This window comes from Sphingomonas sp. 2R-10, assembly GCF_030062225.1.
GTDB lineage: Bacteria > Pseudomonadota > Alphaproteobacteria > Sphingomonadales > Sphingomonadaceae > Sphingomonas.
Genome location: NZ_JASCXF010000030.1, coordinates 1 through 57,671, shown reverse-complemented (window position 1 = coordinate 57,671; position 57,671 = coordinate 1). Strand labels below are relative to the sequence as shown.

The 57,671-nt window shown below is 67.6% G+C and carries 46 protein-coding genes and 1 pseudogene (1 of these 47 running past the window's edge); 16 read left to right on the top strand and 31 right to left on the bottom strand.

Going from position 1 to position 57,671, the window contains the following annotated elements:
* Window positions 1-1,221 carry the 3' portion of a hypothetical protein gene (locus QLH51_RS14315; protein WP_125660607.1) on the top strand. 81 nt of this gene lie to the left of the window's left edge, so only the last 1,221 of its 1,302 coding nucleotides appear in the window; the start codon falls outside the window, past its left edge; it ends in the stop codon at window positions 1,219-1,221.
* On the opposite strand, the gene QLH51_RS14310 is transcribed toward QLH51_RS14315, so the two are convergent.
* The 4 genes from QLH51_RS14310 to QLH51_RS14295 are packed head-to-tail and all read right to left on the bottom strand — an operon-like array spanning window position 1,218 to window position 6,347.
* Window positions 1,218-2,750, bottom strand: a complete 1,533-nt coding sequence (locus QLH51_RS14310; RefSeq protein ID WP_125660604.1) for a KAP family P-loop NTPase fold protein — start codon at window positions 2,748-2,750, stop codon at window positions 1,218-1,220. The genes QLH51_RS14315 and QLH51_RS14310 overlap by 4 nt on opposite strands.
* Window positions 2,699-3,592, bottom strand: a complete 894-nt coding sequence (locus tag QLH51_RS14305; RefSeq protein ID WP_125660601.1) for a hypothetical protein — start codon at window positions 3,590-3,592, stop codon at window positions 2,699-2,701. The genes QLH51_RS14310 and QLH51_RS14305 overlap by 52 nt, the downstream gene beginning before the upstream one ends.
* A gap of 50 nt (window positions 3,593-3,642) precedes the next feature.
* A complete protein-coding gene (locus QLH51_RS14300) occupies window positions 3,643-4,278 on the bottom strand; it encodes a hypothetical protein (RefSeq protein WP_125660598.1) in 636 nt (211 codons plus the stop codon).
* The gene (locus tag QLH51_RS14295; RefSeq protein WP_125660595.1) at window positions 4,275-6,347 is read right to left on the bottom strand and encodes a hypothetical protein; all 2,073 of its coding nucleotides are present in this window, start codon (window positions 6,345-6,347) and stop codon (window positions 4,275-4,277) included. Before QLH51_RS14295 ends, QLH51_RS14300 begins: the two co-directional genes overlap by 4 nt.
* 566 nt (window positions 6,348-6,913) lie before the next feature.
* Here QLH51_RS14295 and QLH51_RS14290 point away from each other — a divergent pair.
* Together QLH51_RS14290 and QLH51_RS14285 are read left to right on the top strand one after the other, a co-directional pair.
* The gene (locus QLH51_RS14290) at window positions 6,914-7,681 is read left to right on the top strand and encodes a hypothetical protein (RefSeq protein WP_125660592.1); all 768 of its coding nucleotides are present in this window, start codon (window positions 6,914-6,916) and stop codon (window positions 7,679-7,681) included.
* Entirely contained in the window at window positions 7,678-9,765 is a 2,088-nt protein-coding gene (locus QLH51_RS14285; protein WP_125660589.1) for a hypothetical protein, read from the top strand. The genes QLH51_RS14290 and QLH51_RS14285 overlap by 4 nt, the downstream gene beginning before the upstream one ends.
* Window positions 9,766-10,092: 327 nt before the next feature.
* Here QLH51_RS14285 and QLH51_RS14280 read toward each other — a convergent pair whose 3' ends face one another.
* Entirely contained in the window at window positions 10,093-10,374 is a 282-nt protein-coding gene (locus QLH51_RS14280) for a hypothetical protein (protein ID WP_125660586.1), read from the bottom strand.
* A gap of 30 nt (window positions 10,375-10,404) precedes the next feature.
* Complete coding sequence (gene rtcR, locus QLH51_RS14275) at window positions 10,405-11,997, bottom strand: RNA repair transcriptional activator RtcR (protein WP_125660583.1); 1,593 nt, start codon at window positions 11,995-11,997, stop codon at window positions 10,405-10,407.
* Between the two features lie 256 nt (window positions 11,998-12,253).
* On the opposite strand from rtcR, the gene QLH51_RS14270 reads away from it, so the two are divergent.
* Entirely contained in the window at window positions 12,254-13,480 is a 1,227-nt protein-coding gene (locus tag QLH51_RS14270; RefSeq protein ID WP_125660581.1) for an RtcB family protein, read from the top strand.
* Window positions 13,481-13,571: 91 nt separating this feature from the next.
* A complete protein-coding gene (gene rtcA, locus QLH51_RS14265; protein WP_125660578.1) occupies window positions 13,572-14,585 on the top strand; it encodes an RNA 3'-terminal phosphate cyclase in 1,014 nt (337 codons plus the stop codon).
* 221 nt (window positions 14,586-14,806) lie between these two features.
* Here the strand turns inward: rtcA and QLH51_RS14260 are convergent, their stop codons facing one another.
* The 8 genes from QLH51_RS14260 to QLH51_RS14225 all read right to left on the bottom strand — a co-directional run bounded on the left by QLH51_RS14260 (window position 14,807) and on the right by QLH51_RS14225 (window position 22,547).
* Window positions 14,807-15,373, bottom strand: coding sequence for a 2OG-Fe(II) oxygenase (locus QLH51_RS14260; protein ID WP_125660575.1), 567 nt, complete (start codon window positions 15,371-15,373; stop codon window positions 14,807-14,809).
* Window positions 15,367-15,606, bottom strand: a complete 240-nt coding sequence (locus QLH51_RS14255) for a hypothetical protein (protein ID WP_125660572.1) — start codon at window positions 15,604-15,606, stop codon at window positions 15,367-15,369. Before QLH51_RS14255 ends, QLH51_RS14260 begins: the two co-directional genes overlap by 7 nt.
* 63 nt (window positions 15,607-15,669) lie before the next feature.
* The gene (locus QLH51_RS14250) at window positions 15,670-16,008 is read right to left on the bottom strand and encodes a hypothetical protein (protein ID WP_125660569.1); all 339 of its coding nucleotides are present in this window, start codon (window positions 16,006-16,008) and stop codon (window positions 15,670-15,672) included.
* A gap of 3 nt (window positions 16,009-16,011) precedes the next feature.
* Window positions 16,012-16,371, bottom strand: coding sequence for a hypothetical protein (locus tag QLH51_RS14245; RefSeq protein ID WP_206429195.1), 360 nt, complete (start codon window positions 16,369-16,371; stop codon window positions 16,012-16,014).
* Between the two features lie 215 nt (window positions 16,372-16,586).
* Complete coding sequence (locus tag QLH51_RS14240) at window positions 16,587-18,167, bottom strand: GH39 family glycosyl hydrolase (RefSeq protein ID WP_206429194.1); 1,581 nt, start codon at window positions 18,165-18,167, stop codon at window positions 16,587-16,589.
* Window positions 18,164-19,384 (bottom strand): glycoside hydrolase family 5 protein, encoded by a 1,221-nt coding sequence (locus tag QLH51_RS14235; RefSeq protein ID WP_206429193.1) that lies wholly within the window; start codon window positions 19,382-19,384, stop codon window positions 18,164-18,166. Before QLH51_RS14235 ends, QLH51_RS14240 begins: the two co-directional genes overlap by 4 nt.
* A 56-nt stretch (window positions 19,385-19,440) precedes the next feature.
* The gene (locus QLH51_RS14230) at window positions 19,441-21,051 is read right to left on the bottom strand and encodes an alpha-L-fucosidase (protein WP_125660564.1); all 1,611 of its coding nucleotides are present in this window, start codon (window positions 21,049-21,051) and stop codon (window positions 19,441-19,443) included.
* Window positions 21,048-22,547, bottom strand: a complete 1,500-nt coding sequence (locus QLH51_RS14225; RefSeq protein WP_206429192.1) for a tryptophan halogenase family protein — start codon at window positions 22,545-22,547, stop codon at window positions 21,048-21,050. Before QLH51_RS14225 ends, QLH51_RS14230 begins: the two co-directional genes overlap by 4 nt.
* Before the next feature lie 165 nt (window positions 22,548-22,712).
* Between QLH51_RS14225 and QLH51_RS14220 the strand changes: the two genes are divergently transcribed.
* On the top strand, window positions 22,713-25,679 hold the full coding sequence (locus QLH51_RS14220; RefSeq protein ID WP_125660558.1) for a TonB-dependent receptor: 2,967 nt from the start codon (window positions 22,713-22,715) through the stop codon (window positions 25,677-25,679).
* A gap of 55 nt (window positions 25,680-25,734) precedes the next feature.
* Here QLH51_RS14220 and QLH51_RS14215 read toward each other — a convergent pair whose 3' ends face one another.
* The 6 genes from QLH51_RS14215 to QLH51_RS14190 form a co-directional block, all read right to left on the bottom strand.
* Window positions 25,735-26,937 (bottom strand): FAD-dependent oxidoreductase, encoded by a 1,203-nt coding sequence (locus QLH51_RS14215; RefSeq protein WP_125660619.1) that lies wholly within the window; start codon window positions 26,935-26,937, stop codon window positions 25,735-25,737.
* Between the two features lie 11 nt (window positions 26,938-26,948).
* Complete coding sequence (locus QLH51_RS14210) at window positions 26,949-27,680, bottom strand: GntR family transcriptional regulator (protein ID WP_125660555.1); 732 nt, start codon at window positions 27,678-27,680, stop codon at window positions 26,949-26,951.
* Window positions 27,677-28,558, bottom strand: a complete 882-nt coding sequence (locus tag QLH51_RS14205) for an N-acetylmuramic acid 6-phosphate etherase (RefSeq protein WP_125660552.1) — start codon at window positions 28,556-28,558, stop codon at window positions 27,677-27,679. The genes QLH51_RS14210 and QLH51_RS14205 overlap by 4 nt, the downstream gene beginning before the upstream one ends.
* A gap of 69 nt (window positions 28,559-28,627) precedes the next feature.
* Window positions 28,628-29,098 carry an Lrp/AsnC family transcriptional regulator gene (locus QLH51_RS14200; protein ID WP_125660549.1) on the bottom strand — a complete coding sequence of 157 codons (471 nt, stop codon included), beginning with the start codon at window positions 29,096-29,098 and terminating at the stop codon, window positions 28,628-28,630.
* Between the two features lie 13 nt (window positions 29,099-29,111).
* Window positions 29,112-30,347 (bottom strand): kynureninase, encoded by a 1,236-nt coding sequence (kynU, locus tag QLH51_RS14195; protein WP_125660546.1) that lies wholly within the window; start codon window positions 30,345-30,347, stop codon window positions 29,112-29,114.
* Window positions 30,344-31,156, bottom strand: a complete 813-nt coding sequence (locus QLH51_RS14190; RefSeq protein ID WP_125660543.1) for a tryptophan 2,3-dioxygenase — start codon at window positions 31,154-31,156, stop codon at window positions 30,344-30,346. Before QLH51_RS14190 ends, kynU begins: the two co-directional genes overlap by 4 nt.
* 246 nt (window positions 31,157-31,402) lie before the next feature.
* Here QLH51_RS14190 and QLH51_RS14185 point away from each other — a divergent pair, with 246 nt between their 5' ends.
* The 3 genes from QLH51_RS14185 to QLH51_RS14175 all read left to right on the top strand — a co-directional run bounded on the left by QLH51_RS14185 (window position 31,403) and on the right by QLH51_RS14175 (window position 34,761).
* On the top strand, window positions 31,403-31,642 hold the full coding sequence (locus tag QLH51_RS14185) for a hypothetical protein (RefSeq protein WP_125660540.1): 240 nt from the start codon (window positions 31,403-31,405) through the stop codon (window positions 31,640-31,642).
* Window positions 31,643-31,645: 3 nt separating this feature from the next.
* Window positions 31,646-32,236, top strand: coding sequence for a TetR/AcrR family transcriptional regulator (locus QLH51_RS14180; protein WP_125660537.1), 591 nt, complete (start codon window positions 31,646-31,648; stop codon window positions 32,234-32,236).
* A gap of 230 nt (window positions 32,237-32,466) precedes the next feature.
* A complete protein-coding gene (locus QLH51_RS14175) occupies window positions 32,467-34,761 on the top strand; it encodes a GH92 family glycosyl hydrolase (protein ID WP_125660616.1) in 2,295 nt (764 codons plus the stop codon).
* Between the two features lie 7 nt (window positions 34,762-34,768).
* On the opposite strand, the gene QLH51_RS14170 is transcribed toward QLH51_RS14175, so the two are convergent.
* The 3 genes from QLH51_RS14170 to QLH51_RS14160 all read right to left on the bottom strand — a co-directional run bounded on the left by QLH51_RS14170 (window position 34,769) and on the right by QLH51_RS14160 (window position 40,384).
* Entirely contained in the window at window positions 34,769-35,767 is a 999-nt protein-coding gene (locus QLH51_RS14170) for an alpha/beta hydrolase (RefSeq protein WP_125660534.1), read from the bottom strand.
* A 112-nt stretch (window positions 35,768-35,879) separates the two neighbouring features.
* Window positions 35,880-37,151, bottom strand: coding sequence for an MFS transporter (locus QLH51_RS14165; protein ID WP_206429189.1), 1,272 nt, complete (start codon window positions 37,149-37,151; stop codon window positions 35,880-35,882).
* A 386-nt stretch (window positions 37,152-37,537) separates the two neighbouring features.
* The gene (locus QLH51_RS14160) at window positions 37,538-40,384 is read right to left on the bottom strand and encodes a TonB-dependent receptor (protein ID WP_125660531.1); all 2,847 of its coding nucleotides are present in this window, start codon (window positions 40,382-40,384) and stop codon (window positions 37,538-37,540) included.
* Window positions 40,385-40,617: 233 nt separating this feature from the next.
* Here QLH51_RS14160 and QLH51_RS14155 point away from each other — a divergent pair, with 233 nt between their 5' ends.
* From QLH51_RS14155 to QLH51_RS14145, 3 genes and pseudogenes are all read left to right on the top strand, one after another.
* Entirely contained in the window at window positions 40,618-41,997 is a 1,380-nt protein-coding gene (locus QLH51_RS14155; protein ID WP_125660528.1) for a pectate lyase family protein, read from the top strand.
* Window positions 41,895-42,725: pseudogene (locus tag QLH51_RS14150) on the top strand (ThuA domain-containing protein); the annotation flags it as partial. The gene QLH51_RS14155 and the pseudogene QLH51_RS14150, both read left to right, overlap by 103 nt.
* A 36-nt stretch (window positions 42,726-42,761) precedes the next feature.
* Window positions 42,762-43,112: a cupin domain-containing protein gene (locus QLH51_RS14145; protein ID WP_283514627.1), complete on the top strand. Its 351-nt coding sequence runs from the start codon at window positions 42,762-42,764 to the stop codon at window positions 43,110-43,112.
* Window positions 43,113-43,180: 68 nt separating this feature from the next.
* On the opposite strand, the gene QLH51_RS14140 is transcribed toward QLH51_RS14145, so the two are convergent.
* Together QLH51_RS14140 and QLH51_RS14135 are read right to left on the bottom strand one after the other, a co-directional pair.
* Window positions 43,181-44,716 (bottom strand): carboxylesterase/lipase family protein, encoded by a 1,536-nt coding sequence (locus QLH51_RS14140; RefSeq protein ID WP_125660521.1) that lies wholly within the window; start codon window positions 44,714-44,716, stop codon window positions 43,181-43,183.
* A gap of 144 nt (window positions 44,717-44,860) precedes the next feature.
* Window positions 44,861-45,889 (bottom strand): LacI family DNA-binding transcriptional regulator, encoded by a 1,029-nt coding sequence (locus tag QLH51_RS14135; RefSeq protein WP_125660518.1) that lies wholly within the window; start codon window positions 45,887-45,889, stop codon window positions 44,861-44,863.
* Between the two features lie 116 nt (window positions 45,890-46,005).
* Here QLH51_RS14135 and QLH51_RS14130 point away from each other — a divergent pair, with 116 nt between their 5' ends.
* Window positions 46,006-46,833, top strand: coding sequence for a 2-keto-4-pentenoate hydratase (locus tag QLH51_RS14130; RefSeq protein WP_125660516.1), 828 nt, complete (start codon window positions 46,006-46,008; stop codon window positions 46,831-46,833).
* A 178-nt stretch (window positions 46,834-47,011) separates the two neighbouring features.
* Window positions 47,012-48,295: an MFS transporter gene (locus tag QLH51_RS14125; RefSeq protein WP_125660513.1), complete on the top strand. Its 1,284-nt coding sequence runs from the start codon at window positions 47,012-47,014 to the stop codon at window positions 48,293-48,295.
* A gap of 187 nt (window positions 48,296-48,482) precedes the next feature.
* Here the strand turns inward: QLH51_RS14125 and QLH51_RS14120 are convergent, their stop codons facing one another.
* Window positions 48,483-48,881, bottom strand: coding sequence for an EVE domain-containing protein (locus QLH51_RS14120; RefSeq protein ID WP_125660510.1), 399 nt, complete (start codon window positions 48,879-48,881; stop codon window positions 48,483-48,485).
* A gap of 149 nt (window positions 48,882-49,030) precedes the next feature.
* Between QLH51_RS14120 and QLH51_RS14115 the strand changes: the two genes are divergently transcribed.
* Together QLH51_RS14115 and QLH51_RS14110 are read left to right on the top strand one after the other, a co-directional pair.
* Window positions 49,031-49,462: a hypothetical protein gene (locus QLH51_RS14115; protein WP_125660507.1), complete on the top strand. Its 432-nt coding sequence runs from the start codon at window positions 49,031-49,033 to the stop codon at window positions 49,460-49,462.
* A gap of 75 nt (window positions 49,463-49,537) precedes the next feature.
* The gene (locus tag QLH51_RS14110) at window positions 49,538-49,828 is read left to right on the top strand and encodes a DUF3297 family protein (RefSeq protein WP_125660504.1); all 291 of its coding nucleotides are present in this window, start codon (window positions 49,538-49,540) and stop codon (window positions 49,826-49,828) included.
* 48 nt (window positions 49,829-49,876) lie between these two features.
* Here QLH51_RS14110 and trhO read toward each other — a convergent pair whose 3' ends face one another.
* The 5 genes from trhO to ligA all read right to left on the bottom strand — a co-directional run bounded on the left by trhO (window position 49,877) and on the right by ligA (window position 57,631).
* On the bottom strand, window positions 49,877-50,812 hold the full coding sequence (trhO, locus tag QLH51_RS14105) for an oxygen-dependent tRNA uridine(34) hydroxylase TrhO (protein ID WP_125660501.1): 936 nt from the start codon (window positions 50,810-50,812) through the stop codon (window positions 49,877-49,879).
* Complete coding sequence (locus QLH51_RS14100) at window positions 50,812-51,615, bottom strand: LytR/AlgR family response regulator transcription factor (protein WP_125660498.1); 804 nt, start codon at window positions 51,613-51,615, stop codon at window positions 50,812-50,814. Before QLH51_RS14100 ends, trhO begins: the two co-directional genes overlap by 1 nt.
* A complete protein-coding gene (locus QLH51_RS14095) occupies window positions 51,612-52,712 on the bottom strand; it encodes a sensor histidine kinase (RefSeq protein WP_125660495.1) in 1,101 nt (366 codons plus the stop codon). The genes QLH51_RS14100 and QLH51_RS14095 overlap by 4 nt, the downstream gene beginning before the upstream one ends.
* A 126-nt stretch (window positions 52,713-52,838) precedes the next feature.
* The gene (locus QLH51_RS14090) at window positions 52,839-55,340 is read right to left on the bottom strand and encodes a TonB-dependent receptor (protein ID WP_125660492.1); all 2,502 of its coding nucleotides are present in this window, start codon (window positions 55,338-55,340) and stop codon (window positions 52,839-52,841) included.
* A 152-nt stretch (window positions 55,341-55,492) separates the two neighbouring features.
* Entirely contained in the window at window positions 55,493-57,631 is a 2,139-nt protein-coding gene (ligA, locus tag QLH51_RS14085) for an NAD-dependent DNA ligase LigA (protein ID WP_125660489.1), read from the bottom strand.
* Window positions 57,632-57,671 lie beyond the last annotated feature (40 nt).

Here is a 57,671-nt window from a genome sequence, read left to right as displayed (position 1 = left end):
GGCTCCGGATCGCTGTCGTCCAACGTGGGCGCGGCGGATCTGGCCTATCAGCGGTGGTTCCGGTTCAAGGAGGCTTATTCGCCGAGGCTCGTCATGAACGCGCTGGCCGAGAACGGCCGGCCTGTCGGCCGCTGCATCGATCCGACGGGGGGTTCGGGGACCACCGCCCTCGTGTGCTCGTTCCTCGGCATCGACTGCGACACGGTCGAGGTGAACCCGTTCATGGCCGACCTGATCGCCGCCAAAACCCGCCGATACGACACGGCGACACTGTCGACTGACATCGCCGCCGTTCTAGCTGCCCGTCCGAAGGAGGGCTGTCTTGCTCGTTACGAACACGCGCCGTCCACGCTGGTGCAGCCGGGGGAGAACGGACGATGGGTGTTCAACGCGTCCGTCGCCGCGCAGGTCGGCGCTTTCGCCGACGCGATCGACCGCGTCGACCAGGCTCACCGCCCGTTCCTGCGAGTGATGCTAGGGTCGGTGCTTCGCGACGTCAGCAACGTGATTGTGAGCGGCAAGGGGAGGAAGTATCGTCGGGGCTGGGACCGTCGGATCGTTACCGCCACCGCGGTCGTCGACCGCCTGCGCGACGCGTGTCGCGACGGCTACAGTGACGTCGTCCGGTTCAGCGACCGGCTTCGCGGGCGCGTCAGTGTCTATCACGGCGACGCCCGGGTCAGGACGGCCGAGCTTGGACCGGCGGACTGCGCGATCTTCTCTCCGCCGTATCCCAACAGCTTCGACTACACCGACATCTACAATCTCGAACTCTGGATGCTGGGCTATCTGCGTTCAAGCCAGGACAACCGCGCGCTGCGGCTCGCGACGATGCATTCGCACGTGCAGTTGAACCGCGAAGGCCGCGCGCCGACGGGCGCGTCAGCGGAGTTCGACGTCGCGCTCGGGGCGATCGAGGGCAGCCGCGCGAAACTCTGGCATCGGGGCATCCCCTCGATGCTGCGGTCATACTTCGCTGACATGGAGGGAATTATGTCCGACCTCGCCGAGTCCATCCGGCCGGGCGGGCTGATCACCGTGATCGTGGGCGGAAGCAGCTACGCTGGCATCGCGGTGAACGCACCGAAGATCATCGCCGAGCTGGGGTGCGACATGGGTCTGACCCTCGTCCGCCACTCGCCGCTGCGCGCCATGCGTCTCAGCGCCCAGCAAGGCGGGCAGTTCGGTCTGTCCGAGGATGCGGTTGTCTTCGCCTGCTAGCGCTTGAAGGTCGAGACGACCGCATGCAGCTTGGCCGGATCGCGGAAGTGCGCGCCACCCAGCGGAGTGGAGTCCATCGCCTGGATCGCGTCCGCTAGCTCCTGCAACTCGAAGTGGCTGGCCGGATCGATCGCGCTGACGCCTATCATCGCCTTCAGCTTCTCCCGTCCGAACCTAACCGGCCACCGCGACGCCAGCGCGGCGGTTGAAACCGCTTCCCACGCGGTCAGCCCGTTGCCGTCCTGCATCAGCAGGGCGGCCCTGGCGCGGCTCAGCACGCGCGTGCGCTGCCTAAGCGGAAGCGCCTCGAGCCATGGTCCGATCGCCGCTTCAGCGGCCTTCCAGCCGGCGGGTACGAACAGCTGGCGCGGAGCCTTCATGCACCAACCGACGACGAATTCGACGGTGAAGGCGAGCAGAATCAGGACGACCGTCCACGCGGCGGCTTGGTTCACCTGGGGGTCGGCGAGGCGCGCTATCGCGGCCGCTACGAGCAGGACGCTGATCAGGAATCCGCGCGCCACCGTCGGCAGCCGCGGCGATCGGCTCGGGTTGCCGGCGATGGTCGCCGGCACCAAGTCTGGAAGCGGCAGCTCGAGCTGAACGATTTTCTCAACGTATTGGCCGGCGACCTCGCTCTGCGCGTCGCCACCAAGGTCCTTGGCGATCGCCTCTCCGACGCTCTTCATCAGCTTCGTCCGCTCGTAGGCGAGGAGGAAGGCAATTCTGTCCGCCCGCGGGTGCGCCTCCAACTGCCCGATCGCGCTGAGGACGTCGATGATGTGCGAGGGGGGACAGCGGTCGAGATCCTCGATAAGCACGACAAAGCGCGTTCCGGTGGGCTGCGCGGCGGCGAGCACGTCGAAGTCGTAGGCGAACCGCTCCAGGGCACCGATCGATTCCACCTTGGTGCCGCCGAACATCGTTCTAACGCTCTCGAGCGCGGGCTGCGACAGCTTGGAGACGAGGTAACCTAGAACGGGAAGGCCGAATATCCCGAGGCCCTCGATCCACTTCTTCGGATCGTCGGAGATGACGCGCGAGAAGCCCCGGACCTCCGGCATCATGAATATGGTCAGCAGGTAGAGGATCGGCGTGAACACCGCGACGTGCATCGGCAGCGACTGTCGCCTGAGCTTGGCCCAGGCGATGCGCCAGAACGCGCCGCGCCAGTCGCGGCGCACGGCGGTGGCGAGGGCATAGGACAGGTTGGCGAGGAACTGCTCCTGGCCGCTCGTCCGCCAGGCGCTGACCGTCACTTCCCTGTGGCGCGCATCGCGGGTGAGTTCGCCCGCGACCAGCTGGAGGGCGCTGGACTTGCCGGAGCCCCATGGCCCCTCAATGCCTAGGACGAGCAGTCCCTTGTTGTACGGGTCGCGGACGATCCGCGCGATGGCCTGGGCGAACGGCCATCTGCCGAAGCGGTCGTCGGCCGGGCGCCTCACGGGGGTGTCGTGTAGAAGCGGTGCGGACGGCGTCACGCGGCCTCGACGTGCCGATGCCGGAGGCTTGTCGGCGGCGTCGCGCATTCGACGTCGGCGGCTTGGCCCGACGGGCAGTTCATGCAGGTGACGTGTGTCGGCAGATCGTCTTTGGCAAGCCTCGCGTCGGCGTCTGCAAGCGCGCGAGCGGCGGCCGCGCCCGCTTTCGCGGGGTCGCCTACGCCGGGGCAGATCGCGGTGATCGCAACGGATGAGGCGGAGCCGATCTTCGAGATGCGGACCAGCCGGTCGTTGGTCGTCATGCGGTAACCGTGCACGTCGCGCACCCCAACCTGGTATTTCAGGAACAGGTAGATCGCGTTCCGGTAGTTCGTCCTGACGTGCGGTCTGGGAGCACCGTTCTCAAAGAAAAGACGTCCAATGCCGTCGTCCTTCGTCATGCCGAGGTGGAAGGCGTCGAGTGAGGCGGGCAGGGCGGACAGCCCGGCTGCCCAGGCGGCGTCGAGCTGACCCGCGAGCGTCATCTCGACCGGCGTGGGAAGCGGAAGGCACGCGAGGCGGACGTAGGCTCGTGTGGTGACCGGATTGAAGGTCACCGACGTCCTGCTCGCTAGTTGGTGGGTCGCCAGCGCCTTCTGGTGGCTGTGGACCGTGTTGAGGCCGGTGGCGCCGAGCGCGACGTTGGCGCGCCTGAGGCTCTGGTTGCAGAGATGGACGGCGCCTGCGACGGCCTCTCCGTTGTGGAGATCCACCTTGGCGCCATCCTCGATCGGAGAGGGGCGGAAGTCGTGGAGGACCAGCGTTATCGGCGCGCCAACCACGAGCCGTCCGTTCGCCCGCTCCTCGAGGACCCAATCGAGGACCTTGGCGACGAACTGGGTGTCGTCGTCGAACCGGGCGCCGGAGAACGTCCGGCGCGCGACCGTCATCGCCTGCACCTCAGCTGGCGTCATCGTCGGCGGTGACGTGGTGCCTCCCGTCACGCGGCCCGTCGCGCCTGCAGGTAGTCGAAGTAGAGCGATATGCTGTCGCGTGCGTCCGGCCGCGCGCCGTCGACGTCGAAGTCCGCCACGTGGCGCGCGGTCGCCGCTGCGAGATTCTCCTCACGCAGGTCCCGGATATCGCCGAGCGCCATGCGTCCGTCACGGAAGGTCGCGTCCTGCTCGATGATCTGCTCAGCGTCCCTGGGGTCGAGTTCGGCGAAGCCGGCGACGAGATCGCGGGCGAAGGCAGCTGTCCGGTGGCCCCAGCTTGAGCGCTTGAGCAGATCGGAGACCTCGAAGCCGGCTTCGGTGAGCGAAAACTCGGAGTCGGATCCGTCGTCGCGGATGCTACCGAGCGTCCGCGACTTCGCGAACCCCTCGGCGGCGAGCCGCATCAACTGCTCCTGCGCCTCGGGATAGAACGGCCTGTCGCGATACTTCAGGATCTTTGGGACCGGCTCGTCGACGCCGTGGATGGGCGCGAGCACCGCTGCGTAGAAGAGCAGGAGGTGCAGCTTCTCTTGGCTCAGAGGCGCAAGGCCCTGGCGGGTCGCCTCTTCCATCACGAAGACGAGCCAGCCCCTCAGCCGGTGCTCGGCGCCGCCGAACTGGACAGGGTCATCGAGGGTCACTCGACGGTCTCCCCGTCGACGGAAGCCGACTCCTCGCCGACGGCCTCGTCGTATCGCTTGTCGTAGAAGGCGTGGTTCTCGCGATAGGCCTTGGTCGGCCTTGCGATCTCGAGGAGGTTGAGCGTGCGCCGCTTGCGCGTCTCGAGATCTTCGGCGTCCGGGGTCCCGAGCAGCTGCGCGATCATGTGCTCGCGGGTGAGGTTGCTGGTGACAAGCAGGATGTTTTCGGGGTGAGCCGCGGCGTAGGTCCGCAGCAGCGCGCCCGCCTTCTCGACGAAGAAGGCATCGAGGCTGGCTTCCGGGGTCTCGACGGCCAGCATCGACGCGCTGCCTTCGGAAGCCACGCGGAGCAGGGCCATGCGGAACGCGAGGTCGATGAACTCCTTCTGCGATTCCGAAACCTCGGTGTGCCAGTCGCGCGAGGTTGGGAGCGAATCCGCGCCCGAGGCGAGCTGGACCTCGAAAGCAGGCCAGTCGATCTTCTCGTCCGACTGCGCGACCCGTGCCTCGCGGTTCGTCCGGTACACGAGGTGGCAGTCCTCGACCATGAATGCGGAGGCGTACTCGCGGAACGCCCCGACGATCGCCTCCTGCCGCTCGGCGATGAAGTGCTTAGAGCGGTAGACGAGGCCCTTGTGCCATTCGACGAGACCGTCGAGGTGGTCGCGCAGGGTCTTCACCTCCAGGTCGATGGTCTCGAGTTTACCTTTTAGCTCGGCGACTTTGGCGATCTGCTCCGCGCGCTGCGCCTCGCTGCGTTCGCGCCGCCGCGCCTGCTCCAGCTTGGCGAGCGTCTGCTGCAGGTCGTCGTTGGCCACGCGATACTGCGCAGTGAGGTCGATCGACGTCTGCGTGAGCCGGTCGACGAGCCGACGCTTCTGTTCGGCCGCCTTTTCAGCCTTGCGCAGCTCATCGAGGCGCGCGTCGGCCATGTCCTCGACGTTGTCCTCGCCGATCGAGGTATCAGCTTCGCAGACGGGGCACTGGTGGTGCTCCATCAGCCGCCGCGCCCGTTCGTAGGTCTCCTCCGACGTGTTGCCGCACACAAGGCAGCCCTCGTGCGAGGAAAGCGCCTGCATGATCAGGTCGCCGGGCGCACGGACCTTGCGGAACGCATGCTGGAAGTAGGCCGCCTCGATACCGCGCAGCGACACCTGCGCCTCAAACGCGTCGGCGCGTGTGCGAAGCAGCCCGTCCTCGGTCCTCCCGATCTCGCGGCTGAAGAACTCGCGCTGCTGGAGCAGGTCGTCGCGTGCCTCCTCCAACGCCGCGACGGCGCTCACCAGCAGGCCGAACTCCTCCATCTCCTTGGTGGCGTCCGGCATCGCGTTGAGCTCTTCCTTGATGGTCTGCCGCAGCTTGTTGGCGGACCAGAGCTTGTTGCGATACTGGCTGTCGGCCTGGAGCACGTCGTTGCGCGCCTTCGAGATCTGCTCGGACAGCTCCTCGTCGACGAGCAGGATGCGTAGGATGACGAACTGGCCGTCGGGATTCCAGATCAGCGGCACCTTCTCCTCAAGGAAGAAGATCAGGTTCCGGACCACGAAGTCGTAGTCGTATCGGTAGCTGATCGATCCACGATCCTTCGCGGCTTGGACGTCAAAGTTCATGAGCATTGCCATGACGTCCATCAGCTCGGCGTCGGAGGCTTCAGGATCGACTGTGGTGATCGTGCTGTGCCCGTCGAGAGCGTATTCCAGGAGCATCAGGTCCTTGAGCGACCGCGTCACCTTCAGGGTGCGGGCTCCGAACCGGAACGTCGCGCTCGCGGTCGCCTCGATGGCGAAGTCGTTCGAGCGCCTGGCGAAGAAGTCGAAATTGCGGTCCCTGACAAGGCCGGCCTGGCGTCGACCTGGACGGTCGCGGTCGGCCTTGGCCGGATCGTAGGGGCCGACAAGCATGCGGAAGATGACGTTAAGGAGCGTCGTCTTGCCGAGGCCGTTGATGCCGACCACGACGTTCACGCCCGGCAGGAACTCGTGATCGAAGCCGGGACCGGCCTCATTGACGTATGGTTCGTATCCGTCGATCGCCAGCCGCGACAGGCGCGGGAATACCAAATTCGGCAAGTCTAGCGGCTCCCATCGTGATTTCTCGCGGTGATCAAGGTTGTTCTCTCCCACTCCGAAGGAATCGCTCGGCCCACTCATATATCAGCGCATTGCGCTGGCTTGGTCCAGCAGGTTGTTCACTAGGCCTCGAAATCGCGGCTCACGCTGAAACAGCCGACGGACTATGCATTGTCATGCCGGGTCCGTTTTGGATTCCTCTCGACCCCGATCAACCCAGCACACCATGGGGGCACGGTCGGGGGCAAATGCCCGCATCCATGACGAAACGTCTTCTTCTGTAAATCGCAAGAGAGACGCAGAGCTTCTACGCCTGCTTCACGAGGCTTAGGTGGCGGCCCAAATGATCGTCCGTTTCGCTCTCTGCGGTCGGAAAGTCGCCGTTCCAACAACGACCCAGATCCAGCCGTCTAGCAGAACCTGAACCGATGACGAGTTTTGTAGAGCGCTCCAGCCGCCTCGAACACCGACTTTTGGGTCCGGCCTCCCGCCGCACCCTTGGCGTCCGGCGCTTGCCTCGGCGCGCAGGGCTTCGCTATGCATGGTCACATGCCGCCGAAGACGCCATGCCGCTGACGTTTGTCGAGTTTCTCAGAGGTGTCGCGCCGGCATCGAAAACGCTGCACTTGACGCACTGCACGGGCATGATGCCTGCGATCGCCGCACTGGAGCGGTTGGCGCTCGTCCCGACCGCCTGCCCCGTATATGAAGAGGACCTCCTCTATCTCTTCTATGGTCGACCGGCCTACAAGCCGCTGTCGCTAGAGGAGGCGGGGGACATGCCCGAGCTTCTGCCGGTCTGCTTCGTCCTTGACCCGTCCGTGCTAGCGTCAGTGGAAAGGGTGGTTCCGTTCGACAGCGGCGGCTTCTCCCGCTATCGCCGCCACCTCGGCGCAGCGCCTCGGCTGGAGCAGTTCGAGGTGCCCGACGACCCTACGGCCGCCGCGCGTGTCGTTGGCGCGTTTTACGGCACGAACAGGCGCTACTTCGACCAGCGGCCCTCGAAGGGGGTAGACGACTTTCCGGCTTCGCGGCCATCCGCGCGCGCCTATGCGCGGCTCATCGCCGACCGTTCGCTCGAGCATGACGACGATCGGCGAGGCGCGATCGAGGTCCAACTCGCCCGCGACGTGCCGCTGGCCGAGGCGCTTCGCGCCGTCGTCGCGCCGCCGCTGATGTTTGAGGATCCAATCGTCCTGGAGGCGTTGGCTGCGTGTCCGGACGCGGCGATGGTGTCCTATCCGACATACGGGCGGCATCGTCCGCAGGATTACTCGCTCCTCGTTTACGACCGCGTTGACGCATTTCTCGGCCTGCAGGGGGCGTTTGAATGAGCGAGGTCCACGTCCTCGTCGGCGCTGCCGATCCAGGCGGTCGGGGGCTCGGCTTCCTGCTGCCGGTTTTCCGACTGCACCCGTCCAACGGCCTCCTCGCGCAACGCGTCTCACCCCAGGGCGAGATCGAGGGCTTCGATCCGGTGCGCTTCGCGGGGCTTCGGCTGCTGGACGTCCCGGTCGACGCCGCCCGTGTTGGCGAGGAGGCCCGGTGGGTGTTCGCGCTGGGCGCTGCCGACGTGTTGGTCGGCGCCGGAGACCGGGGGCGCCGCGAGCTTGAGCGGCGGCTAGACGACTCTCCGCTGCGCCGCATGCCGGCGCTTGCCTTTGAGGTGGCCGAGTTCCTGAACCTGCGCGAGAGGCGCGCCGAGTTCGCCGCGCAGACCTTTAAGCGACTCGGTCGCGCTTCCGAGACAGCCGCGCGTCGCTGGCGAGACCTGAGCGTGCTCACGCCCGACCTGCGCGCCGCGCTCTCAAGCTTGGTCGAAGGTGAGGACGCTAGGCGGGTCGTCGCAACGGCTGACGATGGCGTCGTGACCGTCGTCTGCCCGGGACGGCTCACGGCCGGAGTCGAGGAGGCGGTTCGTTCATCCGTCCGGAAGGCGCTTGCCGGCCTCAAGCCGCTCTACGGTCCGGCTTCCAGTTGGAAGGTGAAAGTCGTCGAAGTGGAGGCGGCATCCCGCAGGGCGCGACGTGCCGACGCCTCGATCTACGCGCCTGATCCGCAACTGCAAGGCCTGGTCCGCGAGCTCGCTGGCAGCCGAGCGTTGGATTTGGAGGGTTTCGCTTTTGACGACGTGGCGGAGTTCGCGCTCGCGGTTCAGGCCAGTGGACGACCCGGCTTCCTCGTCGGCGAGGCGGATGACGACGAGCGGCTGCAGGAGGGAGCGGCTGGACTCGGCATGGATCTCGTGGCGCTAGGGTTGGCGCCGCCAACAGCGGTCATGCGCCCGCTTGTCGCGACGCCCTCCTCGCTCCCCACGATCTTGGTTCCGGCCCCCTCCGGCCGGGCGAGTGGGTCTACGCGCTCGCCGTCCAGGGCCGGGCCGATCGTCCAGGCCATTGCTGTGGCGCTTGCCATCGCCGAAACGCGTGGCGGGGTGGGGTCGCTGCCGCCGCGTAGCGTGCTCGTAAGGGCTCGCGGCATCGGCCCCGACCCTGACACCGACGCCTGGCTTGCGATCCAGGATCGCGCATGGGCGTTGGGGCTGGACGCCTACACCGCGCTTCGAGCGGGCCCGTCCATCAGGCGTTTGGAGGATCGCGGGTTCGGCGCCGACTGGGCGGCGCGGGGCTTCTACCGGCAGCGCGAACCGGTGGACGGCGTTGCATTGAACCCGGCACTCACCGCGATGCGCACGGAGGCGGTCGCCCTGGTGCCGATCGAGGAACCGGATGGAATGGCGGAAGTGAGACGCTTCATCGGCTTCCAGGACGTGCTTGAACAGCAGGGCTGGCGCCTTGCACGAGGTCGTTCGGAGCGGCCGCGACCGAGGAACGTGTCCGGCGCGAGATGGGCGTTCGAACTCGACCCTAGGCAACGCCCAGTGCCTTCCCGCTGGCGCATGGAGCCGCTACTCGAAAACTCGTTCCGCGACATTGCGACGGTGGTGGTAACGCCCGAGGCGGGTCCGGGAGGAATGCTCTCCCGCCTGTTCGGCTACTGGGAACTGACGGCAAGCGTGCGGGACCTCGCCCGGCTCCCTTCGGATCGGTCGACGGTCTACACCCTGCTTGGGAATCAACTCCGCCGCGTCGCCGCAGGCATGCCGTCGCGCGCCCGCAGCCAGTTCGTCGCGTTGCTGATCCACGACGCGCTCGTCGGCGGCGAGGCCGACCCGGAACGGCGCGATGATCTGCACGCCATCGTTCGCCACCCCGAACTGGGCTCGCGCCTGGTGCTTGGTCTTCGGAGGACGAGGACCACCGAGGTTGCCGTCGAATCCGAGGTCCATCCGTCGTTGCTGGACGCCGAGCACCGGCCCTGGGACTTGATCGGCCTGCCAAGGCCGTTTCGGCTCGTCGTACATGACGACGGCGTAGCCGTCGTTCCGCTGCCCGGACCGGATGCAGGCTGGAAGTGAGCACGGGAGAGGCACGGTATCCTTGCGCGTTGGCGGTGTTTTGCCATTCATTGCCCGCTTAACGCCGGTGCGATTTCTGTCCCATTGAAATGAACTGATGTCCAAAGCTAGGGTCGCAAGAGCCGGACTGAACATCTATTTCTGGGTCTGTGACAACAAAACTCGCAGTCGCAGAGCAATTCAGAGGTCTTGCGCGTTGTGCCATCAAGGTGTAGCAACTGGATGTGCAAGTCCGTCTTGCATGCCAACGAATTCAGATACTTGCCGAGTGCGTTCCTAGGGTGAGACTCCTGCCGCCCCAGCCAGTTTGCTAATTAAGTTTTTGTTTCAGCTGCGGGAAATCTGATCGTCCGCCCGACCGCAGCGGATATGTAAGGGTGGCGGCGTGCCAGTCTCGGGATGCACGATGCCGAAATTGGCACGCCTGCCTGCGGATAGGTCGGCCGCGGCGTCCTCAGGCAGCGTCGGCGAGATGCTCGCGAGCCATGTCGCCGACGGCTCGGCGGGGATCGGCAGATGTCGGGCAGCCAGGCAAGCCCGCCGGTATCGGCGTTGCGCCGAGCCGCAACGGGCGTGGATGCGCCGCCAGTCCCTGAGGCGGTCGAACATGCTCTCGATCCTGTGGCGCCCCCGGCAAGGTCATTGGTCGCCGACCAGATCCGTCCAGTTCAGATCGAACCGCGCCAGATACTTGCGCAGGCGATCCGCGTCGTTGGTCGACGTGCGTTGGCGGCGCGAGGCGGCGAACAGTGCGCGCCCGGCGTCGGACAGGGAACGGCTCGCCCGACATGTCGCGACGACGTGCGCCAGCTGTACCCGGTCGAACGGGTCGAGCCGGTCCAGTCGGTCGGACGACATCAGCCCTGCGAGCGGGTCGGATGCGGCCGAGCCACCGGCCCACAGGCGTTCGAGCCGTGCGACCTCGCCCGTGACGCAGTCGACGGTGATCCGCCCGGACGGGCTGAAGGTCGCCATCCGCGTGACGCTGGCGGCAAGATCGCGGAAGTTGCCCGGCCAGCGGGCCCCGGCACCGGTTGCGAAGCCGAGATAGCGGTCGCGCGCTTCCTTGTTGAACGTGATGCGGTCCCCCTCGCGCTCCGCGTGGCGATCGAGTTCATAGTCCAGATTGGGTGCGATATCCTCGCGACGCTGGGCGAGACCCGGCAGGGTAAAGGTCCAGAGGTTCAGCCGCGCATAGAGGTCGTCGCGAAACGTGCCCGCCGCGACGCGGGCGGCAAGGTCGCGATTGGTGCCGGCAATCAGCTGGAAGTCGCTTTGGACTTCGCGGTCGGCGCCGACCGGCAGGAAGCGTTTGTCCTCGATTGCGCGCAGGATCATCGCCTGTTCGTCGAGGCCCAGTTCGCCGATCTCGTCGAGGAACAGCACGCCGGTATCGGCAGTGCGCAACAGTCCGGCGCGGTCGGCGGCGGCGCCGGTGAAGGCGCCCTTGCGGTGACCGAACAGCGCCGACATCGCGCCGTCGCCTTTCAGCGTTGCGCAGTTCACCTCGACCAGCGGCCCCTTCACTTGCCGTTTGACCCGCTTCAGTTCGTAGATGCGCCGGGCGAGCTGGCTCTTGCCGGCACCCGTCGGGCCCATGAGCAGCAACGGCGCGCGGCTGCGAACCGCCACCTGCTCGATCTCGTCGATCATCGCGTTGAAGGCGGTGTTGCGCGTGTCGATTCCCGATTTGAGGAAACTGGTGCTCTCGGCGCTGTCTGCGGCAAAGCGCGTGGCGATGCTGTCATAGCGCGACAGGTCGAGGTCGATGATGTTCCACGTCCCCGCAGCACCGCCCGGCCCCCGTACCGGCTGCGTCTGGAGCAGTCGACCGGGCAGATAATGCGCCTCAGTCAGCAGGAAGAGGCAGATTTGCGCGACGTGGGTGCCGGTCGTGATGTGGACGAGATAGTCTTCGGCATCCGGATCGAACGGATAGGCCCGCGCGAAGTCGAGCAGTTTGCCGTAGACTTCCTCGAAATCCCACGCATCGGCGAAATCCATCACCTGCATTTCGACCTGTGTTTCCGGCGACACCGACGCGATGTCGGTTGCAACGAACGCGGCAAGGCGCGCGTGCTGCGTCCCGTGGATCAGGACGAGCCGGTCGATCCGCAGGTCCTCTTGCATCGTCAGGCCGACCGTCGGCCGCCAGCGGTTCCAGCGCTGGGTGTCGAACTTGCCCGCATCGAGGGTCGAGCCGAGAAAACCGATGGCGACAACAGGTTTCATGACGATATGATAGGATAAGGTACGATCCATGTCGATCATGTGTAATGGATAGGGTCCTTCGGGGCGTCCGACCGAAATTACGATAAAAACCTTGTTTAAGAGCGGGATGATCGGTTCTCGCGCTTATTAAGCCGCATTTGGCACGCTCCTCGCTAAGCAGGCTTCGTCGGATCGCATGGTATCGAACGCTCCGACACGCGGCAGAGGCGGCCGGAATAGGCCGGCCGCCTCAGAGGTAAGTCCGAGGAGTTAGACGATGACCGCCACTGCTTACGAAGTTACCGACGTCCCTGGTGGCGTGCCCATCAAGGCCTGGACGCGGGGCGTGCCGGTCGAGGATGGTGCGCGGGCCCAGCTGGCACGCGCGGCGCAGATGCCCTTTATCTTCAAGCATGTCGCGGTCATGCCCGACGTCCACATCGGCATCGGCGCGACCGTGGGGTCGGTGATCCCGACCAAGGGCGCGGTCATTCCCGCCGCCGTGGGGGTCGATATCGGCTGCGGCATGATGGCGGCGCGTACCTCGCTGATGGCGAGCGACCTGCCCGACACGCTGGACGGTGTCCGTTCGGCGATCGAGCAGGCGGTGCCGCACGGCCGCAGCGTCGGCCGCGGCAAGCGGGACAATGGCAGCTGGGGTTCGCCCCCGCCCGCGATCGTTGCGGCATGGTCGACGCTGGTCCAGCGGTTCGACCGGCTGTGCGACAAGCATCCGCGGCTCAGGAACACGAACAACCTCGTGCATCTGGGGACGCTGGGCACCGGCAACCACTTCATCGAGCTATGCCTCGACGAAGTCGGCGCGGTGTGGGTGATGCTGCATTCGGGGTCGCGGGGCGTCGGCAACGCGATCGGCACCTTCTTCATCGAACTCGCCAGGCAGGACATGCGCAAATGGCATCTGAACCTGCCCGACGAGGATCTGGCATACTTCCCGGAAGGGACCGACCATTTCGACGACTATGTCGAGGCAGTCGGCTGGGCGCAGGACTATGCCGCGCTCAACCGGAGGATGATGATGACCAACGTCATCGCCGCGCTGCGCAGCGTCATCACCAAGCCGTTCGAGGCGGAGCTGGAGGCGGTCAACTGCCACCACAATTACGTCACCCGTGAGAACCATTTCGGTGAAAATGTGCTGGTGACCCGCAAGGGTGCGGTGCGCGCGGCGAAGGGCGTGATGGGGATCATCCCCGGATCGATGGGCGCCAAGTCGTTCATCGTCCGCGGGCTGGGCAACCCGGAATCGTTCGACAGCTGCTCGCACGGCGCCGGCCGGGTGATGAGCCGGACCGCCGCCAAAAAGCTGGTGACGCTCGACGAGCATATCGCCGATACGGCGGGGGTCGAATGCCGCAAGGACGAAGGCGTGATCGACGAGACGCCCAGGGCCTATAAGCCGATCGAAGCCGTGATGGCCGCGCAGGCCGATCTGGTGGAGATCGTCCACACGTTGAAACAGGTGGTGTGCGTGAAGGGGTGAAGCGGGGCGACAGGCTGGGAGCCTGTCGCCCCGCTTCACCGGCCGCGAAGGCGGCCGAGGACGATGCACGCCACCTACAAGAGTGGAAATCATGATCGAGATTGATGGAGCGGAGGGCGAAGGCGGGGGACAGGTCGTGCGCAATGCGTGTGCGCTGTCGCTCGTCACCGGGGAGCCGGTCCGCATTACGAACGTCCGTGCCAGGCGGTCGAAGCCGGGGCTGATGCGCCAGCATGTCACCGCGGTCGAGGCGGCCTGCGCCATCGGCAGCGCAACCTGCGAAGGGCTGGTCGTCGGGTCGTCCGACCTGACCTTCCGCCCCGGTCGGGTGATGACGGGCGATTATCGCTTCTCGGTCGGCACGGCCGGCTCGACCGGCCTCGTCCTCCAGACGGTGCTGATGCCGCTGCTGCTCGCCGATGGTCCGTCGCGGCTGGTGCTGGAAGGCGGCACCCACAACATGCTGGCCCCGCCGTTCGAGTTCGTCGAGCGCTGTTTCCTGCCGATCGTCCGGCGGATGGGCGGGCAGATCGACGCGCGGCTGGTCCGCCACGGCTTCTACCCACGCGGTGGCGGGCGGATCGAGGTCGACATCACCCCCGGTCCGCTCCGGTCGGTCGAATGCGTGACGCGGGGAGGGGCACTGGGCATGTCGGCCTGCGCCCTGTTCGCCGGGCTGCCCATGTCGATCGCCGAGCGGGAGATTGCCGTGGTCCGCAAGGCCTTCGACTGGTCGGAGCGCGAATGCTTCATGCGCGAACTGCCGGTCGATCAGGGACCGGGCAGCATCCTGCTGCTGGAGGCGCAGTTCGAGCATGTCACCGAGATCGTCAGCGGCTTCGCGCAACTGGGCACGACGGCGGAGCGGGTTGCGAAGACGGCGGTCGGCCGGGTGCGCGGCTATCTGGCGTGCGATGCCCTTGCCGGACCATATCTCGCCGATCAGTTGCTGTTGCCGATGGCCCTGGCGGGCGGCGGCGCGTTCACCACCGTCAAACCGAGCGAACATGCGCGCACGGCGGCGAAGGTAATCGAGCGCTTCACCGGTCGGCGTACGCGTTTCGAACAGCAGGCGGGCGGCACCCATGCGGTTACGATCACCTGACCATGGGAGGCTGACGGGGGTGGCTTGGACCAACATCCATTCGGTGACGTTGGCTAGCCAGGTCAGGAAGGAGCGGGGAAGCGCCTTGGAATTGGACGGGATGCCCGTTCGCCGAACGACAATGGATGGGGGCGATACGACCGGGCAGCGCGGCAACCGCGAACGGACCTTCCGTCGCTGCTACGCTGACGGCGACATATGCTGGTGGGATGCGTGCCGGATCAGGGCTGTGCCCCGGCCCGCAGCCAACCCGTGACCGAATAGCGCCGCGTCGGGGCGGCGCGCGTCACCTCGCTGACGCTATGATCCTGCGGCACCGAAAAGAGCGTCAGCCGGTTGAAGTCCGGCGCCACCGCGCGCAATTTTCCGGCCTGTCGGTGGAACAGCAGCAATCCGCCCCATTCGGGTCGCCAGTTCGGCGTCAGGCCGAAAACATACGCGGTCCGACGGTGCTTCCCCGCCACCGCATCGTCATGGACCGTCAGGAAATCCCCGGGAGCATAGGCGGTCGCCTGTGCATCGGCGAAGCGCACGTCGTCCGCGCCGGTGATCGTGCGCAGGGCGGCAAGCATGGACGGCGACGACATCCAGCGGACGAACGCGCCGAGCGGCGTGTCGTCGGCGTCCCGATCGTACCGCGCATCAGACACGCGAATGCTGTCGAAGCGGAACTGGAACCCTGCGCGCGCGGCGGCATAGACGGCAAGTTTCAGCGCCTCTGCGCGATTGGGCGGGATCGCCGCCCATCCCGGACGGTCGAATTCGACCACCCGGTCGCCGCTCAGCACCAGCTTGCGCCAGTCGCCTCGCGCCGCAGATGCGCGGCGAGCAACAGTGCGTCTTCCCCGGACACCGGGCTGTCGATTACCACATGCCCGTCGCGGCGGTAGGTGTCGGCAAGGGCGTCGAGATCGAGGGCCGGGTCGAGCGAGAACATCGCGTTCGATGGATGGCACCGATCGCCCGGCGAAAGACGCCCCGGATCGGCAATGCCGTATCCGCCGGATTTCGGTTCGATCACATGCTGCCACAATTCCCGCGATGGTTCATGGCGAACGCCGCGCGCTCCGCTCACGACCGACGGCTATTTACGTTTCTTCGCGGTGGTCGCGGTGAAGTCGGGGTCCTTGTTCGCCACCCAGTCGACGAACTTGCGTACGTCGGGATGCAGCAGCAGCGCCTCGACATCGGTGCCGTGGCGCTGCAGTTCGGAATTGGTGAAATTGGCCATCAGCGTCTGCTGGCAGATCGGGTGCATCGGCACCACGTCGCGCCCGCCGCGACTCTTGGGCACGGGGTGGTGCCATACGATGGTCTTGCCGGTCGGGCGGCCGCACAGCCAGCACGGCACCACGACCGGGGCGGCGTCCTCGCCGCGATCCGGTTCGGGATAGGGGCCGTGTCGGGGGCGTTTGCGGGCCATGCGTCAGTCCTGATAGCGTAGGGTGTTGGCGAACCCGTCATTCGCCTTCGTCATCTTCCCGACCTTGCGCAGCGTCGCGCGGACGTGCCGTTCAAAGCGGCGATCGTCGTGGATGCCGGTGGTCGGATAGCCGTCCTGTGCCAGCAGCGCCTTGACCCGCGCGGCGAACGCCGGCTGATCGTCGGCATGTTTGCCGGTCTGCAAGGCGCGGCAGGCCCATTCCTCCGCCGCCGCCTTGTCATAATCGTCCTGCGCCACGTGGCCGCGCCGGTCCGCCGCCGCCTGGTCGAGCCGGGCGGCTTCGATCCGCCGTTCCAGCCACGTACGGACCAGCGCGGCATCCCATGTCTTCGCGTCGTTCATCCGCTGCCCCATCCTGTCGCGTGTCGCTTAGCCGAAAGGGCGCGCGAGGACACCCTTCGCGCCCGAATGGCGTTTCGATCTTTGGGTGATGCAAAGGAGAACATTGCCATGTCGCCCCAATCCCGATGCCGCCGCCGCCGTGCTGGTCGACCGGCCGGCGACGGTGCTGGCGACGCGGATCCGGGACGATGATCGCGGCGAGGGGCGCTGATCCGTCACCGCGGATCGAGCGCCACCATCACCACGTCGTGATCGCGCATCGGTATCGTGGTGCGGGCGATGCCGTCGCGCCCGACCCGTACGGCGCTCACGACCGGCTTGTCCGTGGTCAACGCTTGCAGCTGCGCCAGCTGGGCCGGGGTCAGCGTCGCCGGGCGGCCCATCCGCAGATAGGCGGTGTAGGCGTCGTTGCTCTCGTAGCCGGTGCGCCGCACGCTGAGGCGATAGGCACCGGGTTTTAGCCCGGCGACGCTGAGCCGCAGCGGTGCGGCCGGTGCCGCCGGGCGGACCTTGGTGAAGAAGGGCCGATTGCTGACCGGCTGGTCGGGCAGCACGTCGCGCCATGCCAGCAGCTGCACCGATCGGCCCTTGACCGTCGCGATGCTGGCGGCGTCGCCGGTCGGCAGTTCGCGGTCGCCCAGGTCGGCCAGATATTTGTACGCGAACCACGACGGCTTGCGCACGCCCTGCGGCGTCATCAGCCCGAACCCGCCCTCGAACGGCTTGCCCTGCGGCCCCGGTTCCTCGAACAGGTCGCTGAACGTCCAGTAGCTCATGCCCTGCACCAGCCCTTCGGTCCGGCGCAGCTTCGACAGGATATAGGCAGCGCCGAGATAGTCGTCATGGACCGGGTCGCGCGGGCTGTAGCTGGTGCTCCATTCGGTAAAGAACAGCGGGAGGCCGGCGTGCCGCGTCGCCTCGATCTCGGCGCGCACCTTGCGGACGTCCTGCACGATCGCATCGGGATCGCGTGAGAGCCGGGTGTCGTCTTCGCCCTTTTCATCCAGAAAGCCGCCATCGACGCCATAGGTGTGCGTCGTCACGAAATCGATCGGCAGCTTTTCGCGGTCGACATAGCCGAGCAGCTCCGGCACCCATGCGGCGGCGGCGGTCGAGGGGCCGCCGACGCGAAGCGTCGGGTCGATCGCCTTGATCGTCCGCGCGGTACGGCCGTAATAGTCGAAATAGGCCTGCTGGTCGGCCTTTTCCCAGAAACCGGCGAGGTTGGGCTCGTTCCACACCTCGAAATACCAGCTGCGCACCTCGTCCGCGCCGTAGCGGTCGATCAGGTGGCGGACAAAGGCATCGACCAGCGCCGACCATTTCTCCGGCTGGGGATGCGAGGTATTGCCCTTCCAGTAGAAGATCGTCTGGTTCGACTGCTTCATTGCATCGGGGGTGAAGCCCAGCTCGACGAACGGCTTGAGCCCCATTCCCAGCAGACGGTCGTACAGCCGGTCGAGCCGGGTCCAGTCATAGACCGGCTTGCCGTTCACCTCGCGGTAGGTGCCCAGTTCGTCGGCGAAGACGTGGTGGAAACGGATGTAGCGGAAGCGCAGCTCCTTCTGCACCGTCGCCAGCTGCGCGAGGCTGTCGTCGCGTTGCAGCGTGCCGGGAAAGTCGGAGCCGATCGACAGTTGCGCCATGCGGTCGCGCGGCTTCGTCGTTCCGGCCACGTCGATGGCGATCTGGCGCGCCGCCGTCCCCTGCGCCGCCGCCGGGGTCGCACCGAACGGGGGCAGGGTGGCGCACAGCGCCAGCGCCGCGGCCAGCAGCGCGGCCCGAGCGCGCGTCACTTCGCCGCTCCCACGATCGCCTGGATCGTGTCGGCATGGACCGCGCGTCCGGTGTTGCGGTCGAACAGGCCGAGGGTATGGTTGCCGGTCGGGCCGTTGTCCCAGTAGATCGGGACCATGCCGTGCTGCACCGCCGATCGCGTGACGTAACGGTCCCATTCGGTCCGGTACTTGCCCGTGGGATCGTACTCCGTCTTCGATATCGCGCCATATTCGCCGAGGATGACGGGAATGCCCTTGTCCCCGAACGCGACCTTCACCTTCTGGAACGTCGCGTCGACATATTGCTCGTTGGCCCAGGTCTGCGCCGCCTTCGGATCGGTCGCGCCGGCACCCCATTGCCAGATCGGGCTCTTTTCGTTCAGCGCGAAATCATAGGGGTCGTAATAATGCACCTCCATCATCATACGCCCGACAACGCTGTCGGTCGGCAGCGTCGCATTGCACGCGATGCTGTGATCGATGTTGGTGTTATAGCCCTGCACGACCAGATAGCGCGCGGCATTGCCGCCGCCGGTGGCGCGCACCGCATCGACGAACACCTTGTTGAAGCCGTTCTGCACCGCGCAGTTTTCCGCCGTCGGCGCGTTGTAGTTGTCGGTGACCATCACTTCGTTGGTGCCCGCGAACAGCAATCGGTCGTCATGGTCGCGGAAGCGGGTCGCGATCTGCGTCCAGAAGGTCTTGAGCCGCGCGTTCGCCGCCGCCTGATCGGCATAGGTCGGTTGCAGCCAGCCCCCGTCCCAATGGACGTTGATGATGACGACCAGCCCGGCCTGCCGCGCCTGATCGACCACCTGTGCCACGCGGTCGAACCATGCCGATCCGATCCGATCGCTCGCGTCGGCATATTGTTTCCACGACACCGGCACGCGGATGCTCCTGAACCCCGCCGCGGCGACCGCGTTCAGCAGCGCCTGCGACGCGGCCGGATTGCCCCACGCCGTCTCCTGCGACGTGGTCGCCGGGGCGGGGGCGCTGCCGATCGCCTCCAGCGTGTTACCGAGGTTCCAGCCGGGGGCCATCTGCGCCGCGAACTGCATCGCGGTCGGTGTCGCCGATGCGGTCGCGGACGCCGTCGGGGTGGGGGTGGGTGTCTGGACCGGTGCCGGCGTCGGTGCCGCCGACACGCTGCCCGACGCGGTGCTGGCTCCCGAGCAGTTGGCGACCAGCCCGATCGCAAACACCGCGGCGGCGGCATTGCGTCCCTTGCGCATCGATCCCCTCGAACTTTCCATATGGGTCATCCCGTTCCTAAGATATTCTTGTTGTGTCATGCCGTTCGCGCAAGGCCGCTGCCGTCCAGCCGGATGACCGGCAGCATGGCATCGGCAGGTGCCGGCGGCAATGTCAGGGTAAGTCCGTCGGCGCTGCGCCGCATCGCGACCGTCCCGCCGCCCAGCAGCGTCGCGCGCTCGATCCGGCCTGCAGCCTTGCTGCCTAGCGCGCGGATCGTCACCGGACCCGTGGGCCAGCCGAGCAGGATGGCGTTGAGCGCGCCGTCCTTCGTCGTGAAGCGGATGTCCTGCGCGCCGAGCTTCGCCGCCTGCCCTTCGTTGTGCATCCCGCCCGACAGGTCGGTCGGCCCCTCGCCGTAGATGCGCCACGGACGCGTGCCGTAGATCGCGTCGCCATTGGTCCGCATCCAGCGGCCGATCGCGTCGACGATGCGTTCCTCCTCGGCATCGATCGTGCCGTCGCCGCGCATCGGCACCGACAGCAGCAGGTTGCCGTTCTTCGACACGACATCGGCCAGCCGTTGCAGCACCTGCACCGCCGGCACATAGGATTTCCGCACGAACCGGTCGCGGTTGTAATGCCAGTCGCCGATGCAGGTGCAGGTCTGCCACGGTTCGGCGCGCAGCCGGTCGGAAAAGCCGCGTTCGATATCCTCGACCATCGCCTGCCGCTGGAACGCCGACAGCACCTTGCCGGTCAGCACGACGTCGGTGCGGCCCGTCCGCGCGACCGAATGATTGTAGTAATGGGCCAGCGCCTCCAGCCCGACCGACCCGAACGGCAGGCCATAATCGTCGAGATAGATCAGGTCGGGATCATAGCGTTCGACGAGCACCTTCTGCCGGCGCAGCCAGCCCGCGACGAAGTCCGGATTGGCGGCCGGCGCGAACTCCATCCAGCGGCCGCTGGTCGCGGCCAGCCATGCCTCCATCTGTTCGACACTGGTGAAACCGTCGGGCGGCGGCGTCACCGCGCCGGTATAGAGCGCCTGCGGGTCGAGCCCGTCCCACCACTTCCCGCGCCCGTCCGCCCTGGTCAGGCGCGCAGCATCGTAACGCTGGCCGGCGCGCGGACCGGTCGGGTCATAGCCATAGGCGGTCTGCCACCAGTGCCATGCGTGGCTGGCATGGTTGCTGACGCCGAAGCGCAACCCCTCGCCACGCGCCGCGCGTTCCCAGTCGCGCACGATGTCGCGGCGCGGGCCGACGCGGGTGCTGTTCCACGGATGCGGGCTGTCGAACAGGTCGAGATTGTCGTGATGGCACGCCATGCCGACGAAGTAGCGCGCGCCCGCCGCCTTGTAGCGCCTGACCAGCGCGGCCGGGTCCCACCGCTCCGCCTTCCACGTCCCGATGATATCGAGGAATCCGGTGTCGGCGGGATGGCCATAGGTCGCGCGGTGGTGGTCGTAGGCGGCGTTGCCCTGCTGGTACATCTGCCGGCCGTACCAGTCGCCGGCCTCGGGTTGGCATTGCGGTCCCCAATGGCCCCACATCCCGAACTTCGCGTCGCGAAACCATGCGGGGGTGGAATAGGCGTCGGCGATCGAGCTCCAGTTCGGCTGGATCGCCGTGCGCGTCTGCGCACCGACGGCTGCGGCCCCGGTCAGCGCGGCCGATCCGGCCAGGAATTGGCGGCGCTTCATCGGGACATCTCCCTTCGGGATGGATGGTCGAGAAATTCGGCATGGGTCGGCATCGCCGCGACCCCGCGACCGATCAGGTCCCTCATGCGGGCGAGCGTTTCGGACCGTCGCGCATCGCCCTGCGCCGCGGCGATCGGGTCGGGGCCGGCGGGCCATAGTCCCTGGCCCAGCAGAACCGCCGTCCAGCTCGGTTCGCGGAACAGCTCGTGCGGGTCGAGCATCAGCCGGCCATGTGCGGCGAACAACGCCATGCGATCGGCCAGCGTATCGGGCACCTGCATCGTGCGCACATGGTTCCACAACGGCGAATCGTCGCGCCGCGTCAGGTGATAGTGCAGGATGATGAAGTCGCGGACCGCCTCGAACTCGCGGGTCATCAGGCGGTTGTATTCGGCGGTGGTCGCGGCATCGAACCCGCTGTCGGGGAACAGCGACATCAGCGTCACGATCCCGCGCTGGACCAGGTGGATACTGGTCGATTCCAGCGGCTCGACGAACCCGGCGGCAAGGCCGAGCGCGATGACATTGCCCTGCCAGAACGCCTTGCGCCGCCCGGTGGTGAAGCGCAGCGGGCGGGGGTCGGCCAGCGGCTCGCCGTCGAGCCCGGCCAGCAGCTCGGCAGTCGCCTCGTCGTCGGAGATATGACGGCTGCAATAGACATGGCCGTTGCCGACCCGGTGCTGCAACGGAATCCGCCAGCGCCATCCGGCGCGGCCGGCGGTCGCGCGGGTGAAGGGATCGGGTGCGGCGACCGGGGCGCTGGGCACCGCCACCGCGCGGTCCATCAGCAGCCAGTGCGACCAGTCGATATAGCCGGCGTGCAGCGTCTCCTCGATCAGCAACCCGCGAAACCCCGAACAGTCGACGAACAGGTCGCCTTCGATCCGGCGGCCGTCGGCCAGCACCACCGCGGCGACATGGCCGCGGTCGTCGCGCACCGCCTCGACGATCCGCCCCTCGATCCGCGTCGCACCGTTGGCGGTCGCCTGGCCTGCGAGGAAACCGGCATAGCGGACCGCGTCGAAATGCAGCGCATAGGCCATGCGCGAATGGACATGCGCCGGATCGTCGGCGGTACGGACGAAGCGTCCGGCCTTCGCCGCCTGCGCCACCAGCGAATAGTCGCCGAGCGCGCCGGTCCGGTTGCTCAGCCAGTGGAGGTGGAAGGGGATGCCGTTCAGGTCGGCACCATAATGGCCGAACGGGTGGAAATAGGTTTCGCCGACAGCCCCCCAGTCGCGAAACTCGATACCAAGCTTGTAGGTGCCGCCCGTCGCCCGGATCAGCGCATCCTCGTCGATGCCGAGCAGCCGGTTGAATTGCAGGATCGGCGGGATCGTCGCCTCGCCGACGCCGACCGTCCCGATCTCGGCGGATTCGACCAGCGTCACCGCGCACTGGTCGGCGCGGAACTGATGGGCGAGGACGGCGGCTGCCATCCACCCGGCGGTGCCGCCGCCGACGATCACGATCCGTTTGATAGGTTCCGGCGCCAAGTCCTTACCTCCCCTTGAAATGTTATCCGGTATCCGGAAATAATAATTGTCATATAATATAGGTCGGACGCTTGTGCGTTGCATATCTAAAAGTTATTCCCACCGGCAACAAAGGTTGGGCGGCGTCGAAGGGACGGCGGCGTACCAGACACAGGGAGAGGCAAGATGCGCAGATCATTCTTCACGACCGGACAGTTGCTGCGGGGCGGCACGTCCGGACTGGCCATCGCGCTGTTCGGAATCGTCACGCCGGCAGCATTCGCCCAGACCACGCTGCCGCCGGTCGCCGGCACGGGCGGTCAGCCTGATTCGACCGTCGACGCATCGGCGCAAACCCAGACCGAAACTGACAGCGGTGACATCGTCGTCACCGGGCTGCGCCAGTCGTTGCAGAGCGCGCAGGCGATCAAGCGCAACGCCGACCAGTTCGTCGATTCGATCACCGCGCAGGATATCGGCCGTCTGCCCGACGTGACCGTCGCCGAAGCGCTGCAGCGCGTGTCGGGCGTGCAGATCACCCGCAACCGCGGCGAGGGCAGCGGCGTCGCCGTGCGCGGCCTGACACAGGTGCGTACCGAACTGAACGGACGCGACATCTTTTCCGCCAGCGGCGGCCGCGGCCTGTCGTGGGAAGAGGTCGGCTCCGACCTGCTCGCCGGCGTCGACGTCTACAAGAACCCGTCGGCCGAACTGGTCGAGGGCGGCCTGTCAGGCACCGTCAACCTGCGCACCCGGCTGCCGTTCGACCAGCCCGGACAGCTGGTGTCGGCCAGCGCGGCGTCGACCTATTACGACCTTGCCGGCAAGAGCGGGCAGCAGGTCTCGGGAATCTACAGCAACCGCTGGGACACCGGCATCGGCGAAATCGGCTTCCTTGCCAATATCGGCTACCAGACGACGTCGTTCCGCGAGGACGTGGTGGTGGTCGAACCCTTCTACCAGCATGGCCCGGCGGCGCCCGGCGTGCAGGGACCGGTCCCCGGCTTCAACAACCAGACCGTGCTGCTGCCCCATGGCGGCGGCTTCCGCACCGCCTATGGCGATCGCGAACGGCTGAGCGGGACCGCGGCGCTGCAATGGCGTCCGACCGACGGCCTCGAACTCTATGCCCAGTATTTCCGGGCGGACTACAAGTTCAACGAAGCCGGCAACTCGTTCTTCTCCTATGGCTCGGACGTGCCGCCGTCGCCGGATCGTCCTTTCACCGTCGATGACAACGGTGTCGTGCGGACCGGCTATCTCGACAATGCCGGGACCGATTCGGTCAATTTCGGCACGGTGCGCGATACCAGCACGACCGACATTTCGGGCGGCGTCCGCTGGAACGTGACCAACGACGTGAAGCTGTCGGTTGACTATCAGCATATCGATTCGACCGTAGAACAAACGACGCTGAACCTGACCGCCAGCGCGCTCAACCCGCGGACCAGCGTCGCCGGGCTAGGCCAGGATTACGACCTGTTCTTCGACCTGACCGGCAAGGTGCCGGTGTTCCAGTCGACGACGCCGAACTATTTCAGCAACCCGGCCAATTACGGCATGACGGCGATCCTGCCCTATGGCGAGCAGAACGACGCGACCGCCGACGCCATCCGCGCCGACCTGACCTGGGACTTCGGCGAGGGGTTGATCCGCGAGGTGCGCGCCGGTGTGCGCTATACTGACAAGAGCGCGATCAACCGCAACACCACCTACGACACCTGGACCGCAATCGGTTCGACCTGTGCCAACTGGTCGTCGGACGCGGGCTGCACGCTGCTGTCGGAATTCCCGCAATATGCCCAGCAGAACCTGTACCAGCAGGACCTGTTGCGCGGTAAGGCACGCAATTCGGTGTTCGGCCCGGTCTGGCAGTTCCGTGACAGCCTTGTCACCGATGCGCAGGCGGCGTTCGACGCGGTGCGCGCGATCAGCGGGCAGAACATCAGCTTCCGCCCGTACGATTCGCCCAACGCGTTCCTCGGCACGATCGGCGAAAAGAGCTATGCCGCCTATCTGCGCGTCGGCTTCGGCGGCGACATCGGCACCGTCCGCTTCGACGGCAATGTTGGCGTGCGCGCCGTGCGGACCGAAACGGAAGCGCTGGGCCGCCGCGTGCTCGTCTATCGCACGCCCGGGGCCGCGCCGATCACCAACCCGGATGGCACGGTCACCGCGGCGCCCAACATCACGCTGGACCAGCCGTTCGGTGGCGGGCGCGATTACGACCGGTATCTGCCGAGCGTGAACCTGAAGGTGAACCTGACCGACGAGCTGATCCTGCGCGGCGCCTTCTCGCAGAACTTCTCGCGGCCCAGCTTCGCGCAGCTCAACCCGCAGTTCAACCTGAGCGTCAGCTACACCGACGCGAACAGCGTCGCGCCGACGCTGGCCAATCCGGCGCTGCCGTACAACGCCACGACCAACCCCTATGTCGGGACCGGCACGGCGCTGGGCGATCCCAACCTGCGTCCCGAAGAGGCGACGAGCTACGATCTGGCGCTTGAATGGTATTTCGATCCGGTCGGCTTCGTCTATGCGACCGGCTTCTACAAGAACCTCAAGAACCTGCTGGTCGATCGCGCCGCCGCCCCGGTGTTCCAGGATCTGGCCGGTCTCGGCACGGTGCGCTTCAACGTCCGGCGCTGGGTCAACGAATCCGAGGGCTATGTCCGCGGGTTCGAGGTCGGCGGACAGAAGTTCCTCGACTTCCTCCCGGCGCCGTTCGACGGGCTGGGCGTGCAGGCGAACTATACCTTCGCCGACAGCGATGCTGGGCAGGCGGCGGCCGGCGACATCAACAGCAGGACGCAGATCAGCGTCGGACTGGTGAACCTGTCCAAGCATAGCTACAACCTCGTCGCGCTGTACGACAAGTTCGGGCTGAACATGCGCGTCGCCTATAACTGGCGCAGCAGCTTCCTGCAGGGCACGGCGAACACCGGCACGCAGAACCTGCCGATCTTCGGCAACGCCTATGGCACGCTCGACGCATCGGTGACCTACGACGTGACGCCGCAGTTCGCGATCACCCTGGACGGTCAGAACATCCTCGATACGGCGTTCAAGTCGTACCAGATTTTCGACGACCGGCCGCGCGACTATGGCATCAACGACCGCCGTTTCTCGGTTCGGGCGCGCGTCAAGTTCTGACCGCCGCCCATCTTCTCCCCCCTCACGCCGGGCGACCTCGTCGCCCGGCGTTTTTTTATGCGCGAAGCGATAGCGGTCCGAGCGGATCGCCGATCAGCCCGCTGACCATAGCTGCCTGGATCCGGGTTGCCGGCCATAGTTTCGACAGCGGTCCGATGACGCGGTCGCGGATCAGCGGGATGATGCGGCTGTCCGATTGATAGACCGGCGTGAACAGCGCGGTCAGCGCCTGATAGAGCCGGACGTGCCGCCGCCGCATCGCCACCGCATCGGCAAGTGCCGTCGCCACGTCGGGCGCGCGGCGTAGGGCGAGTGCCAGCGCATAGGCGTCCAGCAGCGCCATGTTCGCCCCCTGGCCCAGCTGCGGACTGGCCGAATGCCAGGCGTCGCCGAGGTGCAGCATCCCCGGTTCGGCCGGGGTGGACAGTGTACGGTGGGCATAATGGGCAAAGGTCAGCTGGTCGGGTGACGCGATCTGGTCGAGCAATGGCCGGGTCGCCGGCCACAGTGTAGCGACCTGCGCCTTCCATGCCGCCAATCCCGCCGCGTGCCAGTCGGCGAGCCGGTCTGCACGCAGCGACCAGAAGAACGCCGCCTGCTGTCGATCGCCGTCCGGATACCGCCCGACCGGCAGCACCCCGACCATCACGCTCGCACGACGATAGCGCTGTTCGAGCGCGGCGGGATCGAAGCCCGCCGCAGCCGGCCAGTCGAGCGTGCCCCACAGCGCGCCATAGGCCAGTGCCCGCCCGCAGGGCGGCGCCAGCGGCGTGCGCGTGCCGAGTGCGTCGACGACAAGGTCGAACGGCCCGGCCATGCGATTGCCGTCCAGCTGCAACTGCCGCCGGTCGCCCGCAACGCGGATGCTGCCGGTGACGGGACAGCCGGTCTCGACCGTGATCCCCTGCGCAGCGACGGCGCGGTGCAGCAGTGCGAACAGCGTCGCGCGGTGGACGCCGACACCGAACCCCGCCCGCTTGCCGAGCGCCGCATAGCGCACGTCGAGCACGACGCGGCCACGATCTGCTTCGCCATGCAACCGCGTCACCCGCGCGCCGTGCGCCAGCAGCGTCTCCGCGAGGCCGAGTTCGCGCAGCACGGCGAACCCGGTCGGCTGGATCATCAGTCCCGACCCGACGGGCCGGGGCGCATCGAACCGGTCGAACAGCGTGACGCGATGGCCATCACGGTGAAGCAGCAACGCGGCAGCAAGCCCGGCCGGGCCGCATCCGGCGATGGCGATGTCGAGACGTTGCAGCGGCACGGATCCTAACCCTCGTTCAGCTCGGTCACGAACTCATAGCGGTCGCCGCGATAGACCGAGCGGGTGCATTCGACGATCCGCCCGTCGGCAAGCCGGGTGCGGCGTTCGATGCGCAGCACCTCGGACTGCGGTTCGATCGACAGGATGCCGGCCTCCGTCGCCGTCGCCAGCGACGCGCGCACCCGCTGCGTGCCGCCGACGGGACGGAAGCCATGCACCTCCAGCGCGGCGTAGAGCGAGTCGTGCAGCTGGTCGAGATCGGGCAGGAACGCGGCCGGAACCACCGCATGTTCGATCGCCAGCGGATCGCCGCCCGACAACCGCACCCGGCCGAGCCGCGCGACCAGCGTGTCGGGAGCGACCTCCAGTGCCGCCGCTTCCTCTTCGGTCGGCGGGGCATGGTTGCGGTAGATCCACACCACGCCGGTCGCGTCGCCCCGTGCGCGCGCGTCGTCGCTGAAGCTGGTCAGCAACGCGCCGCGTGCCTCGATCCGGGTGGCGACGAAGGTGCCCGATCCCGGTTTGCGCACGACGATGCCTTCGTCGATCAACTGCTGGATGCCCTTGCGCACCGTGACGCGTGACAGGCCGGCAAGGTTGCTGATGTCGCGCTCGGACGGCAGCGCCGCACCGGGGGCGATCGCGCCGCTGCCGATATGGTCGCGCAGGCTGCGCGCCAGTTGCAGGTAGAGTGGCGTATCCGCGTCGCCCGCCGGCCAGGCGATGTCGCGCGTCACGCCGATGCGGCGATCGCCGCGCCCAGCCGGCCGTAGTGACGCTCGAGCAGCGCGGCGGCATCGTCCGGCGTCAGCCCGCGCGCGATCAGTACAGCGCGGCGGATGTCGTTGTCGCCACGCGACAGCGCATCGGCGGCGGCGTCGGCATCGATCCCGGTCAGTTCCTGCACCATCGCCCGCGCGCGGCGCAGCAGCTTGGCGTTCGACACGCGCATCGCCACCATCCGCCCGTCATGGACCAGCCCCAGCCGGATCATGATCGCAGTGGACAACAGGTTCAGCGCGGCCTTTTGCGCGGTGCCCGCCTTCATCCGGGTCGATCCGGCGATGATCTCGCTGCCGGTCGCGGCGACGACGACATGCTCGGCGGCCTCGGTCAGCGGCGTGGCGGCGTTGTTCGCGATGCCGATGGTCAACGCGCCGGCCGCGCGCGCGGCGGCGATCGCGGCGACGGTGAAGGGGGTGCGACCGCTGGCCGCGACGCCGATCATCACGTCGTCCGCCCCGACCCGTGCGGCGGCGACCTCCCGTCCCGCGGCATCGGCATCGTCCTCCGCCCCTTCGCGCGCGCGGGTCAGCGCGTCGGCGCCGCCCGCCATCAGGAACGCGGTCCGCTCGTCCGGCCAGCCGAAGGTCGGGTGCAGTTCGGTGCCGTCCTGCACCGCCAGCCGGCCGGAGGTGCCCGCGCCGACGAAGACCATGCGTCCGCCATGCTCCAGTCGGGCTGCGGCGGCATCGGCGGCGGCGGCGATCGCAGCGGTCTGGGTATAGAGCGCGGCGATGGCGGCCATCTGCCCCTCCAGCATCGCCTCGACCGCGGCATGGGTTGGCCAGTGTTCGACGTCGCGATAGCGGGGATCGAGCATTTCGGTATTCATCAGGTCTGGTCCGTGCTGTCGTTCACACCGACGGCAATAGTCCGATCACGCGAAAATGAACAGGTGGTATCAAGCTGGTATTGTCCGCGAGCGGGTGGCAGCGACGACCGAGGCACCGCGCTTGATCGTCTTCAGGCTGATCGTCGTCGTCGAGCGTCGCAGGCCCGGCAGCAGCGTCAGGCTGTGTCGCAACAGGTCGTCGAGGTCGCCGACGTCGCTGCTCAGTACCTTGAGCAGATAGTCGGCGTCGCCGGCGGTGGTGACGCATTCGACGATCGCGGGATGATCGAGCACCGCCTGTTCGAACGCATCGCGCCGGGCAGGATCGATCATCACCTCGACATAGGCGGTGACGTGCAGGCCGAGGGCGGCCGGATCGACATCGGCGTGATAGCCGCGGATCGCGCCGCTGTGTTCCAGCGCCTGCACCCGCGTCCAGCAGGGCGTCCTGGACAGGCCGACGTGTTCGACGAGGCCGGCAAAGGGCTGACGCCCTTCGTGCTCGAGTTCGGCGAGGATGGCGAGGTCGATCCGGTCCATCGGCAGCGTTCCGTCAGGTTACCGCGACGCGGCGGCGAAAGGCCGGGTCGTCCCACGCACGGGTCGCGAGCAGATCGGCGAGGATATCGACCGCGCGCCACACGTCCTCGTAGCTGGTGTAGAGCGGGGTGAAGCCGAATCGCACGGCGTCGGGTGCGCGGAAATCGCCGGTCACGCCGCGCGCGATCAGGGCCTGGCACAGCGCATAGGCGTCGGGATGCGCGTAGGACAGGTGGCTGCCGCGCGCCGCCGCGTCGCGCGGCGACAGCAGCGTCAGGTCGAACCCGGCGCAGCGCGTGTCGACCAACGCGACGAACAGGTCGCACAGCGCCTGCGATTTGGCTACCAGCGTGTCGAAATCGACGCCGTCGAACTGCGCCAGCCCCTGTTCGAGCGCGCCCATCGCGACGATTGGCGGGGTGCCGCACAGGAAGCGGGCGATGCCGGGGGCCGGGCGATAGTCATCGGTGAAGGCGAACGGCGCGTCATGGCCCATCCATCCGGTCAGCGGCGAGCGCAGCGCATCCTGCAACGCCCGGGCGACGTAGAGGAATGCCGGAGCACCCGGGCCGCCGTTGAGATATTTGTAGCCGCACCCCACGGCGAGGTCGGCGTCGCAGGCGCCCAGCGCGACTGGCACCGCGCCGACGCTGTGGCTGAGGTCCCACAGCACCAGCGCGCCCTGCGCATGGGCGGCGGCGGTGATCGCCGCCATGTCGAGCCTACGGCCGCTTTTGTAATGGACGTGGGTGAGCAGCACGACCGCGACATCGTCGTCGATCGCGGTCACGATGTCGTCGGCGGGCAGGGTGCGCAGCCGCCGGTCGGGCAGCGTGCGGGCGACGCCGTCGGCGATGTAGAGATCGGTCGGGAAATTGCCGGGTTCGCTCAGGATCGTCGTGCGGCCCGGCCGGGCGAGGCAGGCGGCGGTCAGCAGCTTGAACAGGTTGACCGAGGTGGAATCGGTCACCAGCACCTCGTCCGCCGCCGCACCGATCAGCGGCGCGATCCGGGCGCCCAGCGTGCGCGGCGCGTCGATCCAGCCGGCGGTGTTCCAGCTGCCGATCAGGTCCTCGCCCCACTCCTGCGTGACCAGCCGGGCGATCCGCGCCGGGGTGGAACGGGGCAGGGCGCCCAGCGAATTGCCGTCGAGATAGATTTTGCCCGCGGGCAGCAGGAAATCGGCGCGCTTGTGGCGCAACGGATCGGCGGCGTCGCGCGCGCGGGCGGCGTCGAGGGTGAGGGTCATAGCGCCACCCGTACCGTCAGCAATTCGGGAAAGAACACCTGTTCGACCACTTTCGCCAGATAGGGTACGCCCGCGGTCCCGCCGGTGCCGCGCTTGAACCCGATCACGCGCTCGACGGTCTTGAGATGGCCGAAGCGCCACAGCTGGAAGCGATATTCGAGATCGACCAGCTTTTCGGCGAGTTCGTACAGGTCCCAGTAGCGCGCCGGGTCGGCATAGACGCGTCGCCAGCAATCCTCGACCGCGGCCGACGCGACATAGGGTTGCGAGAAGTCGCGCTCCAGCCGGTCGGCGGGCATGGGCAGGCCGGCGCGGGCGGCGGCGCGCAGCGCTTCGTCGTACAGGCCGGGGCGGACCAGTTCGGCGCGCAGCGTCGCCTGCACGTCGGGGGTGTCGCGGTGGACGTCGATCATCGCCGCGTTCTTGTTGCCCATCATGAATTCGAGCAGCCGATACTGGTGCGACTGGAATCCCGAACTGCTGCCCAGCGCGCCGCGCATGGCGGAATAGTCGGCGGGGGTGATGGTCGCCAGCACATCCCAGCTCTGGATCAGCTGCGCCTGGATGCGGGCGACGCGGGCCATCATCTTGAACGCCTCGTCGAGGCGGGAGTCGACGATCGCGATGCGGGCGGCGTCCAGCTCGTGGAGGCATAGCTTCATCCACAGTTCGGACGCCTGGTGGATGACGATGAACAGCATCTCGTCATGGGTGTCGGACAGCGGGTGCTGGCACGACAGCAGGGCCGGCAGGTGCAGATAGCTGCCATAGGTCGGACCGGTGAGGCGGGCGTCGTCGCGTTTCTCCATGGTCGAAAGGTAGCGAAGTTGTCGCAGAAAAGCGTTCTTTTTCGCAGGTCATCCCAGCGTAAAAACGGAACATATCTTCAATCTTATTGCGAAGATCGGAACGATTGGCTGTTAGGTGCCAAAATATGACGCGTTCCGGTTCGGCAAGACTGTGTGCGGCGGTACAGCCGCCTGCCTGTCGAATTGATCGTTGATTAATTTGAACCCGGGGCGTACCCCGCAGGAGGAGAACGAAGGAGCAGGCTCATGAATCGCGCGCATGCCATCGCCGCCACGCGCGTCGTCGCCGCGTTTGCGGGGGGCCAGCCGGCCGCCGCCTATCCGCCGAAGGTTACCGGGCAGGGCAAGGCCGGCCCGCAGCAACAGGCCGATGTGTTGCAGGCGATCGCCGGCTGTTCGAAATGGACCGGCGGATGCAGCATGACCTTCTCCGCCGATTTCGCGATCACGTCGCGCGCGGGCACGCTGTTTCGCAAGGTGGGTTAAGCGGTGGGACGGCGATCCGACCATAGCCGGGCCGAACTGCACGCGCTGATCCTGAACGCGGGCGCGGGGTTGATGGCCGAGACCGGGCTGTCGGGCTTTTCCGCGCGTGAGGTCGCCAAGCGGGTCGGCTATACCATCGGCACCATCCACAACGTGTTCGGCAATGTCGACGGACTGGTGATGGCGATCAACACCGCAACCTTTGCGCTATGGGCCGATGCGCTGGAAGCGCGGCTGGCGGCGGCGGGGCCGGACCGGATCGCGGTGCTGGTCGATGCCTATTTCGCGTTCGCGCGTGACAATCCGTTGCGCTGGTCGGCGATCTACGAACACCGCATCGCCGCGGACGCGTTTCCGCCGGCTCAGGGCGAGGTCCGCGGGCGGCTGACCGGGATCGTCGTGCGCGAAGTGGCGGCCGCGCTGGGCCACGCGCCCGATGCGGCGGTCGGGACGCTGGCCCGCTCGCTGGTTGCGCTCGTCCACGGCCATTGCGCGTTCGCGGTCAGCGGGTCGTGGGCGGCGATGGGCGAGCGCGACGTCGAGGGCGAGGCGCTGGCACGGGTGCGGGAGAGTCTGGCCGCCGCCGGCGGGTGAGGGGCGGTCGCACGGACCGGCGTCATCCCGGCGAAGGCCGGGTTCTCCCGGTTGTAGCGCGGGACAGGAGCCGTTCGAGACCCCAGCCTTCGCTGGGGTGACGTTCGGTTCGGGGGGCGGGTTGCTTGAGTCAGGGCATCGGGCCTGCCAGAAAATCCAGTATCCTTAGGGGGTTGGCATTGCCGGCCGGCTCGGCGAAGATGCGCGCAAGGATCGGGGAGGCGTGGCGGATGCGGTGGATGATGCTGGCACTGGTGATGGGGGCCACTGCGGCGCCGGCGCAGCGGGCGACGGTCGACGACGTCGATCCGTTCATCGGGACTGGGGGCGAGGGGCATAGCTATCCCGGGGCGGTGGCGCCGTTCGGAATGGTGCAGCTGTCGCCCGACACCGATACGGGTTGCGTGACGCGCGAATGCTACGGCCATGCCGCGGGCTATCGGTACGACGATCCGACGATCGAGGGGTTCAGCCATACCCATTTTTCGGGTGCTGGGCATTCGGACCTCGGGGACCTGCTGGTGATGCCGGTCGCGGGCGACGCGGTGCCGATGGACCCGGGATCGCCCGGGCAGCCGGGTTATCGTTCCGCCTTCCGCCACGCGACCGAAACCGCGCGGCCGGGATATTATGCGGTGACGCTCGATCGGCCGGGCGTGCGGGCCGAGCTGACCGCGGGGACGCGCGTCGGCGTGCATCGCTATCGCTTCCCGGCGGGCAAGGCGGCGCATCTGGTCGTCGACCTGCGCTCGTCGCTCTACAACTATCCTGGCAAGATATTGTGGTCGGGGCTGCGGTTGCGGCCCGACGGCATCCTGACCGGATTTCGCGAGACGCGCGGCTGGGCGCCGGGGCGCAAATTCTTCTTCGCGATGCGCTTTTCCGCGCCGCTGACCGCCCATGCGCTGGTCAATCGCGAGAGCGACATTGCGTACAAGGGGTTTCAGGGACCGGGGCGCGGCAGCGATGCGGTGGCGGAGCGGCTGGGCCGGGCGCTGGTCGCGCGGCTCGACTTTGGCGGGCTGGCATCGCCGCTGGAAGTGAAGGTCGCGATTTCGGGCGTGGACGAGGCAGGCGCGATCGCCAACCTGGCGAGCGAGGCCGGCGATTTCGACGCGGTGCGCGACCGGACCAGTGCGGCGTGGACGCAGGCGCTGGGCGCGGTCGAACTGGAGGCGAAGCCGGCGATGCGGCGGATGGTCGCGACCGCGCTGTACCACAGCCTGCTGGCGCCCAGCGTGTGGAGCGACAGCGACGGGCGCTATCGCGGTCCCGACGATCAGGTGCACCGCGCCAACGGCTTCACCTTCCGCTCGACCTTCTCGCTGTGGGACACGTTTCGCGCGCAGCACCCGCTGCTGACGCTGATCCAGCCGGAAGCGGTGAATGCAGGGATCGTGCGTTCGCTGATCGCCAGCCGCGCGGCCAGTCCCGACGGCATCCTGCCGGTGTGGCAGTTTCATGGGCGGGAGACGTGGACGATGATTGGTTATCATTCGGTCTCCGTTATCGCCGATGCGTATCTCAAGGGGATTCGCGGTTTCGATGCGAACGCGGCGCTCGACGCGATGGTCGCCAGCGCCAGCTACGCGCCGTACGGCGGCCTCGGCGAATATATGCAGCGCGGCTACGTGCCGATCGATCGCGAGCCGGAGGCGGCGTCGAAGACCGTCGAATATGCCTATGGCGACTGGACCATCGCCCGCATGGCGCGCGCGATGGGGCGGACCGACGTCGCCGCCGCGTTCGAACGGCGCGCTGGCTACTGGCGCAACAGCTTCGACGCGCAGACCGGGTTCCTGCGCGCGCGCAAAGCCGATGGCAGCTGGCGCGGGCCGTTCGATCCGACCGCGATCAATTACGGGTCGGATTATACCGAGGGCAATGCGTGGCAATATAGCTGGTTCGTGCCACACGATCAGGCCGGGCTGTTCGCCACGATGGGCGGCGACGCGAAGGTCGTGGCGAAGCTCGACCAGATGTTCGACTATGACAATTCGAGGCTCGACTACAGCCATGCCGAGGATATCGCGGGGCTGATCGGCCAATATATCCATGGCAACGAACCGAGCCACCATGTCGCCTATCTCTATGGCTATGCCGGGCAGCCGTGGCGGACGCAGGAACGGCTGAAGCAGATCGTCGACAGCCAGTACAAGGCGACGCCCGACGGGCTGTCGGGCAATGACGATCTGGGGCAGATGTCGGCGTGGCTGGCGTTCACCGCGATCGGTTTCTATCCCGTGGCGCCGGGCACCAACGAATATGTGCTGGGCCGCCCGTTCGTGAACCGCGCGGCGCTGAACCTGCCGAACGGCAAGCGGTTCGTGGTGACGGCGGCGGGGCTGGGCGAGGCGAACCGCTATGTCGCGTCGGTGACGCTCAACGGCCGGCCGCTGACGCGCGGGTATATCCGGCACGACGAGATCATGGCGGGCGGCACGCTGGCGTTCCGGATGGCGGCGCGGCCCGACCGCGTGCGGGCGACAGCGCCGGCGGACCGGCCCTATTCGATGAGCCGGTAGCGGTCCGTCACCCCTTCGCGGCCGGACGGGCGAAGGTGCGGGTCAGCCAGCGGTCGAACGCCTCGACCCAGTGGCCGGCGGGCAGCGCCGGCGATCCGACGCCGAAGCCGTGGCCGCCCTCCGCCACGAAATGCGCCTCGACCGGGCGGCCGGCGCGGCGCAGCGCGGCGATCATCGTCAGGCTGTTGTCCGGCACGACCGCGCCGTCGTCCATCGCGTGCAGCAGGAAGGTCGGCGGGGTGGCGGCGGTCACATGCCCGGCGGGCGAACGGCGCGCGACGGCGGCGGGGGCAGGGTCCTTGCCCAGCAGCCGCTCGGCCGACAGCGCGTGGGTGAAGGGCGGGGCGGCGGCGATCACCGGATAGATCAGCGCGGCGGCATCGGGCCGCGCATCGAGGCGGTCGGTGGCGTCGCGCGCCGGGTACACGCGCTGGGCGAAGTCGGTCTCCAGCGTCGCGGCCAGATGCCCGCCGGCCGAGAAGCCCAGCACCGCGACGCGGTGCGGGTCGAGCCCGTCCCGGGTCGCGGCGGCGCGGACCATGCGCAGGCCGCGCTGCGCGTCCTGCAGCGGCACGTCGGCGCGGTTCGCCCAGCCTTCGCCGGGCAGGCGGTAGACAAGGACATAGACGGTATAGCCCAGCGCATTCAGGCGGCCGGCGATGTCGACGCCTTCGTTGCCGATCGACAGGAAGTCGTAGGCGCCGCCCGGCACGACCAGCACCGACGCGCCGTTCGCGCGCGCCGGACGGAACAGGCGCAGGCCGGGCCGGTCGATGTTGCGCAGGAACGTCGCCGGGCTGTCCGCCGGGACGGTCACGGGGCGGAAGCCGCCACCGGGCGGGGTGCCGGTCCACAGCGGCACGAACGGCGCGGCGGTCCATGCCGCGGGCGGGGCGGGACGATCGGTCGGCGCGCGCGGTGCGGGTGCCTGTGCCGCGACGCCCGCCGGCAGCAGCGCGAGGAGCGGGAGCAGAACGGCACGAAGCGGAAACGGGCGAGCGGCCATGGGATGTTCCTGTCGGTGGAGGACGTCGTCGTCTCGACGGTGGTGCGGCGTTTGGCAAGCCCGGTCTCTCCGGCGGGCGGGGGGCGCGCCGACGCGGCGGCGCGTCCGGGCCTCAGCGGCGGCGGACGGCGCCCTCGCGCAGGGTCAGCAGCACCGGTGCGACCGCGACCGCGACGACCGCGATCATCGCGCCGGGCACCATCACCCATCCGGTCGCCTCCAGCAGCAGGTGCGACACCAACGGCGTCAGGCCGCCGAAGATCGCGGTCGCCGCCGTCGCACCGAGCGCGAGGCCGGTCAGCCGCCCCTCGCCCGGCAGCTGTTCGGCGGTCGCCACCGCGCCGACCGCGCTGACCGCACCGCCCAGCGCCGCCAGCACCAGCGCGCCGACCAGCGCGGCAGACCCGGCACCCGCCATCCATGCGAACATCGTCATCGGCAGGATCGCCGCCCCGACGCAGGCGACCAGCAGCACCGGCTTGCGCCCGACATGGTCGGACAGCAACCCGACCATCGGCGTCACCAGAATGACCATCACCGCCGCGGCGGTCGACAGCCACAGTGCGGCGCCTTCCCCCATCGCGCCGGTGCCGGTCAGGAACGACGGCACATAGACGATGCCGACATAATAGGTGATCGACCCCAACGCCGAGATCGCGAAGCCGCGCGCGATGGCGGCGCGGTGGTGGGTCAGCGCATGGGCGAACGGATTGGCCGGGACCGACCCGCTGGCCTGCTGCCGTTCGAATTCGGGCGATTCCTGCAAGGTCGAGCGCGCGATGCCGATCGTCGCCGCCAGCGCCGCGCCGACGAAGAACGGGATGCGCCAGCCCCATGCCTCCAGCTGCGCGGTCGGCATCAGGCTGACCGTCGCGGCGGAAATGCCGACCGCCAGCAGCCCGCCGACCTCGCTCGCCGCCGATGCCGACGACGTCACCAGCCCGCGCCGCGCGGGCCGCGCGCCTTCGTAGAGATAGGCGACAACCCCGGTATATTCGCCGCCGACCGAGAAGGCCATGACGCAGCGCAGGGCCAGCAGCAGCCACCCCGCCGCCGGCCCGATCGCGGCGCGAGTCGGCAGCAGCGCGATCCCGAGCATCGCCACCGTCATCAGCGCCATCGACCACAGCATCATCCGCCGCCGTCCGAAGCGGTCGCCGATCTGCCCGAACGCCAGCGCGCCCAGCGGCCGCATCAGATACGACACGGCGAACCCGCCCAGCGTCGCCGCCAGCGACTCCGCACCGCCGCCATAGAAGACGCGCGACAGCAGCGTCGCGAGGTAGAGATACAGGGTGAAGTCGTACCATTCGACCACGGTCGAAAAGGCGGCGATGGTCATCGACCCGCGCGAAATGCCGTGCTGCGTGTCGTCGTCCGCCATTGCCGCTTCCCTTCGCGGCAGGGTGGTGGACGGATATCGGACGGGCGGCAAGGGGGCGGGGAGAGAGGCGGTCCGGTCGGGGGCACATCGTCGTTGCCGACAACGTCTCCCTGCCTGTCAGGACACCTCTGAGAAAGGCGGAACGTCCGCCCTGACTTTACCGTACCCCCGCGCAGGCGGGGGGCCAGAGTCGAGCAAGACAACGGTCTACACCTCTCGCCCCTGGACCCCCGCCTTCGCGGGGGTACGCCGCCAGCGCGGCGGCCAAGGTGGGCCGGGAACCCTGTACCCCTGCCTGCGCGGGGGTACGGTAAAGGGACTTTCGCAGAAGCATCTTCCTGCGGGCAGGCGGCGTCAGGCGCGCACCCGCCCGTTCCGCCGCGCCGTCACATCTTCACCCGCGCGCCGACCAGCAGCGTGCGCCCGAAATGGTTGTTCTCGTAATTGCGGCGCACGTCGACGTCGACGATGCGGCGGCGATAGGCGTCGGTCAGGTTCGTGCCTTCGAGCGACAGTTCGAGGAAGTCGGTCAGCTTGTAGCGGATCGACGCGTCGACATTGGCGATCGAATCATAGCCTTCGAAGATGTTGCCGGTGCCCGACCCGCCATCGACATAGGGTCCGCGATACGCGACCGAGGTGCGCGCGCTGAACTTCGCATCCTCGTAATAGAGCGTCGCGTTGAACTGCCGCTTCGACACGTTGTATAGCGTCTCGTTGCGGGTCACCGTCGGCAGCGCGCCGCCGGGTACCGTCGCCGGCCCCTGCTGCGTATAGTCGGCGCTGGAGCGGACGAAGGTCGCGTTCACGATGCCGCCGAAGTTGCGCAAGGGACCGGGCAGGAAACGGAACGGCGCCTGCAACGCGACCTCGATCCCGTCGAGCGAGGCGCCTTCGCCATTGGTCGTCGTGGCGATGGTCCAGATGTCCTGCGCCTGCAACGCCGGGTTCACCGCGGCGGGCGACGACGGCACGAGTACCGAGGGCGACAGGCCGGTTTCGGTGAAGGTGCCGCTGCGCGTGACCGATACCGGGAAGCTCGCGATATCCTTGCGGAACAGCGCGACCGAGAAGGCCGATTGCGGCGCGAAATACCATTCGGCGGCCACGTCGTAGTTGGTCGCGCGGAACGGTTCGAGGAACGGGTTGCCGCTGGTCACGCGGAAGTTGAAGCCGTCGGCCGAACCGCCCGGCGTCAGGTTGCCGAGCGACGGGCGGGTGATGACCTTCGCGATGGCGCCGCGCACGATGATGTCGGGTGTGGGATACAGCGCGACGTTCATCGAGGGCAGCCAGTCCTCGTAATCGCGCTTCACCGTGACGTTGACGCCGCTGTTGATGCCATAGGACGACTGGTCGGTGCGGACGTAGCGGATGCCGGCATTGGCGGCGTATTCGAGGCCGAACACCGTGCCCTTTGCATCGAATTGCAGATAGCCGCCCTTCGTCTCCTCCACCACGCCGCGATTGTTGCCGACGTCGAGCGCGAGCGGACGGTCGTACAGCCCGGTGAACTGCGCCGCCGCGCCGAGATTGGGGACCAGCCACTGGGTGGTGGTGCCCGACGGCACCTTCGCGCCCCGGAGCGTAAACAGCTCGGACAGCGCCGGGGTCGCCTGGAACCCGTAGATCGCGGTCGGGCCGAAGGCGGTGGTCGGCGAACAGGTGATCGTGCCGAGCACGAGGTCGCGCCCGCCATTGCCGCACACCGCGGTGTCGCGCGTGAAGGCGGTGATGTCGTAATCATAGCGCCGCCACACGCCGCCCGCGCGCACCTTGAACCCTTCGGTCACATCCCATTCGGTGCGCAACTGCGCGGTCTTGAACTGGTTGACCACGTCGGATGGCCGGTCGCGGATTTCGGCGAGCTGGAAATTGGCGGGATCGGTCACGCTGGTGCCGAACGACAGCAGCGGCGAATTCTTGTTCGTGTAGTCGTAGCGATAGCCCTGCGCATCGCGATCGTCGAACACCAGCGTCGTTTCGACCGGCACGCTCGCGTCCGACTTCGAATAGCCGCCGAGCAGGGTGAACCGGAACGTGTCGCTGACGTCCTGGTCCCATGTCCCGCCGATCTGGTAGAATTCGGTCTGCGACTGGCGATAGAAATGCTCGGTGCGGACCCATGCGTCGTTCAGCGTCGCCGAGACCATGTTGTTGTTCGAATCATAGGTCGGGTTGAGCACGTCGATCTGCCGCTCGTTCGATCGCAGCAGCACCTCGCCCCATTTCTCGCGCCGGTCGGCCCGGAAGCGCGAATAGAGGCCGTCGATCGACACCTTGGTCGCGTCGGTCGGTGCCCATTGCACGCTGCCGGTCAGGCCGAGGCGCTCGCGGTTGTGCGTCACCTCGCCATAGCGCGGGATGCGCGGGTGGAACGACAGCGCCGCCTGGTCGCACGCCGCGCCGGGGATGTACGTGCCGCCGCGATTGGGGGCGGTCCAGCAACGGGTGCCGTCGACAGAATCGAAGCGCGCTTGGGCCCAGCGGACGGTGTTGTTGCCGATCTCCTTGGTCTCGGTATCCTGATACGCCGCCGAGATCGACGCGCCGAGCGTCCCGTCGAGCGACTTCCACCCGATGAGCCCGGCGAAGCGCGGCCCGACCGTCTTCGACAGGTCGTTATAGTTCGCCACCGCCGATCCGACGAAGGTGAAGCCCGACTTGCCCGCCAGCGGATTGCCGGTGTTGAGGTCGACGACCGCGCCCAGCGATCCTTCGTCCAGATCGGCCGCCGCGGTCTTGTGGACCACGATCGAGCTGAACAGTTCGGAGGCGAACACGTTGAAATCGAACGAGCGGTCGCGGTTGGCGGCGGCGCCGTCGCTCGACGTGGTGACGGTTTCCAGCCCGTTCACGCGGACGCGGGTGAATTGCGACCCCAGGCCGCGGACGGTGATCGCGCGGCCTTCGCCGCCGTCGCGCTGGATCGCGATGCCGGGAATGCGCTGCAGCGATTCGGCAAGGTTCTGGTCGGGGAATTTGGCGATATCCTCGGCGACGATCGCGTCGACCGCGCCCACCGCCTGCCGCTTCACGTTCAGCGCGGCGTTCAGCGACGCGCGGAACCCGGTGACGATGATCTCGCCTTCGGCCTCCTGCGTGGCGGTCGGGGCGGTGGGCTCGACGGTCGTTGCGGGTACGTCCTGCGCCTGTGCGGCGGTCGTCACGGCGATGAACGACGTCGCGGCGAGCAGCGCCTGCATGCCGTGGCGGCGGTTGCGGTATTTCATGGCAATCCCTCTCCCTGTCACGATGACACCGGGCGCATTTTTGCGTCCGGTCGGCCATCGCCTGTCAGGGGCACGGTTCCCGGTCCGGGTCCGTGCCTCCGTCGATCGTTTCCGGTCCGCTACGCAACGGTCCGGAAATCCGGTTCTGCCTTTTTGGCTTGAGAAACCGGTGTCAACGCGACATTGTGCCGTCGCGACGAAGCTGTCAAGAACCGCTCGGAGAGGAAATCAATATGAACCGAATGATCGCTCTGGCGCTGTGCGGCGTGCTGCCCGCCGCGCTGTGCGGCCCCGTCGCGGTGGCGCAGGGTAGCGCCACGCCCGCTGCCGCCAGCGCCTTTCCGGGCGCGCAGGGCTGGGCGGCGGCGACGCCGGGCGGGCGCGGCGGACGCATCCTGCGCGTGACGACGCTGGCCGCCGACGGCCCGGGATCGCTCAAGGCGGCGCTGGAGGCGAAGGGGCCGCGCATCGTCGTGTTCGAGGTCGGCGGGGTGATCGACCTCGGCCGGACGACGCTGACCATCTCCGAACCGTTCCTGACCATCGCCGGACAGACCGCGCCGTCGCCGGGCATCACGCTGATCCGTGGCGGCATCGACATCCGCGCGCACGACGTGATCGTCCGCCACCTGCGCGTGCGCCCCGGCCTCGACGGACAGCCCAGGCGTTCGGGGTGGGAGGTCGATGCGACCAACACCGTCGCCGCGCACAACGTCATCATCGACCATTGCACCATGACCTGGGCGCTCGACGAGAACCTGTCGGCATCGGGCCCGCGCTTCACGGGGACCACGCCCGACGACTGGCGGCGCGGGACCAGCCGCGACATCACCTTCAGCTACAACCTGCTGGCCGAAGGGCTGGCCGATGCCAGCCATCCCAAGGGCGAACACAGCAAGGGGTCGCTGATCCACGACAATGCGTCGGGCATCCTGATCTGGCGCAACGTCTATGCCCATAATGTCGAGCGCAGCCCGTTGCTGAAGGGCGGCGTGCAGGCGGCGGTTGTCAACAACCTGATCTACGATCCGGCCAAGCGCGCGGTGCATTACAACCTGATGGCGCTGGAATGGGCGGGGCACGCCTATCAGGAGGGCAAGCTGTCCGCCGTCGGCAACGTCATGCGCGGCGGACCGTCGACCGACGACGGGCTGCCGTTCCTGATGCTCGGCGGCGATGGCGACCTGCGCTATCACGGGCGCGACAATGTCGCGGTCGACAAGCATGGCAATCCGCTGCCGCTGTTCGGCCGCTATGGCGTGACCCGCGCGAAGCTGATCGAGGCGAAGACGCCGCCGGTCTGGCCGACCGGGCTGCCGGTGCTGCCGGCGCAGGATGTCGAGACGCATGTGCTGGCCAATGCCGGCGCCCGGCCGTGGGACCGCGATGCCGACGATATCCGCGTGCTGTTCTTCGTGGCGGAAGGGCGCGGCAAGATCATCGACGACGAACGCGAAGTCAGCGAATATCCGCATCCGGTGCCGACCGCGGCACCCTTTGTCGATGCGGAATGGGATCTGGTGACGATGGAGCCGAAATCGGGCCGCTATCCGGGGCAGAAGGGCCCGATCCAGGAATCGCTGTCGCCGCGCGACCGGGCGATGCGCCAGTGATCGCCGGACCAGTGACCGCCGGGCCATCGATCGTCCGCCTTTTCGCTGCCGCAGCGGCGCTGCTGTGCGCCACTTCGGCGCTGGCGGCGCCGCGCGTGCTGCTGTTCCACCGCGCGACCGGGTTCGTCCATGATTCGATCCCCGCCGCCGTCGCCGCGCTGACCGTGGTGGCGCGCGAACGGGGGATGGAGCCGGTGGCGAGCGACGATCCGGCGGTGTTCGATGCGCCGCTGGACTATGCCGCGATCGTGCTGGTGTCGACGACGACCGATCCGAAGAAGCCGGCGAGCGAATGGTTCGTCGGCCCGCGGCGCACCGCGCTGCAACGCTATGTCGAGGGCGGCGGCGGGGTGGTCGCGATCCATGCCGCGGCGGATTCGCATTATGGCTGGCCGTGGTATGCGCGGATGATCGGCGGCCGGTTCGCGCAGCATCCCGCCGGCACGCCCGAGGCGGAGGTGACACGATCGCCGCAGCGCCATCCGGCGACCGAAACGCTCCCCGATAGATTCCGCATCGCCGACGAGTGGTACGGATTCCGCGACCTGTCGACCGACCTGATGCCCCTGCTGACCTTCGATCCGCAGTCGATCGGGGCGAACGACGTCAATCCCAAGCCGCTGGCGTGGGCGCACCGGGTAGCGCAGGGGCGGGTGTTCTACACAGGGCTGGGGCATCGCAAGGAGAATTGGGCGGACGCGCGCGTGCTGGCGCATGTCGGCGGGGCGCTCGACTGGGCAGCCGGTCGCGCGAAGGCACCGGCGATGGTCGTGATCGACGAAGCCGCCACCCGCGTTCGCGAGGCGCCGCCGCACGGGCGCATCGGCATGGGCACCGCATGGCGCATCACCGACCGGGTGCCCGGGCGGACGATGGAGTTCCGTCGCCGGACGCTCGACAAGGGGGCGGCGATCGGCGTCCACCGCATCGACCATGACGAGGTCTATCAGGTGCTGTCGGGCGAGGGCGAGGTGACCAGCGACGGCCTGACCCGGCGGGTGCGCGCGGGGACGACGGTGTATCTGTACGCCGGGGCCGCGGTGGGGATCGCGCAGCGGGGCACGAAGCCGCTGGCGCTGACGATCAGCTATCCGCTGGCGGTGCCGGTGCGCTGAGTTTCGGCTGCAATACGTGGCGGGGCGGCGAATTCCCTCGCGCTTTCAGGTCCCGAGGCCGCCCCCATTCACGTCCCCGGCTGGATATACGGGAACCGGGCGAAGAGTTCGCGTTCCCAGCGGCGGGGGTCGTCGACCGCGCGGCTGGTGGTGTCGAACACCATCGTCGCGCGGCCGGGCAGGGTGTGGCGGGGCCAGTCGCGGCCGGGATGGCCATTGCGGGCGAGCGAGACGAACGCCGCCATCATCCGCTGCGATACGGCGCGGGCGGCGGGGCCGGTGCCGCTGACCGATCCGGGGGCGTCGAGCGTGCCGAACACCAGCGGGATGTCGTCGGTATGCGCCGCGCCGCCGCCGGGGCGGACGGGGGAGCTGTAGTCGAGCTGATAGACCCACGCCGGCGCCCCTGCGGCGGCGCGCGCTTCCGCCTCGATCACCTGTCCCGGCCAGCTGCGTCCGGCGGTGGTCGCGCGGTACAGGATGTCGCCGGGCGTCATCGTGGGGAAATGGCGGCGATATTGCGCGACGACCCAGTCGGGCGGAGCGTCGACGCGCAGCTGCGGCGCGATCCGCGCCGCCAGATTGGCCCAGTTCAGGTCGGGCTGCGGCGCGATGAAGGCGCGGGTCTCCTCGCGCGTATTGCCCAATATCAGCGGGATGGCGCGGCCCAGCGGATGCGCGTCGGGCCAGAAGGGGTGGCGCTCCAGCGACCGCATGTCGAGCACCGGCCCCATATAGACCCCGCCGCCGAGGATCGGGTCCTCGGCGGACAGCGCGTCGATCAGCCGGGCGACCGGCAGCGTGGCGGCTTCGGCGGGGGTGGCTTTCAGGCGGGACAGGAACGCCCCGGCGCGGCGGGTAGCGTTCAGCGGGCCGGAGGCGGTGACCTGTTGCCCGCTCATCGTCGCAGCGGCGTGGAACAGGCCCTTCGCGGCGGGCATCGCCATCAGGGTCGCGATCTTGGCCCCGCCGCCCGACTGGCCGAACAGCATGACCCGGCCGGGATCGCCGCCGAAGTTGGCGATGTTGTCGCGGACCCATGCCAGCGCGAGCAATTGATCGCGTTGGCCAACATTGCCGCTGTCGGGAAACCGTGGGTCGAGCCGGGCGAGGTAGAGATAGCCGAGCGCGTTCAGCCGGTGGTTGACCGTCACCACGACGACATCGCCATCGGCGGCGAGGCGGTGGCCGTACACCAGCGGGTCGACCACCGTGCCGTTCATGTACGCGCCGCCGTGGAAATAGACCATGACGGGTCGTCCGGCGCCGGGCCGGGCGTCCGGGGTCCAGACGTTGAGGAACAGGCAGTCCTCGCGCTGGTCGCCGATGTTGGCGCGTTGCGGGCAGGACGGGGCGAAATCGGTGGCGCGTTGCACGTCGCGCAGCGGCGCGGGGGCGCCAACCGGCTGGAATCGCTGTGGCGTCGGGTCGACGCCGTAGCGGATGCCGCGAAAGACCGCGACGCCAGCTTCGCGACTGCCCTGCCAGCGACCGGCGGGGGCGGTGACCACCGGATCGGCGGTCGCGGCACGGGCCGGGCGAGTCAGCGCCAGCGCGGCGGCCCCCGCGATCAGGTCGCGCCGGGCCATCGGTAGCTGGGTCATGGGTCCTCTCCGTCCGATGCCGGTCGTTGCCGGCGGTGGCGTCAGGCCGCGCGCCCGCGGAGAAAGGCCCCAGCCTGCGCTGGGGCGACGGGATACGGCTAACGATTTGGTCGCACGGTAATCGGTGTCATCGCACGCCGCAAGTCACGCCTGCGGCTTGCCGACCGAGGCGCGGCGGATCAGGGTCGACACGAACATCGTCGGTTCGGCCGGTTCGGCGTCGTCGTCATCCTCCTCGCCGATCAGCTTCAGCGCCGCCGCCCGCGCCATGGTGGCGATCGGCCAGCGGACGGTGGTGAGCGGCGGCCAGAGGTGCGAGGCGATCGAGGTGTCGTCGAACCCGACGATCGACAGGTCCTCCGGCACGTCGAGCCCGCGCTGACGGGCGATGTGCAGCGCGCCCGCCGCCATTTCGTCGTTCGAGGAAAAGATCGCGGTCGGCCGCGGCGACAGGTCGAGCAGTCGTTCGGCGGCGCGCATCCCCGATTCGAAGCGATAGTCGCCCTGTGCGATCCACGTCCGCTGCACGCCGAGCCCGGCGGCCTCCATCGCCTCCTCATAGCCCTGCTGCCGTTCGAACGCGGAGCGGAAGCCGTGCGGGCCAGCGATCATGCAGATGCGGCGATGGCCGGCGGCGAGCAGGTGCTCGATCGCGCCGCGCACCGCTTCCCGATCGTTCGACGACACCATATGCGCCGGATCGTCGAATGCGGCCGACCCCATGCGGACATAGCGGCACCCGATCTGGGTACACAGCGCGGCGAGCGCGTCGTTCTCCGAGATCGGCGGGAGCAGCATCACGCCGTACGGGCGCTGGCGTTCGAGGAAGCGGCGGATCTCGTCGCGCATGTCGGGCGCGCCGCGATCGACCGGATGGACCAGCAGTTCGAATTCGGTGTCGCGCAACACCTCCAGCAATCCCTGCTGCACGCGCAACACCATCTGCGCATTGGGATTGTCGTGGATCAGCGCGATCAGGAAGTTGCGGCGCAGGGCCAGCGCCCGCGCCTGCGGGTTGGGGATGTAGCCGAGGGCGGCGATGACCGCCTGAACCTTTTCGCGCGTCTCCTGATTGAGCAGCGGCGACTGGTTGATGACGCGGCTGACCGTCTTTTTCGACACGCCGGAAAGTCGTGCGACGTCGTTGATCGTCGGCTGGCCCGTTTTCTTCATGGACACAGCGATAGCTTGGCCGGTCCGATCCGCCAATGTCCCCGCGACGATTTAGATGGCTTGTGTGTGACACCGGTTTCCGTTACCCCATCTGAACAAGATGGAGAGGCTGGGGCATGGGTAATCGCGATCGGATCGCGCAGGCGTTCGTCACTGCGCGGCGGCAGGCGGCAGGGGTTTCGCCCTATCCCGGGGACGCGCCGGCGACGCTGGCCGAGGCCTATGCCATTCAGGATCGCGCGATCGCGCTCGACGGGCGGCAGGTCGTGGGCTGGAAGGTCGGCCGGATCAACGCGCCGCTCGACGGACAACTGGGCGCCAACCGGCTGGCCGGACCGATCTTCGCCGATCAGGTGGTCGGCAGCGAGGCGGACGCCATGGGCGTGATCGCCGATGGCTTCGCCGCCGCCGAGGCGGAATATTGCGTGCGGATCGGCCGCAGCCCGGCACCGGGCCGGACCGGCCTGTCGCTCGACGAGGCGCTGGAGCTGGTCGACGCGGTCCATGTCGGGATCGAGATCGCCAGTTCGCCCTATGCCGGGATCAATACCGACGGCCCGCTGGTCACGATCAGCGATTTCGGCAACAATTTCGGCCTGCTGGTCGGCGAGGAAGTGCCCGGCTGGCGCGAACTGTCGTTCATCGACTGGCCGGTCGAATCGCGGATCGACGGCGCGGTGGTGGGACAGGCGAGTGCGCGGACGATGCTCGACGGCCCGATCGGCGCGGTGGCGTTTCTGGTCGATTGCCTTGCGGAGCGCGGCATCGCGCTGACGCCGGGGACATGGGTGTCGTCGGGCGCGGTGACCGGCGTACACCAGATCGCGCCGGGGCAGCGTTTCGAGGCGGATTTCGCCGATATGCAGGTTGCCTGCGGGATCGTGGCGGCGGGTGGGGTGGCTGACATCGTCGGTACCCCCGCGCAGGCGGGGGTCGAGGGTTGACGGTAACCGACGCCTGAACTGCCCGGCTCTGGACACCCGCCTGCGCGGGGGTACGGGTGTTGGCGGCAACGGCGTGGGATCGATCCTTCCCGGTCGGGAAGGAACGCGACAAGCCGCCCCGGCAGAGGGCGGACGAACCGGTCCAGTGCGGCCGCAGAGGATGCTAGTGGAGGCGTGAATGGCAGGACAAGCGGACGGCATCGAACGCGCGGTTAGCCGCGCAGGGCGGTATCGCTGGGGGATCGTCGGCCTGTTGTTCATGGCGACGGTCATCAACTATGTCGATCGACAGATGATCGGCGTGCTGAAGCCCACGCTCTCGCAGGACCTCGGCTGGACCGAGACCGATTTCGCCAACGTCATCTTCTTTTTCCAGCTGGCCTATGCGATCGGCTATATCGGGTTCGGGCGGATCGTCGACGTGATCGGCGCGCGCATGGGCTATGCCGTCGCGTTCGTCATCTGGCAGATCGCGCATATCGCCCATGGCGGCGCGTATGGCGTGACCCAGTTCGCGATGGCCCGGTTCGGGCTGGGGCTGGGCGAGGCCGGCAACTTCCCCGCGGGCATCAAGGCGGTGACCGAATGGTTTCCGGCCAAGGAGCGCGCCTTCGCGATCGGCGTGTTCAATGCCGGTGCCAATGTCGGCGCGATCATCACCCCGCTGGCGGTGCCGCTGCTGACTGTCGCCTATGGCTGGCGCATGGCGTTCGTGGTGACCGGGGTGGTCAGCCTGGTCTGGCTGGTCGCGTGGCTGATGTTCTACCGTTCCCCGCGCGAGCACCCCAAGGTGTCGGCGGGCGAACTGGCATGGATCGAACAGGACCCGGCCGATCCGGTGCAGCCGATCGCGTGGCGCAAGCTGGTCACCAAGCGCGAGACCTGGGCCTATGCGCTCGGCAAGTTCTGCATCGATCCGATCTGGTGGTTCTTCCTGTTCTGGCTGCCGGGCTATCTGGGCGATCGCTACGACCTCGACCTGCTGAGCTTCGGGCCGCCGCTGGTCGCGATCTACCTGTTGTCCGACCTCGGCAGCGTGGCGGGCGGCTGGCTGTCGTCGCGACTGATCGCGGCCGGACGGACGGTCAATTTCGCGCGCAAGACGACGATGTTCGTGTGCGCGGTCGCGGTGCTGCCGGTGTTCTTCGCCCAGTCGATCGACAATCTGTGGGTCGCGGTGCTGGTCATCGGGATCGCGACGGCGGCGCATCAGGCGTTCTCGGCGAACCTCTACACGCTGCCGTCGGACCTGTTTCCGCGGGCGGCGGTGGGATCGGTCGTCGGCATCGGCGGTACGATCGGCGCGGTCGGCGGCATGTTGATGGCGAAATATGCCGGCTATGTGCTCGACGGCATCGGGAGTTACGCGCCGTTGTTCTTCGTCGCCGGCTCGGCCTATTTCGTGGCGTTGCTGCTGGTGCACCTGCTGTCGCCGCGGCTGGCGCGGGTCGAGGGGGCGTGACTACCCGCTGCGAATTATTCCGCCGACCGTTCGTCCTGATTAGCCGCTGAGCTTGTCGAAGTGGCGTATCGAAGGACCGCCAAAGGTGCTTCGATACGAGCCTTCGACAAGTTAAGTTCAGTCTCTAATCAGCACGAACGGATGTTGATTCAACAGATAATTCCGTTCGGTTCGAGGGGAAGGGGGCTTACTCCCCCGCCAGCCCCGTCACCACCGCCCATTCCGCAGCGCTGACTGGCGATACCGACAGCCGCGACTGGCGCAGCATCGCCATGTCCCGAAGCGCGCCTTGCGCCTTCATCGCCGCCAGCGTCACGGGGCGGGGCAGCGCATGGTCCGGCTCGACCCGCACCGACACCCAGCCCTCGTCACCGTCCGCCCGTGCCGTCCGCGCGATCCGCACCACGCCGACCGCCGCCTTGTCCTTGCCCGAATGATAGAACAGTGCCTTGTCGCCGACCGCCATCGCCCGCAGGTGCCGGGCGGCGGCGTGGTTGCGCACGCCGTCCCATTCGGTGCCGCCGTCGCGCACCAGATCGTCCCAGCCATAGCTGTCGGGTTCGGATTTGAGCAGCCAGTGTGCCATGCCAGTCTTCCCTGTCGATAAACGGCCGGTGAATATACAGTTCCGCGTCCGTTCAGTCGCACCATGCCACAGGAAACAACATCGGCGCAGATGCGTCGACATGGCAATGCGGGGTCGCGAGGACCCCCGGCATGTTGAGGAGAATGGGCATGAAGACCTTGCTGACCAAGGCGGGCCTGGGGCTGTCGCTGGCCGTAACCGCGCTCACCGCAGCCGCACCGGCCGATGCGCAGTGGCGTCGCGGCTATGATCGGGGCTGGGACCGGGGGTATGATCGCGGCTGGGATCGCGGCTGGAACCGCAATCGCGGCAATGGCGGGGCGGCGGTCGTCGCCGGGATCGCCGGTCTCGCCATCGGCGCGGCGCTGGTGTCGAGCGCCAACGACCGGCGCTATCGCGACCGCTATTACCGCGACCGCGGCTATGCGTACGACTATGACGACCGCTATTACCGGCAGCGCGGCTATTATCCGAACGACGGCTATTACGCGCACCGTTACAGCAACTACCGGCAATGCTGGATCGAGCGGCGCTACGATCCCTATTACGATCAGCGGGTTCGCGTCCGCGTCTGCAACTGATCGGGCAGGGCGGGGGAGGGATCCTCCGCCCTTTCCGCTTGGCGGCGGGGGCGTTTTGCGGCATGGGCCGCGCCCATGACTGACACGCCCCCCGATCGCCTCTCGATTAATCCGCGCAGCCCGCATTTCGACCAGCCCGTGCTGGAACGCGGCATCGGCATCCGCTTCAAGGGCGCCGAGCGCACCGATGTCGAGGAATATTCGATGTCGGAAGGCTGGATCCGCGTCGCGCTGGGCAAGAAGGTCGACCGCAAGGGCCAGCCGCTGACGATCAAGCTGTCGGGCCCGGTCGAGGCGTATTTCCAGACGCCGGCCGAGGGCGATGACGCTGCGGTCGAGGACGTGAAGGCGGACGACGCGGAGTAAGCCGCTCCGGCCGTCGCCCCGGCGTAGGCTGGGGTGACGGCAGAGGGATCAATCCTCTGGTTGTTCCATTCGCGCGCCGACATGCCGCTCGCCGCGCCTCGCCGCCAACGCAACCTGCCGATGTCGTTCCGCCTTGCGCGCCAGCGCCTTCGCATCCCGCGTGCCGGCGCAGGCGGGGCATTGCACGCCTTCCTCGAACAACGGTGACGCGCGGTCCTCGGGGCTGACCGGCATGCGGCAACCGCGGCACAGTTCATGGGTGCCCGGCGACAGGCCGTGGCCGACGGCGACGCGTTCGTCGAACACGAAACATTCGCCGGCCCACGCGCTCGCTTCGGCCGGCACGTCCTCCAGATATCGCAGGATGCCGCCGTCGAGGTGATAGACCGCCTCGACACCCTCGCCTTTCAGGAACGCGGTCGATTTCTCGCAGCGTATGCCGCCGGTGCAGAACATCGCGACCTGGCGCTTGCCCGCCAGCAGCGTGTCGCGGTTGGCGCGGAACCAGTCGGGGAAGTCGCGGAAGCTGTCGGTGCCCGGATCGACCGCACCGGCGAAGGTGCCGACCTTCACCTCATAGGCATTGCGGGTGTCGATCACGACCGTCGCCGGATCGGCGATCAGCGCGTTCCAGTCGGCCGGCGCGACATAGGTGCCGACGATGGCGGTCGGATCGGTGCCGGGCACGCCCATCGTCACGATCTCGCGCTTCACCCGTACCTTCAGCCGGTGGAACGGCAGGGTCGCCGCCGTGCTTAACTTCGGCGTCAGGTCGTCGCAGCCCGGCAGCGCGCGGAGTGCGGCCAGCGCGGTGGCGATGCCCTCCGCGCTGCCGGCGATGGTGCCGTTGATCCCCTCGGGCGCGATCAGCAGCGTACCGCGGATGCCCGCCGCGGCCAGGACCGCGTCCATCGCGTCGCGCACCGCCCGGGGATCGTCGATCTGAACGAAGCGGTACAGCGCCGCGACGGTAACCCCGGTCATCAGTGGACGAAGCGCGCCACCACGTCGCGGTACGAGCGGCTGACCTTCACCTGCGATCCCGATTCGAGGATCAGGAAACATTCGCCGTTGGTATGCGGCTTCACCTGCTTGACGAGGTCGAGGTTGACGATGGTCGAGCGGTGCACGCGCTGGAACCGGCGCGGGTCGAGCCGCTTTTCGAGGTCCTTCATCGTCTCGCGCAGCACCAGCGAATTGTCGCCGGTGTTGATGACCATGTAATCGCCCGCCGCCTCGATCATCTCGATCGTGTCGACGTCGACGCGGAAGATCTGGCCGCGATCCTTGATGTTGATGAGCTTTTCGAAGCGATTGGCGCCGACCGCGTCGTCGCCCTCGGCCTCCATCTCGGCCGCGGTGTCGGGCGCGACCTCCGCCAGCACTTCCTTCAGCTTCTCGACCTCGGCCTGGCCGCGCTTTTCGGTCAGGCGCTGGCGGACGCGGTCGAGCGTATCGGCGAGGCGCGATTCCTCGACCGGCTTCATCAGGTAATCGACCGCCTGCGCCTCGAACGCGCGGATCGCGTGGTCGCTGTAGGCGGTGACGAACACCACCAGCGGCGGTTCGACCTCCATCAGCCCCTGCACCACCGAAAACCCGTCGAAGCCGGGCATCTGGATGTCGAGGAAGACGAGGTCGGGCTTGTGGGTCTTGATCGCGCGGATCGCCTCGCGACCGTTCATGCACTTGTCGATGATCTCGACATCCTCATGCGCCTGCAGGCGTAGTTCGAGGCCCTGGATCGCCAACGATTCGTCGTCGACAAGGATGGTACGGATGGTCATGCAGCCTCTTTGGTAACGTCTTGCGTCTGGAACGGCAGTTCGATCTCGACCACGAATCCGCTCCCGCTCCCCGAACGGGTATCGAACCGATGGTCGGGGCCGTACGCCTGTGCCAGCCGGTCCCGGATATTCTGTATGCCGACACCGGTGGACAGCGTCGGCCGCTTCGGCCCGTCGATCAAGCCGGGCCCGGTATCGGACACGGCGATCTGCACCCGATCCCCGGCCAGTCGAGCGGTGATCGCGATATCGGCCCCGTCCTCTTGCGGCGTGACCGCATATTTGATCGCGTTTTCGACCAGCGGTTGCAGCAGCAACGAGGGCAGCCGCGCATGCGCGACGCGGGCGTCGATATCGAAACTGGTGCGCAGGCGATCTTCGAACCGCATCTTTTCGATATCGAGATAGAGTTTCAGCGTTTCAACCTCCTGCTCCAGCGTGACGTGCGCGGTCGGTTCGTTCGCCAGCGTGTAGCGCAGGAACGACGACAGCCGGCTGAGCATCACGTTCGCCTTCTCCGTCTGCTTGAGCAGCACCAGCGTCGAGATCGAATTGAGCGTGTTGAACAGGAAATGCGGGTTCAGCTGATAGCGCAGCATGGCGAGCTGCGCCGACGACGCCTGCATCTCCAGCATCCGCATCTCGTCGACCTGCTGTTCGACGACCAAGTAGAAATTGATCCCGAAATACAGCGCCGACCAGCCGGTCAGGACGGTGAAGTTCAGGAACAGCGTGCCCAGCACCAGCGACAGGCTGACATCGGGCGACACGTTGCGGATGAAGGTGAAGACGAACGCGTCGATCAGCGAATAGGCGAAGGTCGCCGCCGACAACGTACACATCGTCAGGAAGATCGCGGGCACCCGCGGCAGCGAGCGGTAATAGCCGTATAGCACGCTCATCAGCAGCGTCAGGCAATAGCCGACGATCACCTCGACGATATTGCCCAGCACGTTCTTGAGCGACGCCGCGCTGGCCACGGTCGATACCGAGCGCAGCAGGAGATAGCCGGTCCAGCCGGCCGCCTGCAACAGCCAGAAGGCGCGGTTCTTCTGTTCGAAGAACGGGCGCGAGAAAATGGCGGGCTTCGGCGTCATGTGCTCCGACGTCAGGTAGCCCCGGCGGGGCGGTTGCGGGACCGCTCTAGCGCAAACCGCGCCCAAACGAAAACCGCCGCCCCGTTGCCGGGACGGCGGTTCACGGTTGGTCGGGTCGGGCAGGGCTTAGAAGCCGAACTTGATCGAGCCGATGACGGTGCGCGGATAGCCGACGGTGAAGTTCGGGTTACCCGAGCGCGCGTCGACCTGCGTGCTGATGTTGCCGAAATACCGCTCGTCGAGCAGGTTGCGGACATTCAGCGACAGGCTGGTGCGCTTCAGGCCATAGTCTTCGAGGCTGAAGCGCGCGTCGAGATCGACCAGCGTATAGGCACCGACGACCACGTCGTTCAGGTCGGTGGCATAGCGTTCATCGACCCACTTGCCCTGCACGCCGAGGCTGGCCGGGCCATAGTTGAATTCGGCGCGACCACCGAACTGCCATTCGGGGGTTTCGGTAACCTTCTTGCCGCGCGTCGCGACGACCTGCGTTCCGGTCGTCCGTACGTTCGAAAGCAGTTCGGTGTGGGTGTACGACGCGATCGCCGTCAGCCCGACCCAGCTCGCCGGACGCACCGTGACGGTGCCGTCGAAGCCATAGCTTTCCACCGCACCGATGTTGCGGTCGAACGAAATGCCCTGTTCGAAGTCGAACGAGGTCACGATGCGGTTCTTGTACCCGATGTACCAGCCGGTCAGCTGCGACTGCACGACGCGGCTGTTGTAGCGCAGGCCGAGATCGAACGAGTCGGTCTTTTCCGGCTGCACGTCGATGAACGGCGCGCGGTACAGGTTGTCGGTACGCGGGGCCGACAGGCCCTTGGCGTAGCTGCCGAACATGCTGATGTTGGTGTCGACGAAGTTATAGGTGAAGCCGACGTTCGGCAGGATCGCGTCGTACTTATACTGCTGCGCATAGGGAGCGTAGAGCGGCTGCGGATTGCCCGTGCTGGTAAAGGTGCCGCCCGGCTGGACGATCACATAAGGCTGCGTGCCGGTGACGGTCGGGTTGGGGATCGGCTGGCTGGAGCAATAGGCGAAGCCGTCACGTGCCTGGACCGGGCAATAGGTTTCCAGATCGCGTTTGAAGAACGGGACGCGGATACCCGCCTGGATCGTGAAATTGCGATCGAAGAAACGACCGATATATTCGCCCGAAATCTGGTTCAGCAGGGCGACCGACTTGCGGTCGCGCTGGGTGATCTTGAACCCGTCGGCGGCCAGCACCGGGCGACCGTTGCGACCCGCAAACGGGTTTTCCGGCATGCCGTTCGAATAGAGATAGCCCCATTCGCCGGTCTGACGATGCTGCGCATTGTCATAGGTATAGGCGACGCGCACGCGCTGATCTTCGGTGATGTCGTAGCGCAGCGATGCGATGCCGGTGTAGCGGTTGGTGTTGGTGATGTTCGGCGTGAAGAAGCGCACGGTGTCGAGGAAATCGCCGTCACCGTTGAAATCGGCACCCGGCGAACCGGTCAGGCTGCCCTTGGCGCGCGGATCGCTTTCGGCCAGCGTCGACGTGCCGCCGCCATGGGCGAGGACATACTGGTACGACCCGTCAAGGGTCAGCGTCAGCCGGTCGGTCAGCGAGAAGCGCGAATTGGCGCGGACGTTCCCGGTGTTCGACGGGTTGATGCGAACGCCGTAGTAGTTCGAGCAGTTGGCGGCAGCCTGCGCCGTGCCGTTCACCGGGGTCGGCACGTTGCAGAACGCGTCGTTCTCGATATTGTTGACCGTTTCGAACTGGCTGTTGTTCAGGTCGAGGCGGATCGGGTTGTCCGGGGTCGCCGCGGCGTTGGCCGGGATGACGCCGGCGGGCAGGGCGTTGCGGATGTCGCCCAGCGTCGGGTTGCGATACTGGTTGTTCCGGTTCTCGTTATAATGGCCCGAGATACGGATGAAGTCGCCGTTATCGCCCAGCGGCTGGTAAATGCCGGCATTGAACTGCTGCTTGCGGATTTCGCCCGGACCACGGAACTTGTCGTTCGATGCCTTCGACGCCGACAGGAAGGCGCGGGTGCCGAACGAGGTCAGATTGCCGGTTTCGATCAGGCCGAACACGCGGTGAAAATCGAAATCGCCGTAGGAGGCGACCAGCGTCGCCGACAGCGTTTCCGACGGGATCAGCGTGCGATAGTTGATCGTGCCGCCCGACGACGATGCGGTCGGGCTGTCGACGTCGGTCGCGCCGAGGTTCACGTTGATCTCGTCGACCAGTTCGGGATCGAGCTGCTGGTTCGAATAGATCGCGTAGTTGCCCGAATCGTTCAGCGGGAAACCGTCGAACGTCAGCGAGACGCGGTTGCCGTCGAAGCCGCGGATACGGATGTTGCCGCCGGCCGAACCGAACGGATCGCTCTGGGTGAAGTTGACGCCGGGAACGATGTTCAGCGCGTCGAGGACGGTGTTGCCGGGCGTCTGCTTGGCGAGGAATTCCTGATCCAGCACGACGCGCGCCTTGGGGCCATCGGGAATCTTGATGCCGTCGACGCCGTTACGGGCGCTCGAACCGGTGACCACGATCTCTTCCGATTCGAAGTCGGTCGAACCGGTCGACTGCGCAAAGGCCGAGGCAGGGAGGATGAGCGCGGCGAAGGCTACGCCGGCGAAGAGCTTGGTGTTCATAGGTCCCCTTTGAATCGCAGTTTTCCTGGCGCGACTCGTCCGTTGGTCAGGCGGTGTAGCTCACCGTCCCGGCGCCAATGGACGCGCCATATTTCTATTTCGCGACAACCGAAAGCGGGGGGGCCAGACTGTTTTGATGCGTTGCAAAAACGTCACGTCGTCGCAGCAGATACGATCCTGCCCCATGCTACCTCGTCGATCACGCGGATGCCCAGTTCCTCGGCCTTCGCCCGCTTCGACCCGGCATCGGCGCCGACGACCACGAGGTCGGTCTTCTTCGATACCGACCCCGCGACGCGCGCGCCCAGCGCGTCGGCCTGCGCCTTCGCCTCGTCGCGGCTGAGCGTCTCGAGCCTGCCGGTGAAGACGACGGTCTTGCCGGTCAGTTCGGAGGCGACGGCCCGGTGCTCTACGGGCAGGGGGGTGACTTCGCGCAGGAGGTCGTCGACCACCGCGCGGTTATGCTCCTCGGCGAAGAAGGCGAGGAGGGCGTCGGCGACCTCCGGGCCGATGCCCTGCGTCTCGATCGCCGCGACCAGTGCACGGCCGCGGCGCAGCACGAACTTGCGATCGTTCTCGCCGATCGCCGGCACCGTTTCGGCGCGCACCGCCAGCGCGCGCCCGATCATGTCGAGGAACGCGTCGATCGTGCCATAGCGCCGCGCGAGGTCGCGCGCGGTGACCTCGCCGACATGGCGGATGCCGAGCGCGAAGAGGAACCGGTCGAGGCCGATCTCGCGCCGCGCGTCGATCGCGTCGATCAGCTTGCCGACGACGAGGTCGGACATGCGTTCGCGCTGGACCAATGCCTCGCGATGGGTCGCCAGGCGGAAGATGTCGGCGGGCGAGGCGATCAGCCCGTCGCGGAAGAAATCCTCGACCCGCACCAGCCCCAGCCCGGCGATGTCGAAGGCGTGACGCGAGACGAAGTGGATCAGCCGCTCGACCCGCTGCGCGGGGCACACCAGCCCGCCGGTGCAGCGCACGACGACTTCGCCCTCGCCCCGTTCGGCGAGCGAGCCGCATTCGGGGCAGGCGGTCGGGAACGCGTACGGATCGCGCGCGACATCCCGGGTCAGGTTGTCGACGATCTGCGGGATGACGTCCCCGGCGCGCTGGACGACGACGCGGTCGCCGGGGCGCACGCCGAGCCGCTCGATCTCGTCGGCATTGTGCAGCGTCGCGTTGGTGACGACGACGCCGCCGACCGTCACCGGCTCCAGCCGTGCGACCGGGGTCAGCGAGCCGGTGCGGCCGACCTGGATGTCGATCGCCTTCAGGTCGGTCTGCGCGCGCTCGGCGGGGAATTTGTGCGCGATCGCCCAGCGCGGCGCCCGGCCGACGAACCCCAGCCGTTCCTGCCAGTCGAGCCGGTCGAGCTTGTAGACGACGCCGTCGATGTCGAACGGCAGGTCGGCACGGCTCCCCTCGATCGCGCGGTACACGGTGAGCGCCTGCGCCGCACCGTCGCATCGCTGAAAGGCGTCGGCGACCGGAAAGCCCCAGTCCTTGAGGGCGGCGACGACCCCGGCCTGCGTATCGGCGGGCAGCGCCGCGACCTCGCCCCAGCCATGGGCGAGGAATTTCAGCGGGCGCGACGCGGTGACGGCGGCGTCCTTCTGGCGGAGCGATCCGGCGGCGGCGTTGCGCGGGTTGGCGAACTGGCGCGCCTTGGCCGGATCGGGCGCGTCGGCGAGCAGGCGGGCGTTCAATCCGGCGAAGTCGGCCTTCGCCATATACACCTCGCCGCGCACCTCGAACACGTCCGGCGCGGCGGCGGGCAGCGTCTGCGGAATGTCGGCGATGGTCGCGACATTGGCGGTCACGTCCTCGCCCACCGCGCCGTCGCCACGGGTCAGCGCGCGGACCAGCTTGCGAGCCTCGTAGCGCAGCGAACAGGACAGGCCGTCGATCTTGGGCTCGGCGGTCAACGCCACCGGCGCATCGTCGGGCAGGCGCAGGAAGCGGCGGACGCTGGCGACGAATTCGGCCACGTCGTCATCGGCGAAGGCGTTGTTGAGGCTGAGCATCGGCCGGGCATGGGCGACCTTCGCCAGATGCCCCGACGGCGCGGCTCCGACGCGCAGCGAAGGAGAGTCGGTGCGGACCAGCGCGGGGAACGCCGCCTCGATCGCGCGGTTGCGGCGGATGAGCGCGTCGTAATCCGCATCGGTCATCACCGGCGCGTCGTCACCGTGATAGGCGGCATCGGCATGCGCGATCCGCTCGGCGAGCAGCGCCAGTTCGGCGGCGGCATCGGCTTCGGTGGCGGGCAGGGGGGACGTGGTCATGCCCGATCGCTATCGGCGCAGGGGCGGGCGATCAAGGGGG

Bases quoted from the DNA above. Each gene is read 5' to 3' on its own strand.
- QLH51_RS14310 (WP_125660604.1), bottom strand. From the start codon at position 2,750: ATGCGCGACGCCGCCGACAAGCCTCCGGCATCGGCACGTCGAGGCCGC.
- QLH51_RS14305 (WP_125660601.1), bottom strand. From the start codon at position 3,592: ATGACGGTCGCGCGCCGGACGTTCTCCGGCGCCCGGTTCGACGACGAC.
- QLH51_RS14290 (WP_125660592.1), top strand. From the start codon at position 6,914: ATGCCGCTGACGTTTGTCGAGTTTCTCAGAGGTGTCGCGCCGGCATCG.
- QLH51_RS14285 (WP_125660589.1), top strand. From the start codon at position 7,678: ATGAGCGAGGTCCACGTCCTCGTCGGCGCTGCCGATCCAGGCGGTCGG.
- QLH51_RS14280 (WP_125660586.1), bottom strand. From the start codon at position 10,374: ATGTTCGACCGCCTCAGGGACTGGCGGCGCATCCACGCCCGTTGCGGC.
- rtcR (WP_125660583.1), bottom strand. From the start codon at position 11,997: ATGAAACCTGTTGTCGCCATCGGTTTTCTCGGCTCGACCCTCGATGCG.
- QLH51_RS14270 (WP_125660581.1), top strand. From the start codon at position 12,254: ATGACCGCCACTGCTTACGAAGTTACCGACGTCCCTGGTGGCGTGCCC.
- rtcA (WP_125660578.1), top strand. From the start codon at position 13,572: ATGATCGAGATTGATGGAGCGGAGGGCGAAGGCGGGGGACAGGTCGTG.
- QLH51_RS14250 (WP_125660569.1), bottom strand. From the start codon at position 16,008: ATGGCCCGCAAACGCCCCCGACACGGCCCCTATCCCGAACCGGATCGC.
- QLH51_RS14245 (WP_206429195.1), bottom strand. From the start codon at position 16,371: ATGAACGACGCGAAGACATGGGATGCCGCGCTGGTCCGTACGTGGCTG.
- QLH51_RS14235 (WP_206429193.1), bottom strand. From the start codon at position 19,384: ATGCGCAAGGGACGCAATGCCGCCGCCGCGGTGTTTGCGATCGGGCTG.
- QLH51_RS14230 (WP_125660564.1), bottom strand. From the start codon at position 21,051: ATGAAGCGCCGCCAATTCCTGGCCGGATCGGCCGCGCTGACCGGGGCC.
- QLH51_RS14220 (WP_125660558.1), top strand. From the start codon at position 22,713: ATGCGCAGATCATTCTTCACGACCGGACAGTTGCTGCGGGGCGGCACG.
- QLH51_RS14205 (WP_125660552.1), bottom strand. From the start codon at position 28,558: ATGAATACCGAAATGCTCGATCCCCGCTATCGCGACGTCGAACACTGG.
- QLH51_RS14200 (WP_125660549.1), bottom strand. From the start codon at position 29,098: ATGGACCGGATCGACCTCGCCATCCTCGCCGAACTCGAGCACGAAGGG.
- kynU (WP_125660546.1), bottom strand. From the start codon at position 30,347: ATGACCCTCACCCTCGACGCCGCCCGCGCGCGCGACGCCGCCGATCCG.
- QLH51_RS14190 (WP_125660543.1), bottom strand. From the start codon at position 31,156: ATGGAGAAACGCGACGACGCCCGCCTCACCGGTCCGACCTATGGCAGC.
- QLH51_RS14185 (WP_125660540.1), top strand. From the start codon at position 31,403: ATGAATCGCGCGCATGCCATCGCCGCCACGCGCGTCGTCGCCGCGTTT.
- QLH51_RS14175 (WP_125660616.1), top strand. From the start codon at position 32,467: ATGCGGTGGATGATGCTGGCACTGGTGATGGGGGCCACTGCGGCGCCG.
- QLH51_RS14170 (WP_125660534.1), bottom strand. From the start codon at position 35,767: ATGGCCGCTCGCCCGTTTCCGCTTCGTGCCGTTCTGCTCCCGCTCCTC.
- QLH51_RS14165 (WP_206429189.1), bottom strand. From the start codon at position 37,151: ATGGCGGACGACGACACGCAGCACGGCATTTCGCGCGGGTCGATGACC.
- QLH51_RS14160 (WP_125660531.1), bottom strand. From the start codon at position 40,384: ATGAAATACCGCAACCGCCGCCACGGCATGCAGGCGCTGCTCGCCGCG.
- QLH51_RS14155 (WP_125660528.1), top strand. From the start codon at position 40,618: ATGAACCGAATGATCGCTCTGGCGCTGTGCGGCGTGCTGCCCGCCGCG.
- QLH51_RS14145 (WP_283514627.1), top strand. From the start codon at position 42,762: ATGGTCGTGATCGACGAAGCCGCCACCCGCGTTCGCGAGGCGCCGCCG.
- QLH51_RS14140 (WP_125660521.1), bottom strand. From the start codon at position 44,716: ATGACCCAGCTACCGATGGCCCGGCGCGACCTGATCGCGGGGGCCGCC.
- QLH51_RS14135 (WP_125660518.1), bottom strand. From the start codon at position 45,889: ATGAAGAAAACGGGCCAGCCGACGATCAACGACGTCGCACGACTTTCC.
- QLH51_RS14130 (WP_125660516.1), top strand. From the start codon at position 46,006: ATGGGTAATCGCGATCGGATCGCGCAGGCGTTCGTCACTGCGCGGCGG.
- QLH51_RS14125 (WP_125660513.1), top strand. From the start codon at position 47,012: ATGGCAGGACAAGCGGACGGCATCGAACGCGCGGTTAGCCGCGCAGGG.
- QLH51_RS14120 (WP_125660510.1), bottom strand. From the start codon at position 48,881: ATGGCACACTGGCTGCTCAAATCCGAACCCGACAGCTATGGCTGGGAC.
- QLH51_RS14115 (WP_125660507.1), top strand. From the start codon at position 49,031: ATGAAGACCTTGCTGACCAAGGCGGGCCTGGGGCTGTCGCTGGCCGTA.
- QLH51_RS14110 (WP_125660504.1), top strand. From the start codon at position 49,538: ATGACTGACACGCCCCCCGATCGCCTCTCGATTAATCCGCGCAGCCCG.
- trhO (WP_125660501.1), bottom strand. From the start codon at position 50,812: ATGACCGGGGTTACCGTCGCGGCGCTGTACCGCTTCGTTCAGATCGAC.
- QLH51_RS14100 (WP_125660498.1), bottom strand. From the start codon at position 51,615: ATGACCATCCGTACCATCCTTGTCGACGACGAATCGTTGGCGATCCAG.
- QLH51_RS14095 (WP_125660495.1), bottom strand. From the start codon at position 52,712: ATGACGCCGAAGCCCGCCATTTTCTCGCGCCCGTTCTTCGAACAGAAG.
- QLH51_RS14090 (WP_125660492.1), bottom strand. From the start codon at position 55,340: ATGAACACCAAGCTCTTCGCCGGCGTAGCCTTCGCCGCGCTCATCCTC.
- ligA (WP_125660489.1), bottom strand. From the start codon at position 57,631: ATGACCACGTCCCCCCTGCCCGCCACCGAAGCCGATGCCGCCGCCGAA.